Below are 57,671 nucleotides of genomic sequence, written 5' to 3' on the forward strand. Positions count from 1 at the left end.
CTGGGCCCGTGATCCTACAGAGGCGGCTTCCCCCTGTTGCATCAAGCCGCCACGCCCCCAACCCGGCGAACGTATGCGGTCAGAGCACTAGGTCGGCGAGATGGTCATCCTGTTGGGCGCGAGCATGGTAGGCCTCGTGCGCGTCCGCCCAGTTCCAGGCCTCCTCCTCACCCAGCTTGTACGTCAGTAGCGCCTGCCAGACCGTGTGCCGGAAAGCATTTGTCTGGGGCGTCTCGCCCTGGCCGTAGGGGTAGTTCGGCCCCCTCGGCCCACCCGGGTAGTTGGCTTCCGTGAGTTCAACCGCTTTTTCCTTGATGTCGTACGCATCCCAGCAGTCGGTGGGATGATTGCCGCAGTAGGCCATCTCCGTCTTGCTCGCTGGCTCGGAGGACTTCCGGTCATATGGGTGGAGGCCATCCTTGTCCCACTTGAACGGGTAGCTGGTCTTAGCGCGGTATTCGCGGCCCGCTCGGAGACCGTTCTGACGCCTCATCTCCGTTCGCTCCTCCTCGAAGCCTGGATCGCTCCAAACGAGGCGCTTGTATGCGGAGTCGTCAACCCTCTCCGCCGTCGTCTCCTCGTAGTTCTTCATGGTGATGGTGCCCGCCGGGCCGCACTTGTAGAGCGTTCCGCATTCCTCGGATTTGAGGCCGTTGGGGTCGGAGCGGTTGACCGGGTTGTTGTTGCTGTAGGCGTAGGCGTTCCACTGGAGCGGGTCCCGGGCGTCCAGGATTGGGTCCGCGCTGAGGAAGCGGCCGGTGGTGGGTTGGTATTGGCGGGCGCCGAGGTTGGTGAAGCCGGTGAGGTCGTCCTTGAGGCCGGTGACGAAGCCCTTGTCGCCGGCCCAGGGGGTGGTGTTGGAGCCGGGGCCGCGGGGGGTGCCGAAGGGGTCGAGGGTGCGGCGGGATTCGGTGAGTGTGGTGCGGTCGATGGAGAGGCTGTTGGTGCCGTGGTGGTCGGAGAACTGGTAGGTGAGTTTGGTCGGGCCTTGGCGGACCAGGGTGATGCCGCCGGGGATGTTGTAGTAGCGGGTGCCGGTGCTGGTCTTGGTGCCGGTGTCGTAGCTGAGTTCGTCGCCGCCGAGGTTGACCGTGACCTTGCCGGGGTTGCGGCGGATGAGCTGGTTGCCGTCGGCGTCGTAGACGTAGCTGGTGGTGGCGCCGCCTTGGGTGAGGGTGGCGAGCTTGCCTTCGACGTCCCAGGTGAGGGTGGCGGAGTTGGCGGCGTCGACGGCGTTCCAGGTGGAGGTGGACCACTTGGACTTCCAGCCGGGTGCGTAGACGATGAACTTGCCGTCGTCCTGGACGGTCGCGAAGTAGCCGCTGGCGCTGCCGACGTAGGTCTGCGAGGACCAGAGTGCGACTCGCTGCGGGTCGTAGACCACGAAGTTGCCGTCGTCCTGCATGGTGGCCCAGGCGCCCGGGTGGTTCTGGGTGTTGGTCGACCAGGTGACCTGGCCGGTGCGCAGGGAGCTGAGCACCAGGTTGCCGTCGGCCTGCATGGTGAGCTGGGCGCCGTTGGAGCGCACGGACTCACCGGACTTGAGTGTGTATCCGGCGTTGAGGATCTTGATGCCGTTGGGGTTGTTGATCTTCGTGGTGTTGCCAGCCGCGTCGTACTCGTCAGTGCCCTGCGCCGCGGCGCTCCAGCCGTAGGTGTACTTGCCGGTGGCCAGGGCGTGCGGACCGCCGGTGCCGCCGCCCGTGGCGGCCGCGGTGGTCGGCGTGTTGCGGGTGCCGGGGGCCGGGAAGGTTTGGTCGATCCTCAGGTCCTTGCCCGTGTTGCCGGCCGGGTCGTGGTTGATCAGCTTCGTACGGTTGCCGGTCAGGTCGTAGGTGTACTCCTGCCAGTAGGCGGCGCTGCCGCCGACCGTGGTCTTGGCCGGCGCGACCGCCCCGCTGGTGGGCGTGGCGTTGGCACAGGCGCCCTGCCCCGCGAGGGAGGGCGTCGGCTGGTTGAGCCGGCCGGTGTCGCTCCACGCAGTGGTGAGGCGGCCCAGGTAGTCGTAGCTGAAGCACTGCAGGTCGGTCGAGGCCGGGGTGTTGTCCGGGATCGTCCTGATCGCGGTGATCTGGCCGGCCTGGTTGTAGGCGTAGGTGGTGTTCTGGACGGTTCCGGTGGTGGCCGTCTGCTTGTCGACGTACTGCGTCAGCAGGCGGCCGGTGGACTCGTCATAGGTATTGGTGGTGACGATCTGCCAGCCGAACGGGTTCACGGTGGAGCGGATGTTGCGCCCGTAGGCGTCCCAGTCGGACTGACGGAGGTAGGTGTCGCCGGCGCCGCCCATGTTGTACAGCAGGCCGTAGACCTCGTACTTGTAGCCGATCCCCTCGTCGGCGAGGTCTCCGGCTGCCGCGCGGTACTCGGTGGTCATCGCTCCGGTGATCGGGTCGTAGACGGCCTCGTACTCGAAGGTCGTCTGCCCGGTCTTGCCGATCTCGCTACCGGGGATCGACACGATGGTCTTCGTCGGCCGGTAGGCGGTGTCCATGGCGGTCACGGCCTTGGTGTAGCTCGCACCTGCCGCACCGCCGACGTACCGGGTGGAGCTGGCAGCCTGGCCCTTCGCCACTGTGTCGTAGGTGTAGCCGGTGAGCTGGTTGGCGGGGGCGACGGTGCCGTTGTACGTGCCGGTCTTGCGGCCCAGCAGGTCGTAGGTGAACACCACGCTCTGGTTGCGTGCGTCGGTGCTGGTGGCCAGTCGGCCGGCGCCGTCGTAGGTCCGCGTCGACACGCCCGTGTCCGGGTCGTCGGCTCGGACCTGGCGGCCGCGCTGGTCGTACTGGTAGCTCCAGGAGTTGCCGACGGCGTCCGTCCGCGTGGCGGCCTGGCCGCCCGGCGTGTAGGTGTACGTGGTGACGTCCGCGTCGGCCTGCTTGCCGGTGGCGTCGGGCGTGCGGTACTGCCACAGCTGGGCGGTACGGCCGCGCGCGTCGGTGACGGTGCTGGTCGCGGTGGCTCCGGCGGGCGGGGTCACGTCGACCCGGTCGGCGCCGGGGTAGGAGGTGGTGGTGGTGTTCTGCGGCACGCCGAGGGCGGTGAACTGCGTGCTCGTCGGCCGGCCCATACCGTCGAAGACGGTGTAGGTCTGGCTGGGGACCAGCGCGGGGGTGGCGTTGAAGCGGACCGTGTTCGGACCTGAGGTGTCGTCGTAGTGCGTGTTGAAGGCCCGGTTGACGCGGCCCTGCGAGTCGTAGAACGTGTCGGTGACCAGCCGGCCGTGGTAGGCCGAGATGGCCGGGTCGGACTGGGTCTGGACCGTTCGGCCGAGGCCGTCCGCGATCTGCGTCGAGACGGCGTAGCTCTCGTTCGACCTCAGCGTGCGGCTGGTGATGGCCGACGGCCTGGCCGTGCCGTTGACCTCGTAGTCGAAGGTGTAGTTGGCGCTTGAGGTGGTGGCCCGGCCAGGTGTCCAGACCGCCTTCAACCGGCCGAGCGCGTCGTAGCTCTGCGTGGTGGTGCGGGAGTTCGGGTCGGTGGTGGTGACCGGCAGGGCGCGGGCCGGGTTCAGCGAAACAGTGGTGTTGCGCTTGGCGCCAGCGTCGGGCGCGCCCGCCGGAGCCGGGGTACCGGTCACGGTCTGGTTGGGCAGCTCACCCGGGTTGGCCGAGCCGTAGCTGGTGATCACCGTGGCGCCGTTCGGGTTGGCGCTGTCGGTGGACGTCAGGTCGGTGACCGTGGCCGCGCGGCCGTACGCATCGTACGTACTCGCGCCGGTGGTCACGAACTGGGCGACGCCGGAGCCGTCGTAGCGGTCCAGCGTCTGCGCGCCGGTGGCCTCGCCCTTGGCGCCCGCACTGCCGAACGCCGCACCGTCGTAGAGCGTGCGGGCGCCGGAGACAGTGTTGTCCGCGGTGGCCGTCGAGGTGCAGGCGTTGCTGCCGGAGACCGTCAGGACCTCCGACAGCAGCCCGGTCATCTGCGGGTTGGTGCCGGTGGCGTAGGCGTTCCGGGCACAGATGTCGGGTATGCCGTCGGCGGTGCTGAGTTTGGTCGTGACCCGGTTGCCATTCGCGGGGTCGGTCGTGGTCACCGTCGACGTCGTGCGGGTACCGGTTGTGGTCTTCGCCGTGCCAACGGTGGTGAAGCTGGTGGCCGTGTACCGGGCGACCAGGTCCGGCAGGCCGTTGCGCTTGTGGGTGGCCGTGGTGACCGGGCCGCTGCTGGTGTTGACGGTGGACGTCTCGGGGGCGGATGCGTCCGCGTCGGCGTAGACGTCACTCTCCAGCACGCGGCCGGAGAGCCAGTCGGAGTCGGTCTTGGCGCCGCTGGTCGGGCCGGAGACGGTCACCGAGCGCGTGGAGCCGTCGGCCTTGAGGTCCCCGTCCATCCCCTGGTGGTAGCTGCTCGACGTCTTGGACTTGACGCCGTCCTTACCCGAGCCGGTCACCGCGGTCACGTTGGCGTAGCCACGGAACTGGTCCCAGGTACGGGCCTTCTCGTCCACCAGCGGGCCGTCGTTGCGGTGCCACGCGGCGTCGCCGTACTCGTACGAGGTCACCTTGGTGGGCGCGCCCGCGATGAGGTTGGAGTTCGGGTCGACGGTCACCGACGCGACCGGGTAACGGAGGAACCAGTCGTCCACCATCGCCGCCACGCCCGTGTCGTACCACTTCACGTTGTAGCAGCTCATGGTGTTGCTGTCCGGCGCGGCCGGCATCTTACCCGTGGTGCGCATGCACGAGTCGCGGTAGTAGTCGACGGCGATCGTGCCGCCGGTCTCAAGGGTGATCAGTTCGATGCGCGGCCGGTTGTAGCTCGGCCGGGCCGGGACGAGGCCGTCCACCCGGTTGGGCAGCATCAGGTCGGCGAAGGTGACCTCCGGCAGGGCCTGCTCGGTCTGCCCGTTGAAGGTGTCCTTGCCGATCCGCTTGACCGTCTGCAGCCACGGGATCTGGGTGTTCTCACCGGAGTTGGCCGGCGTCTTGAAGACGTGCGTGAGCTCGTAGCGGTCCACCGGGCGGTACGAGCCGCCGGAACGGATCGACGTGGTGATGGTGTTCAGCCACTTCGTCGACCAGTAGCTCGGGCCGTTGCTGGAGCAGGTGCCCTGCTGGGCGCACTGCTTGTCGAGCGGCACGTCGGGCCAGTTGGCCGCGTTGGCCGAGGTGCGCTGCGCGGGGTCGCACGCGGCGGCTCCCGAGACGCAGCGCTCGCCCGTCTCGAAATCGATCTTCGCGGCGGGCTGGTAGGTCCCGTTCGCACCGAGCTGGTCGGAGAGGAGCTGGCCGTAGCCGATGGAGGCGAGCGTGCCACCGCGGGTGTACTCGGTGTTCACGCCGCTGCCCCGGTTCTGGCCGCCGCCGCGCGCGTACCAGTTGGTCTCCGGTGCGTAGGTGTAGGTGGTGAGGTTGCCGTGGACGTCGACGACGTAGTCGAGGTTCCAGCGCCACGCGCTCTGGCACCAGGAGCCGTTGCCCTTGGCCGCGTCGTAGCAGGGGTCGCCCGAGGCGGGCGAGTACACCGGTACCGTCCACGCCGACTTGCTCTCGGGTCCGGTGCTGGTCGGCGTGCCGGAGGCGGACGGGATGTGGTTGAGCCCGAAGTAGTAGACGGTGCCGGAGGTGTCGGTGACCTTGAGGTACGAGCCGTTCCAGGTGCCGTTGGCGGCGCCGGTGAGGTACTCGACCTTGGTGCCGTCGTCGCTCTTCAGCCGCCAGGTGCACCTGGACTGCTCGTCCTGGGCGGTGCCGCCCACGCAGGACCGGTCGTCGGGTACCAGCTCACCGGCGTGCCCGCCTAGGGAGAGGGTGAGGTTGGCGCCACCCCAGCACTGGTCGGCGGAGCCGGGGATCCCCGCCTTGTCGCACGCGGCGTACGAGCGCTCGACGAAGCCCGCGCTGAGGTCCCAGCCGTCGCCGATCCAGGAGGCCTGCGAGTTCGTCGACGAGGTCTTGCCGTCGACCGAGGCGGAGTCGTAGCCGAGCGCCACTTGCGGCGGTGTGCCGCCGAGATTCGGCGGGGACTGGATGGAGTAGCTGTAGGTGAACGACCCGGACGAACTGCCGGCAGTCCACGACTGGCTGGACGAGAGCGGGGTTGCGCTGTAGGTGCCGAGACCGCTCGACGGCGTGCCTTCCGCCGCCAGGACCATCGGCGCCGACGCACCGGCCCCGACGGACGGGGCCTCGGACGGTGCGAGGTCGGCGGATTTCGCCTCGGCGTGACGGTCTGGCGTCAGAGCGCCGCCCACCGCGGGGAGATCGACGTCGGCGACGAGCTTCTTCGCCCGCGCGTCGTAGTGCGAGGGAACCGGCGTGCGGGTCAGGCAGCCCGCCACCTCGGGGGTGGTCAACGAACAGGCCGGCAGCGCGACGAGCCGCGCCCGCTCGGCGAAATCGCCGCCGAAGCCGACAGCGGAGAGGTCCAGTCCCACGCGGACCCTGGCCGGGTCGGCCTGCTCGGTGCGCGACAGTGAGATCAGGGCGCCCTGAACACCGGCCGCAGCTTTGGCCTTGGCGTCCGCGACGCTCACCTTGACGGGAGGGCTGATCGGGGCGCCGTCCGCACCTGCCGGGGCGCCGGAAGCCGAAGGCTTGGCCGCAGCGTCCGGGGCGACCGGGGCCAGCCACACCGGCAGTTCGCCGGCACGCTTCGACGCGCCGGCGGCGGGCTCCTGGACCTCCGTGCCGTCGGCGCCCTTGCGGGCCGCCTTCGTACCGGCCGTCGGCGCCGCGTCCAGCAGCGCGACCGCCGAGCCGGTCGGCACCTGCGGAGCGCTCTTCGACGGCACCCAGTTCGGCGAACCCGTTTTCGGCGGTGCCGACCTGGGCTTCTCGTTCGTGCCGGGAACCGACGCCGTCTTCGGCAAGGGCGTACCCGGCGGCGACCAGATCTTGTCCTTGTCCTTGTCGGCCAAGGGCGCGGCCAGGGCCGGAGCGGCCGGAGCAACGAGTGCCCCCAGGAGAACAAGTGCGCTCACGACGGCAACACGTGATCTCCTCACCCCCGGCGGAGGAGCCCCCCTCCCCGCTAGCCAGGTCATTCGAACACGACGGTCTGACACCACTACCCCCCATAGGTAACCACGCCTCAACTTGAGCGTGGACGGATGACTGTGGCGGAGAGTAAGGGATCAAACACCATCCGGTCGAGGAGTTACATCATGTGAACGGATAGTGATTCATGTCACTGGAGAGCCAAAGTGGTTCGCTTACCCCCAATCCGGACAGTCGAACACTTAATCGAGTTGACCGATGGTTTGCCACTGCGGGAGCTTGCTGGCGACTCCTGCCCATGACCTTCACATCGGCTCACGGGGCCAGGCGCGATCACACCACTTTCGAGGGGGGAACCTCACCACATGCCTGTCGCTCCGCCCGGGGCTCGCTCCGGCGAACGCCATCGTTCGCGATTCCCGTCACCGCGCGCATCCGCCGCAGCCGTCGGACTCGTCCTGGCCATGACCTCCATAGCGCCCGCCGCGTTCGCAGGCACCACGGCCGCCCCGCCCACCACCTCGCCCGGAACGCTTCCTCCCGACCTGACAGCCGCCATGGCCGCCGCCGACGCCAGGCAGGTCAAGGAGAAGCCCGCGGTCGCGGCTGCCGACAAGGCGATCGCTGAGGCCAAGGCCACCGGCAAGTCCGTTCCGGTACCGGCCCTGACGGACGAGTACAGCGAGACGGTGGCCACCCCCGAGGGTCACCTCTCCCGCACCCAGCACCCCGAGCAGCAGCGCCTGAAGCAGCCCGACGGCAGCTGGGCCGCACTGGACGCCAGGCTCGTCGCCGATCCGGCCGGTGGCTACCGGCCCAAGGCCTCCGCCTCCGGGGTCCGTCTCTCGGGCGGCGGCACCGGCCCGCTCGGCACCCTGACGAGTCCCGACGGCGAAACGCTCGCCATCGACTCGCCGTTCCCACTCACCAAGCCGTCCGTCGACGAGGACGGCGACGGCCTGGTCTACCCCGACGTCGCTCCGGGCGTGGACCTCAAGGTCACCGCCGACAAGTTCGGCGGCCTCAGCACCGTCCTGATCGTCAAGACCGCCGAAGCCGCCAAGAACCCGAGCCTCAAGAAGATCCGTTTCGGCACCAGCGCCAAGGGCGTCACGGTGAAGGCCGACGCCGCCAGCAACCTCACCGCCAGCACCAAGGACGGCGCCGTCCGCTGGCACGCCCCGGCACCTCAGATGTGGGACAGCTCCGGCAGCGCGCCGACGCCGACGCCGGCGCCGAAGGTGGCGCTGGCCGCGCCGGCCCAGCAGACCGACGACGACGCCACCGCCACGCCGCAGAAGTCCGCCCGCAGGAGCACCGCTGACGGGCCGGGCGCCACCGCCAATGTCGCCACCATGCATGCCACCGCGTCCGACAGCGCCGTCGAACTGACCACCGACGAGTCCGTCCTCGGCAAGGGCCAGGGCCCCTGGTTCATCGACCCCGGATGGATCTACGACTCCCGCAGCGGCAACGCCTGGACCTGGACCCAGCAGGCCTACTCGTCCACGGCGAACTTCGGGAGGACCACCGCCTCCGGCGACCAGTACGCCCGCCCCGGCATCGGGTACCAGGGCTACCAGGTCAAGAAGGGCATCGAGCGCTCCTACTACCAGATCGACACCCAGGGCTTCGCCGGCACGGTCATCAACAAGGCCACCATGTCGGTCTGGGAGTACGAGTCCTCGGACTTCTCCTGCACCACCACCTACCCGGTGGACCTCTACTTCACCGGACCGATCGACAACCAGACCACCTGGGACAACCCGCCCGTCGTGGTGGGTGACCGGATCGGCCGCGACGACGTCGCCGGCTCCGGCGGGCAAGGCTGCTACGACAACCGCGAGTTCAAGTACGACGTGACGGCGGTCTACCGGGACCGCGCCGCCACCCACGCGAACCTTACCTTCGGTGTGTTCGGCGGCAACGAGGTCGACCGGATGGCGTTCAAACGCCTGACGTACAACCCCGCCGTCGTCGTCGAGTACGACCGCGCCCCCGACACCCCGACCAACACCTACGTCTGGCCGCCACCGGGCACGGCGTCACCCTGGGCCGAGGCCCAGGGCTGCGACGGATCCTCGATCGGCTGGCTCAGCGCGGGCACCAACTTCAACGGCGCCGTGACCCTCAACGCGACCGTGCACAGCCCGGTCCAGAACTCCCTCTACTCCTGGTCGAAGATCTGGGACTACAGCCTCCCGGGCGTCCCGGTCGTCGACTCCGGCCAGTCGGGTGAGGTGGGCAACGGCGGCAACGCGGCCTTCCAGGTCCGGTCCGACGTGATCAAGGACGGCCACGTCTACGGCTGGGGTTCTGTCGCGACGGACAACTACACCTCCTCCGGGTTCGCCCCCGCATGCCGGTTCGGTGTCGACCTGACGCCCCCGAGCGTCACCGTCCCCGACGTGTACACCACGCTTCCCGAGGCCTCCCTCGCCGATCACTTCCCGCCGTCCGGCAACGGCCAGGTGACCAGGAAGAAGTCCTGGGAGTGGGGCATCGTCCCGTTCACCGCCACCGACACCGCCCCGAACGGCGGCACCGCCTCCGGTGTCATGTGTGCCCGCTGGTCCTGGGACCCGCAGCTCTCCGGTGCCCAGTGGCAGTGCGGATCGTCCCTCCCACAGGGCGGCGTCAGCGTCCTTCCCGGCCGCTGGGGCACCAACATCGTGTACCTACAGGTGATGGACAACGCCCGCAACGTCTCGCCGGTGGCCCAGTACGCGTTCTACGTCCCGTGGAACCCGGACGGCCCGCCGCCGGTCTTCGGCGACGTCACCGGCGACGGCGCGCCCGACCTCGTCACACCCGACCAGGCCGGCGACCTGCGCGCCTACACCGTGGCGGGCAACCCGCTCGCGAAGAGCCCTGCCGTCTCCCTCGTCGCCAAGCGTGAGGACTCGCCCACCGGCCAGGGCTGGGGCAACATCCAGTTCGCCCACCGCGGCACGCTGACCGGTGGCAACAACATCGACGACATCATCGCGCACGCTCCCGGCAGCAAGGACCTGTACCTCTACGGGAACCCGGGCAACACCGGCTACTACGGCCGGGTCGACTCGAAGGCGGTGATCGGAAAGCCGAAATGCGCCACGACCGCCACCGAGGACTGCTCGTGGCTCACCACGGCCGGTTACAACGCCGTCGACTGGTCCAATACCCTTCGCGTGGCCGCGCTCGGCGACCCGGTCAACACCGACCTCGACTACCGGCTGCAGTTCAAGAACAAGACTGGTCTGCTCACCATCGAGAGCACCAACAACGGCACCGACGCGGCCCTTTGGTACTACCCGGCGACCTCCAGCAACACCCTGGGCAAGCCCATCCAGCTGGCTCCCTCCGGGTGGAAGGACAAGGAGCTGATCACCCCCGGGGACTGGGCCAAGCAGGGTCACCCCGGTCTGTGGACGCGCAACCTCGAATCGGCCGCGGACGGCGGGAAGGGCGCCCTCCTCGCCTACACCTTCAGCACCGGCACCGTACCGTCCACCGACGGCAACGGAAGGCCCGTCAAGGACAGCAGCGGGAACGTCCTGACCTCCCCCACGCTGACCCAGATCTCCAGCCCGATCACCATCGGCTCCGTCCCCCCGGAGACCTGGCCGGTCCTCGGCTCCGACGGCGACCTCACCGGCAACGGCGCGCCCGGACTCTGGGGCAGGCGAGGCAACGGCCAGATCGACATCTGGTGGGGAGCCACCACCAACCCCGGCAGCCCCAACGCCGCCTTCACCTGGCAGGCCGGGCCGACCCCGGCAGCGGACACCTCCGTGAACCCGCTCTGGTGGGCGCTCGACGGCACCACCGCCGTCGACAGCAACGCCTCCAACGCGCTCTACCCGAACGCGTTCACCCGCACCACCGACCACAACGGTGCAGCGGGCAAGGCCACCGTCCTGGACGGCAACACCCTCTACCGCACGACCAACCCGGCCGACATCGACACCACGCAGAGCTACACCGTCGCAGCCTGGGTCAAGATCAACAACACCAACGGCTACCAGACGGCCGTCTCCCTGGCCGGCAACGAGCGCAGCCCGTTCTACCTGCAGTACAGCGCCGCGTACGGCAGGTGGGCCTTCAATCTGTCCTCGTCGGACCAGATCCACCCGAGCGCCTACTACGCGGCCGTGGACAACGAACAGCCGCAGATCGGCGCCTGGACCCACCTCGTCGGCACCTTCGACAAGGACACCCAGATCGCCACGCTGTACGTCAACGGCCGGGCGGCAGGAGCCACGAAGGTCATGGCGAGTTGGAAGGCGACCGGCAGCCTGAACGTCGGCGGCGAGACCACCACCCGCTACCCCGGACCCGACAGCCGGCTCAACGGCGCGGTCAGCGACGTCCGCGTCTACCCGTACGCGTTCACCGACCAGCAGGCCAACACCCTCGCGACGGCCGGCTCCAGCGTCCAGATCCACAGCGTCTACAACACCAACAAGTGCATCGACAACTGGGGCGGGACCATCGGCACCACAGCGGCCCTCTACAACTGCTGGAACGGTGACTCGCAGCACTTCACCCTGACCACCGACAACAAGATCAAGATCGCGGGCACGGACCGCTGCATCACCACCAACGACAAGCCGGCGGGCAACGGAACCAAGGTCTCATTCCAGGCCTGCGCCAACGACGACGCCCAGACCTGGGTCCGCCGCTATGACGGAACGCTCTACAACCCGATCTCCGACAAGTGCCTCGAACTGCCCGGCTGGGCGGACGCCAACGGCACCACGCTGGGGGTCTGGGGCTGTACGGGCAACCCCAACCAGCGCTGGCTCATCCGGGCCCAGGTGGCCTGAGAACCAGCACCGCACGGGTCATTGGGACCCTGCCCGCCGTGGCCTTCCCCAGTTTCTCCTCGGGAAGGCCACGGCCTTTCAGGATGTGTGTGCTCGATAGGCCTTCAAAGCGGCAGGCCCGTAGCGCAGGCGTGCGCGCGGCCCTTGAGTCTGGCAGGTCCGCCGTCAGGCGCGCTGTTGGGGGGAGGGGCGCACTAACCTGCGCATCCGCAACTGCTGGCACGGCGCCAACCAGAAACTCACCTTCGCTGCCGACAGCGCCCCGCTCCACCCAACTGGCCTACTGGCAACCGATCCTGGTCCCCCTCCTCCTCGGCACCGGCCACCACATCCGCGTCGCCCTCGCCACCTACCTCCTCTCCCCCGGCTTCTTCGGCCGCCGCGCCACCACCACCCCCGCCACCTGGACCACCACCCCCCTGGGCGCCCACCCCACCGTCGCCCACCTGGTGCTGCGCCGCTACGACGAGGCCCGCGCCGCGTCCCAGTTGCTCGCCGCCGCCTGAGCATCCGGACTACGCCACCTGCTGCTCCCTTTCCCCCATCAGGATTCCGACCTTCCAGGCCTACGAGTACAGTCGTGCGTACTGCAACCAGCCGTCCAGAAGGGCGAATGCCATGGGAGGTTCCGCGCACGTGATGGTGCCGCCGCTCCTTGCGGCTGCGGTGATCCTGCTCGCGGTCAAGTGGACTCGACGGCGACGGAACGGTAAGCCGCTACCGCTGCTGCCTCGATCGGCTCAGGCCTGGACGGTCGCCTCGACCGTCGTCGTCCTGGTGATGACCTCAGGAGTGCTGGCGGGCCAGCCCTGGGCGGCGATCGTACCCGCCGTCACGCTCGGCGGGCTGGCGGGCGCGTTCGTGGATCTTCGCCACGGCTCCCCTCGCTGACGCTTGCTCGAAGGTGCGGCCCGGATGGCATGACCATCCGGGCCGCACCTTCGCTTCTGGGCCCCGCCCTACGACGGGCATGCACCCGGTCCGCCCGCCGGAGACAGTGGCTTGGTGCAGGGCTCGGCCGGACTACACAGCCTGCTACTCCCGCCCGACATCGTTGATGAAGCTCAACAGCCGTTCGTTGACAAGCTCCGGCTGCTCCAAGTTCAGCCCGTGGCCCGCCCGTTCGAGGATCTCCGCCCGCACCCCCGGAATCAGCGCCGTCACCCGCGCCACCACCTGGCGTGGCCGCAGCAGCGCGCTGCGCCTGCCCACCAGCACCAACGCAGGCAGCCGGATCGACGCCAACTCCTCGTCCGTGAACGGCCGGGCCGGCGGGCGGCTGCCTGGCTTGTAGCTGCGCATGCCGAGCATCAGCGGCGCGATCATCTCGGGCGGTGCGCTCAGCGCCGGGTTGGCGAGCAACCGACCGACCGCCGGGCGCAGCGAGCGCGGGGCCAACATGCCGAACAGGCCGCCGATCATGCTGAGGTAGAAGCGAGCCGGCACCTTCTCGATCCCGCCCGGGTCCAGCGGCGCGACCGAGGCGAGGCGATCGGGCGCGTGGATGGCCTGGTTGAGGGCCAGCCAGCCCCCGTACGAGAGCCCGACCAGGTGCACCCGCTCCAGCCCCAGACCGGCGAGCACCTCCCCCAGCCAGGCCGCGTTCTCCGCCGACCCCGCCGCGACGGCGCGTTGGACGCTACGGCCGGGGTCGTCCAGGGTGTCGACGGCGTACACCGGGTGGCGCTCACCCAGGGCGGCGACCTGCGGGTACCAGTTGGACGGATGCCCGGCGTGACCGTGCAGCAGCACGATCGGCTCACCGGTCGTGGGCCCGTAGTGGTGAACGTGGACGGTGCCGTAAGTCGTCTCGACATCGAGCTCCCGGCGCGGACTCGGCCACAGCCCCATCGCCCGGTCGTACGCCGCCAGGAACCTCGTCCGCGCTTCCTCGCTGACGAAGTGTCCGACGCTGGTCCTGGTCATGATCCCTCCCAGATTTGATGGTACGGTTGTACCACAAAAACATCCGGAAGGAACCCGATGCCGAAGCTGGTGGATCACGAGGAGCGGCGCGCCCACATCATCGACGCCCTGCTCCGCTCGGCGGCGAGCAGCGGCCTGCACTCCGTCACCATGCGCTCCGTGGCGATCGAGGCGGGCGTCTCCGTGCGCCTCGTGCAGTACTACTTCGACACCAAGGAACAGCTGCTCCTCGCCGCCATGACCCGCCTCGCCCTCCGCATGGGAGAGCGCATCCAGCACCGCGTCCGCGCGGCGGGCAGCACCACCGATCCCCGCGGCATCATCGAGGCGGTGCTGGTGGAAGCCGTCCCCACCGACGAGGAGAGCCGCACGTTCCACCTCGTCTACACCGAGTACGCCGTGCTCTCCGTCACCGACCCCGCCCTCGCCGGACAGCCCTTCCTCGCAGCGCCCGACGAGATGGACTCCTTCCTGGTCGCCCAGCTGACCGCCGCCCAACAGGCCGGCGACGCCGACCCCCACCTCGACCCCCGCCAGGAAGCCGTCGTCCTCCTCGCCGTCTCCGCCGGCCTCGGCCTCAGCGTCCTGCTCAACCAGCGCACGGCGGACGAGGCGACCGCCGTCCTGCACTACCACCTCGCCCGCGTCTTCCCCGACCGCACCTGATCGCCCGCCGCGGACCCCGGTGCGCGCCCGCTGCTCCCAAAAGTGCTTTGCGCGTGCGAACGGTCTGTCCGATGATCACAGGATGGACCTCCCACTGCACGTGATCGAGCTCGACGGCGGCCTCACCCTGAGGCGCTTCCGGGGCGAGGCGGACTACCCGGAGTTCCTCCGGCTGATCGAGGAGTCCGCCGAACACGTACGGCCCTGGATGTCCTGGATCGCCGACCACACCCCGGCCGCAGCCGCCGAGTTCGTCGCCACCCGCGACGAAAAATGGGAGCGCGGCGACAGCTACACCTACCTGATCGTCCAGGACGGCCGGATGGTCGGCGCCGCCAGCCTCTACCGGCGCGAGGAATCCGGGCCCGACGTACGCGAGATCGGCTACTGGCTACACCCCGGCGCCACCGGCCGCGGCCTCGTCACCCGGGCCACCCGCGCCATGACCGCCCAGGCCTTCCGACTCCCCGGCGTCGACCACGTCGAGATCTGGCACGACCCCGGCAACCACCGCAGCGCCGCCGTCCCCGCCCGCCTCGGCTTCACCGTCCACCTCCGCCGCCCCGCCGAACGCCTCACCCCGGCCGCCACGGGGGAAGAGCAGATCTGGCGCCTCTCGCGCAGCGCGGAGCCGACCCCGGCGGCCGACTGAGCTTGATCTTCACCCGCGCCGCGCACGGATGAAGACCAAGCTGAGGCGAAGAGGGCGCCAGCAGAGGGCCCCAACTACCCGAGCTGCGCTTGGTTCACCAGTCGGCGTGGACGTCGAAGGCAAGCTCGCCACCCTCACCCAAGGCGGCGCCACCACCAGCTACGTCTACGACGCCGACGGCAACCAGCTGATCCACCGCAACCCCGGCAAGGTCACGGTCAACCTCGGCGGCGGCTGGCTTGTGGGGGTTGATGATCGAGGTGACCACATTACGATGCAGCTTGGTATTGACCTATATGATCACTACGATGCAAACCTCACGCAAGGCCAGTTGCACAATGCCATGGTTGGCCTGACTTCAAATCCTGAAATGCCGATGAAGGATCTGAAGTGAAGCGGTTCATGCCGAAGTCTCGCCTCGGACGCGCCCTTGCGGTTGGGCTGGGAATGATAATCCTCATCGGAGTCTCGCTCTGGAACTTGCCACTCGCTACTCAGTGGCAGCCGCGCGGTCGAGGCGCGGAGCTGCTGCTCCAGGCTCCGCCGACGGCAGTGCCATGGGAGCGAAAGCCAGACAAGGACCCCGGTGCGCCCTACATGCGTGGACTGAAAAGCCGCGTGGAACGATTGTTCCAGCAGGACAATTCAGACCCCTTGACAGGAACATTCATCCAGACGGTCATGGAGTTTGATTCTCCAACATGGGCGTGGCTGGCCTTTCGAGATGGATCTCCGGAAAAACGATACGCCCAGTATGGGGAGATCGGTCAAATCAGGTCGGATGCCAATCCGGAAGCGGATGATCAGCGATACTTCTGCCTCCGCTCGGACGATGGCGGGGGTGATCGACGGTATTCCTGGCTCCGGTACGGCCAGTACTTGGTTGAGATCGAGATCGCTGGCAGGATTTCCGCGGAAACATCCTCCCGCATGTTGGAGCAGTCAGTGACCGAAACTGATGAATCTGTGCGGCGTCTCTGACGGCGAGTGAGGTGCGACATGGATGGAAGGAAGGCCTGAAGGAGGCCAAACGGGACGTACTGGATCCTTGGGAAACCCCCGGAGCGGTACGAGCCGACACAAATGGCGCAATCCTTCAATGGTAGGTAAATGAGCACATTGATGAGGTTGATCTACTGCCACCTCTCCGAACTAGGCGTGGCACGTGCAACACTGGATTCGATTGGACTCACACTTGCGATGGATACGGGCGAGCCATATATGATTGGAGGCGGCTCGTCACTAAACAAGGACGACGATAAGGGCGGCCAAGTAAAGATATTCTCGGGACTTATCGAATCGCTTGAAGGGGAGGCTGGCGACTTGGACTTCACGGTTTTGACCGATGATGGAACTCGTGAAGAGTTCTACTCTCAAGTGCCATCAAGCCTATTCCGCGTTGGTCGACGGGCCGTGGTGAAGTTCGCAGATATTCCATTCAACCCCGAAGGCGCAATGGCTGGAAAGTTCATGCGATCCACTATTGCCATCTACCTGGAGGCCTGAATTTTCGGGTCATGGTTCAGTACTGACAGATAGCTCGCCGGATCGGTGCCCCTCCTTCAAGCAGCGAGGGACACCGCCTCATTGAAGACTGGTATCGGGTGATTAGGTTCTTGAGGTTGGACCGGGGACGCGCTCCGGAAGGGCTGCGGGTCCTGACCGTTTCTCTTGCGTGCACTTTGCCGCTGGCGGCTTCGTGCACGGTGGCGGAGGAGCCTGTCCCGGCTGTCATCGGGGCCTGGAAGACGACCGTAGCTTCGATCCAGTTCCTGGAAGGCGGCAAGCTCGGGGAGGTGAGTCTGCTTCCCGCCATGTGCCGTGGACAGAAGTCATCAACGACGGTGAAATTTACCGGCACGTGGAAGTACGGAAGTCAGGAGGACGCCGGAAGCGGTGCGGTCGTCCAACTGGCCTCCGTTGCGGGCGATCTGAAGTGTGAGAGGTATTTCCAGTACTCCAAGAAGCAGGACGGGGAGTGGCTGACGATGATTGGCGTGGACGCTGATCAAGAGCCATTCGTCCGGCAATAGTCCGCAAGATGTGAAGAACCGGTAGGACTGTCCCGAAGAGCACCCCATCCGACCACCGGATGGGGCGCTCTTCGCTATCCACACGGTTCCAGCCTCTCAAGTGAGAGGCTGGAACCGATGCGTCAACATTACGTAAGGCCGGCATCCACCCCAGCATGCGCCAGCAGATCGGCGACTACCTCGCTGGCACCTACCCCTACCTCGGCTGAGCCGTCAGCGCTGATGAAGGGGCGAATTACCTCGTCAGGTGGTCGAACTCTCCTGCCTTGACGCCGAGGAGGAATGTGCGGAGACCGTCGAGCGATGTGGTGATGACGATGTCGGGGTCATCGCTCTCGCGGAGCTTGATGCTGCCGTCGGAGGCTGCGGCGAGGTAGATGCAGTTGGCGGTGTCGCCGCTGAACGACGACTTCTGCCAGCTCTGAACGGCCATGATTGTTCCCATCTCAAATGCCCTGGGCGATACGGCGGATGAGGTCGCGGGACGCCTCAGGCTTGAGCGCGCTCGCCTCCAGCCGGTCCAACACGGCTCGATACTTGATCAGCTGCGGCTCGGTGTCAATGAAGTCGTACCGGTCCCCGTCGACCTGCACGCTGTCCAACCGTGCGACCTCTGCGGCGAAGTACACGATCCCGGCGCCGGAGCTGGGGTAGCTACCGGTGCCGAACGGGATTACTCGCAGGTCGATGTGAGGGAACTCGCTCATGGTGAGTAGGTATTCCAGCTGATCACGGGCAACCTCTGGACCACCGAAGCCCATGCGCAAGGCGGCCTCATGGACGACGGCCGACAGCGGGCACGGCTGCTCGCCGTACAGCACCGCCTGTCGCTTGATGCGATGAGAAACAAGGTGTTCCACTTCGGGCGGCGACAAGGGTGGGACTACATCCCGGAAGAGCGCGCGAGCGTGCTCAGGGGTCTGGAGAAGACCTGGGATGTGGATCACCGTGGCGATCCGCATCGCTTGCGAATGGTGCTCGACCTCCGCCAGGTCGAGTGCTCCGGCCGGGAGGATCTCGCGGTACTCCTCCCACCAGCCCCGCGTGCGGCCGCCGGTCATGTGGGTCAGCGCCTCGATCAGGGCGTCATCCGTGCAACCGTAGAGACGGGCCAGGGTCCGCACCCGGTCCGCGCTCACCGGATATCCGCCGGATTCGATGTTGCTGATCCGGGACTGCGGGGTGCCGTGCAGTTCACCGGCCCGCGTGACCGACAGCCCTGCCTGCTCTCGCAGCCGACGCAACTCCGTACCGAGTCGCCGCTGCCGGATGCTCGGTGGAGTCTTGCTGGGCGGCATCCGCTGCTCCCTTCCCTCGCTCGCCGTGGCCGGCGCCGTTCACCCTTTGGAGTGGTGGCGCAATGGATTCCCCAATGGCGGTGGACTACATACTACCGACTAGCTACTTTTGATTCTGCGTCAGGTGCGACCGCTGCCTGTGGTGACGGCAGCGCGGCGCCCAACTCCCGTTCACGTAGGAGACTTCCATGACTGCTGCGCCCTCGCCAAACCCCTGCCCGATCACGCCTCAGAAGCCGCCGTCCGGGGCCTTCGACCAGGAGCTGTGCGGGCTGGTGCTCGACACCGCGCCCCGGCTGTTCGCCGTCGTCCAGGTGTGCGACGAAGGCCATGAAGACGCCGATGGGTGGGTCGTGGCCTGGGGGCTCGTCGACAACGACGGCCCGACGTATGTGATCGGCGTGGACGGGCGGGCGCGGATCACGCTCGCGTCGCCGGAGCGGGCCGTGCGTCATTTCGCGAGGCCGCCGGGGGTCACCGTGCGCCTGGTCTGGCTCGCGCAGCCGGGTGCCGCCGTGTTGGACCGGGCCGAAGCCGCCTGAGGGGCACGAGAGGGCCCGCCGCGAGCGCGGCGGGCCCTCAAGAATGCGACGCGTTACCGACGGCCGGCGGCCACCTTGGCGTCGTTGTCCTCGTCGTTGTCCTCGTCGTCGCCCCAGCCGTCGCTGCGGTCGCGGAACAGGGTGAAGCGGTCGAACAGCACCGGCGTCGGGTACGGGTTGGCGGCGGTAGCCGGCACCGAGTGGTAGTAGCTGACGGTGATGGTGGTGCGGCCGCCGGGGACCAGACCCGGGTCGACGTCGAAGACCGCGACGCCGTAGGGGTACTTGGTGTCCGGGTCCGTCACCGCCGACCAGTGGGCCTTCTCCTTGGCGTCCGGGTCGGCCTTGAAGGTGAGCCGCTGGGTGCGCACGAAGGCCTCGCGCACGCCGTCGCCGTCGGCGGGCAGGTAGACGTCGTCGTGGCCGGCGGTGCCGCCGCCGCCGAGGATCAGGTGGACGGTGCCCTGCGAGGTGTCGATCTGCTTCAGGTCGTCGTCGGCCACCGCCGGGGTGAGCAGGCCGCCCGGGGCGGTGCCGCGGACCGGGTGGGTGCGCTCGTAGTCGTGGTCGTGGCCGGCCAGCACCAGGTCGACGGAGTAGCGGTCGAGCAGCGGCAGCAGCTTCTCGCGGATGCCCATGTCGCCGCCGTGGCTGGCGGAGGAGGAGGACATCGCGAACTGGTGCATGTTGGCGACGATCCAGTCCACCGAGCGGCCGCGCCGGGCCCGCGACAGCACCCGCTCCAGCCAGCGCAGCTGGGCGCCCTCGCTGTAGTCGCTGATGTAGATGGACTGGCCGGTGGCCGGGTCGAGGCTGGCGTCGTCCTCGACCACGATGTCGTTGCCGTCCAGGCTCACGAACAGCACCGAACCGACCTGGAAGCTGTACCAGTTGCCGCAGTAGTCGCGGGTGCCGTTGTCGGGCAGCTCGAAGCGGGTCAGGTAGGAGGCGTACCCGAGGTCCCCGCCGCCGGCCTCCACCTCGTGGTTGCCGGGCGCGGGCATCCACGGGCGGTTCGCGGCGGACTTCGACAGGTTGTTCATGAACGCGTTCCAGGCCTGCGGCTGGAGCTGCGGGTTGTTGTTGGCGTACGCGAGGTCGCCGTTCAGCAGGTGGAACAGCGGGGCGAACTGCTCCACCTGGCGCACGGCCGCGGCGCCGTGGATCGAGGACTTCTTGAACACGTTGTCGCCGGTGCCCAGGTCACCGAAGCTGGTGAAGCGGAACGCCGCCCGGCCGCGCTTCGGCGCCGTCCTGAAGGTGCCGCGCACCGGCTCGGCGCCGTCGTGCAGCACCTCGTAGACGTACGTGGTGTCCGGCCGCAGGCCGTCCAGGCGCACGTGGTGGGTGTACGTCTCGACCTTGTTGAGCCCGTCCACGTACGAGCGGGTCTCCGCGTCCACGGTGTGCCCGGCGCCGCCGCGCGGCGTGCCGATCCGGACCCGGGGGCGGCTGACGGAGGCGCCGGTCGCCCAGGAGACCGTCATCTCGCGGGACGGCTCGTTGCCCCACTGGAGGTGGATCTGCTCCGGGCCGGGGGTGCCGGCCAGCGCCGGCTGCGTCCACAGCAGGGTAGACGCGGGCAGCGCGGCGAGCGCGCCGGCCGCCGTACCGGTCCGAAGGACCGTTCTACGCGAAAGGTGTGACATTGAGGCCTCCTGGGCTCCGAGAAACGCCCAGGAGAGTCGCAGATGGGACGGGACTTCAGAACCACATTGGACAGTGCGTTCGGCGAACGTCAGTTGAACGCTGGCCCGGACCACCGCCCGACGTGACGCGTCTCCCCGCCCCTTCCCGTATGCCATGGCGGCTGCCAGACTCGGGCCATGGCCGTTCGGGGGGATGAGCCGGGGACCGACCCGGTCATGGCGCTGCCGGCGTTCGCGGTGCGCCCGGTCGCGGGGGTGGCCGGCGGGGTCGCCGCGGTGCTGCTCCTGCTGTCGGGGCGGTACGGGTTCCATCGGGACGAGCTCTACTTCCGGGTCGCCGCGCAGCACCTGGACTGGGGCTACGTCGACCAGCCGCCGCTGACACCGCTGTTGGCGCGCGTCTCGACGCTCTTCGGGGACGGACCGACCGCGCTGCGCGTGATCCCCGCCCTGCTCACCGCCGCCGGCATCGTCCTGGTGGCGCTGCTGGCCCGGGAGTTCGGCTCCGGACGGGCCGGGCAACTGCTCGCCGCCTGCGCCGCGGCGCTGTCGGCGTACGTCCTGGCGGTCGGGCACCTGCTGCTGACCAGCACCGTCGACGTGCTGATCTGGCTGGCGGTCTGCCTGGCCGCGCTGCGCCTGCTGCGGACCGGCGAGGGGCGCTGGTGGCCGGTCGTCGGCGCCTGCGCCGGGATCGGCCTGCAGAACAAGGACCTGGTGCTGCTGCTCGGCGCCGCGCTCGTCCCGGCCGTGCTGTACACCGGCCCGCGGCAGGTCCTGCGCGGCTGGTGGCCGGTGGCCGGGCTGCTGCTGGCCTCCGTCATCGCGGCACCGAACCTGTGGTGGCAGGCCGCGCACGGCTGGCCGGAGCTGACCGTCGCGGGCGGCATCTCCGACCAGGACGGCCTGGACAACCGGCTGATGTTCGTCCCGATGCAGATCCTCTACCTCTCGCCCGTCCTGGTCTCGATCTGGCTGGCCGGGTTCCGCCGCCTGCGGGACGACCCGGCGCTGCGCTGGGCCCGCGCCTTCGGCTACGCCTACCCGCTGCTCTGCCTGCTGGTGCTGGCGAGCGGCGGCAAGCCGTACTACGCGCTGCCGCTGCTGCTGGTCCTGACCGCGGCCGGCTGCGAGCCGGTGGTGCGACGGGCCTGGACCCCGCAGCGGCGGCGCGGGTTCGCGGCCTGGCTGGCCTTCGGCGCCGCCCTCAACCTGGTCATCACCCTGCCCGTGCTGCCGCCCCGGCTCATCCCCACCGTCAACTGGATCTACCGCGAGCAGGGCGAGCAGTTCGGCTGGCCCCGGCTGGCGGCGGCCGCCGCCGACGGCTGGCGGGCGGTCCCGCCCGAACTCCGGTCCCGCACCGTCGTCTTCGCCACCAACTACGGCGAGGCCGGCGCCCTCGCCGAGTACGGCCCCGGCCTCGGCCTGCCCGCCCCCTACTCCGGCCACATGAGCTTCGCCGACTGGGGCCCGCCGCCGGACTCCGCCGACGGGCCGGTCCTGCTCGTCCACCCCGACAAGTACCCGGCCGTGGAACGGGAGTTCACCGGCTGCCGGGTCGTCGCCCGGGTCGACAACGGCGCGGACGTCGGCAACGAGGAACAGCACACACCGATCCTGATCTGCACCGGCACCACCGCGCCCTGGTCCCAACTGTGGCCGAGGCTGCGGCAGTTCTACTGATCTACTGAGGAGTCGGAGGCATCAGGCAGCGGGTGCCGATCCGGAAGAGCAGGAACTTCCCCCCGACGGTGGTCTCGACGCTGACCAGGTCGCGGTCCGAGGGCTGGTAGGCGTCCATCAGGGCGGCCACCTTGCCGTCCACGGTCTCCCGGTAGCCCTTGATCGTGTACTTCTGCTGTTCGAGCATCGCGCGGATCCTGCGGACGGCCTCGGGGTGCTGGTCCAGCGGCGCGGAGCTGTAGACCGCGTACGACATCGTGTACCGGCCGTCCGTGGCGACCTCGCCCTTCTCGCCGACGCAGTCCTCGAATTCCGGCTCCGCACTGCCGGGGTCGAGGGTGACACCGGCGGTCCGGGCCATCGACTCGGTCAGCTGCCGGGCCCAGCCCTGGGTGTCCTCGCGGGCCCTGACCGGCAACGGCGAGTTGGGATCGTTCCAGGACATGCACCCGCCGAGGACGAGCGGCAGGCAGAGCGCCACGGCGGCGACGCGGAGGCGTCGGGCACCGACGTTGGGACGGCCCACGGATTCATTCTCCCTGCTCACACGTTCTTCGATCACCAGGGAGGCTATGGCGATGGGCGGGCCGCTTCCTATCCGTACAAGTACTCAGCCCCGTACAAATACTCAGCTGGCGCCGGGGTCGATCCCGAACAGCTCCGCATAGCCGGCCAGCCCGGTCACCGTGACGGGCGGGCGCTCCCGCGACTCCCAGTCCGATCGGGAGAGCCGCAGCCGCTGGGACTCCACCACCTTGCCGTCGAGGACGTCCCGGGTGATGCCGTCGGGCTGGTAGCCGAGCCGGCGGGAGACGGTCAGCGAGGAGAGGTTGTCCGTGAACGACATCGAGGTCGCCGACTCGGCGCCGAGCCCGGCGAAGACCAGGTGCAGCATGCCTACGCGCATCTCGGTGCCGATGCCCCGGCCGTGGTGCTCCAGGCCGAGCCAGGAGCCGGAGACGATCTCGCGCCGGACGCCGAACTCCTTGGCCCGCACGTCCTGAATGCCCACCGGCCGCCCGTCGAGGAACACCACCAGGTTCAGCGCCCAGTCCTGCGGGGTCCACCGACCGAGCCGCTTCCAGTGCAGCTGGAGCACGTGCCGGGCGCGCTCGGCGGGCGGCAGCTCGCCCCAGGGGACGAGGAACGGCCTGACGTCCGGCGCGTGCACGCCCCGCGCGGCGACCTCGGCGACCTCCGCGAGTTCGTCCTCGGACGGAAGTCGCAGCTCCAGGCGGGCCGTTCGGACGCGCAGGCCGTGCAGCGGCCAGTGATCGATCAGCATCCGGACAGCATGCTTGATCATCCACGGCCGACGCACCGCAATTTACGGCAGCGGCCTCATGCGGGCAGCGGCCCGAGCTCGCCCTCGATGAGGGTCTCGGTGACCGGCGGGCGGTCCCGGAGCGCGAGGAGTTCGTTGGCCAGCGCGTACACCAGGCGCGGGTCCTCGTCCCCGCGCGTCGTGATCGCCGCCGCGGCCAGGCTGCGCGGGACGGCGCCGACGTCGAGCAGCACCCGCCAGTCCGCCGGCGGGAGTTGCAGGAACTCCAGGCCGGTCAGCCGGCCGATCTCCAGCGGGTCGGCGAGCGTGCCGGGGTAGGCGGTCAGGGTGCGCAGGCGGGGCAGGCCGAGGACGGGGGCGAGGCTGAACGGCTCCTCGTCCCACACCCCGAACTGGAGCACCTCCAGGTCCGGATGGGCCACGGCCTCGACGCTCCGCAGCGCCTGGTGGTGGATCATGGCCGTCACCGGCGGCTTGTCCCGACGGTGTCCGCCGTACCAGTCCCGCTCCGGGCCCGTCACCAGCTCGGTGAGGGATTCGGCGAACAGGCAGGCGCCGATGCTCTGTTCGTGGTCGAGCACGATGATCTGCCCGAGGTGGCCGCGCGGGCCCGGCGTCAGGTCGACGGCGACGCGGTCGCCCCCGCCGGAGTCGCCGATGACGATCCAGCCCGGTGAGTCGACCAGGTCCTGCACCGCCGCGTCGGGCAGGGTCTGCACCGCCTTCGTCGCCGCCTGCTCCCAGCGGAACGACGGACGCCACTTGTCGCCCACCGCAAGGCGGTCCAGGGAGCCCAGTTCGAATCCGACGGCGTCGAAAACGCGGTCCGCGACGTCGTAGTCCTCGCCCCAGTCCTCCCAGCGCGCCCGGGTCACCCGGTAGAGCACCTTCAACTCCTCCGGCAGCGCGACGCCCAGGCGCTCCTCCGCGGCCGCGATCTCCGCCTCGGTGGCGCCGATCGCCTCGGGTATCCGCTCGCGCAGCGTCCGCTCCAGCAGCGCCAGGTCCACCGACGGGGCCGGCCGCGCGCCCGGCGACGGCTCGGGCAGCCGACGCCAGGGCTCGGGGACGGCGCCCTCCACCAGCGTCAGCGCGCCCGGATGCGCGTTGCCGAGCGGGGCGTCGACGGCCGGGCCGGGGTCGAAGACGTGCAGCACCGCCTTCCCGCTCGGCGGGATCTCCACGACGAACGAGACGTCGTCCACCCCGGCCGCCGTCAACGCCTCCCGCACGCGCTCGATCGCGTCGAACTCCTCCCGCCTGCCGGACGCCCGCGTCACCACGCTCGACCAGCCGCGGCCGATGCTCCCCGCCACGAACCCGCCCGGCGCGGCCAGGCGTTCCGCGTGGGCGGTCCGCAGCAGTCGCAGCAGCGGCTCCCAGGTGGCGAAGTCGTACAGCGAGGACAACCCTGGCCTCCGGTCGGTGAGTCGGTTCGGTGATCGCGACGACCCCGATGATGCCAGCCGCCACCGACAGTCCCGCCGACCCGGCCGCCACTGCCCGCTGGCGGGCGCCCGGCCCGGCGCTCACGCTGGGCCAACTGTGCTACCAGGGTGGGGATTTCAGTGGTAGCAGAGCGACGTCCTGATCACCGTGCCCTCGTGCTCGGCGTTACTCATCCGCTGGCCAACGAGAAGATCCCACCGGCAGAGAACGGCACTACCAGACCCGGCCATTCGGTTACCCAAGTCCACTGAAATGGTGACAGCCAGTGGCGGCGCGCGGCGCGATGGCTACCACCACGGCTTGTACAGCCGGGCACAGCCGGCCCGATAGGGAGGATCACATGCCGCTACGGTTCATCGGCAAGGATGACAAGTCAGGCGATCACGGGTCACCAGCCGTCTTCATCGACGAAGAAACCTCCGATTTCGTCATCCAGGGTTGAAGGATCGATGCCGAAACCGAGGCCCAGGTTCTCGCTACCGGCCCGATCCCCGATCACGAGGCGGTGGTACGTGTGCCCAGGCGTATGGCGAACCTACTCAGGGAGGCACTGAATGTCGCAGAGCTTGAATAGTTTTGCCGACCTCATCCGCACTACGGAGCAGTCGGCGCTCCACCTGGAGCTGAGAGACGTGTACTCGGTCGACAACGAGGCCGAAGGCTTCCAGGCATGGAAGGACGGTCGCCGCCTCGACCCGATGAATCGGGCTAGCTGGTGGCGGCCATGGCTCGATCTGGTCCAAGAGGTCACCGCCAGGGGTGTCGTCGTCCGGCGTGCCCGAATCGTCTCCGAGCCCGCGAGCGAATACATCCGCTACGAGCACTCCTTCACGTTCACGAACGTGGCCGGTGGCGAGGAGGTCCGCTGGTTGCCAAGACGCCATGCGAGCGATCTTGCGCTTCCTGGAAACGACTTCTGGTTGTTCGACGGGAAGCTCGTGCAGTTCAACATCTTTGACGGCGATGGTCGCTGGGTCCATACCGACGAAACCTCGGACCCCACGGTTGCAGCGCGTTGCGCGGCAGCCTTCGATGCCGTCTGGGAACGGGCGGTTCCGCACGAGAAGTTCACCATCTAAGCCCTGCGAGCACAGTCGATCGGTCAATGTCTTCCTCTCCTCTCTCCAGTGCACAGGCCGCACGGAAGGCAATCGCTGATCAGCTCGATCAGATCAGAAGGGATGCCGGCAAGACTGGGCTGGAACTGGCCGACGAGTGCGGATGGCACAAGTCGAAGTCGTCGCGGATCGCGCGTGGCATCACCATGCCATCCGACGAGGACATCCGCGCCTGGTGCACTGCCTGTGGCGTGCCGGAACGTGCCCCCGATCTGATCGCCGCCTCACGCACCGCAGAATCGATGTACACGCGGTGGCGTGATCTCCACCGCAACGGCATGACGCGCGTCCACCAGACAACGACGCCGCTCTACCAGCGCACGCGGCGGTTCCGCGTCTATGCCTCGAATCTCATGCCCGGCATGACGCAGACCGGCCCTTATGCAACGGGCTTGTTGAAGTCGATCACCGCCTTCCAGGGCACTCCCGATGATGTCGGGAAGGCCGTTCAAGCACGCCTTAACAGGTCGCGGGTCATGGTCGAGGGCGACCATCAGTTCGCGTTGTTGATGGAAGAAGCTGTTCTCTACTACGCGGTTTGCGACGACGAGGACATGGCCGACCAGCTTGATCATCTGCTTGACGTCATGGCTCGCCCGAACGTATCGCTCGGAGTGATCCCCTTCCGGGCGCGCCGCACAGTCTGGCCTCTCGAAGCCTTCTATGCCTTCGACAGCGAGCTTGTTGCCGTCGAAACACTCACAGCCGAGATCAACGTGACCGCACCGGGAGAAATCGGCACCTATCTGCGGGCCTTCGCCGATCTCGCGAGGGTCGCGGTCTACGGCGGAGCCGCGCGCGAGCTCATCCTCAAGGCCCGTAACTCTCGCGGGTGAACCTGTGCAACCGGGTGCAACCCTGTGGAGTCGCCGCCCGGAGTCTCCCTATCTTCTGAGACACCGCCAACAACGCCTTTGAGGATGCGACGGCGTACGGCGGTTCTCAACTCCCGCCCGTCTCATGACGGGTGCGGTGCGGGGGAGGTCCTCGCACCAGAGAGTCAAAGAAGGGATGGTCATGGCGACTGATCTCGGGCTCTACGACCTGAAGCCGGTTCCCGGCGCCGAGCGGACCGCGTTCTGCGGTGGCCCGTGCACCGACGGGTGTGTGGAGATCACCGTGCTGACGGACAACGCGTTCTCCGTCAAGGACAACAAGCTCACGGGCCGGGGCCTGGAGAGCCCCGAACTGCGTATGACCGGCGATGAGTTGGACGCCTTCGCCCTCGGCTGGGCCGAGCGGCGCGGCCTGTCCCTGTGACATCCGCGCCGCCACGGTCGTAGCCCGACGAGAACAGAGGCTCCGTTGCTCCCAATCGCAGTGGGAGCAACGGAGCCTCCTCCCCATGAGGGTAAGGCACTGCATGAGTCACCACATTCACGGCTACCGATGGTCCGGCCGAGGTGCGGAATTGATCACCGATGAGGGACGACGGCCCGAGCATCCACATTTCGATCCGACGCACCCGAGCATCGCCGACAGGAAGCGGCCGGTCCTGCTGTTCAAGCTCGACGACCGGCCACCGTTCATGGTGCACCACTGGCTTCTCAAGTCGGCCCGGCCGCACGAGACTTTCGAGTACCCGAAGCAGGCCGTTGACTGGTTGGTCGAGGAGTGGAGCACGGTTGGCGCAGAGGCCGCGGACCATGTCTCCCTGCCGACCCGCGGAGCCTCTGCTCGGGAACAGTTGGAGCAGGGCAACGACGTGGCGTGGCAAGTGTGGTTCCCATCCGGCGCCGTCATCTGCCGGGCAGCCGTGCCGTGCCCTACGCGAGGTGTCCACGGACCTGTGGTGCCGTGCCCGATCAGCTGGCATCGCGGATAGTCATGGATCTGGACCAGAGCAAGCCGAGCGGCGCGGGAAGTCGGCAGATCCGACTTCCCGCGCCTCCCACCGGCTGACTACGGCCACACCCGGCCGGGGCCGGCCTGCGAGTGGGCTCAGACGCCCGGGAGGCCGGTGGTGAGGCCGTCGAGGGCGTGGGAGCAGACGCAGTCGCGGGTGGTGGGGAGGCTCTCCAGGGCCTTGAAGAGGACGGTGCGCAGGCGGTCGACGTTGCCCGCGAAGACCTTCAGGACCTCGGTGTGGGTGACGCCCTCGCCGGTTTCGACGCCGGCGTCGAGGTCGGTGACCAGGGCCAGGGAGGTGTAGCAGAGGCCGAGTTCGCGGGCGAGGACGGCCTCCGGGTGGCCGGTCATGCCGACCACCGACCAGCCGTTGCCGCCGTACCAGCGGGATTCGGCGCGGGTGGAGAAGCGCGGGCCCTCGATCACCACCAGGGTGCCGCCGTCGACCGGTTCCCAGGCCGCGTCGCGGGCGGCGTCCAGGGCCACCCGCCGCCCGGCCGGGCAGTACGGGTCGGCCATCGAGACGTGCACCACCTCGGGCACCGTGCCGTCGGGCAGCGGCAGCCCGTCGTAATAGGTCTGCACCCGGCCCGAGGTCCGGTCGACGAACTGGTCCGGGACGAGCAGGGTGCCCGGCCCGTACGCGGGTTGCAGCCCACCGACCGCGCAGGGGCCGAGCACCTGCCGCACGCCGAGCGAGTGCAGGGCCCACAGGTTGGCCCGGTAGTTGATCCGGTGCGGCGGCAGGCCGTGCCCGCGTCCGTGCCGGGGCAGGAAGGCGACCCGCCGGCCGGCGACCTCGCCGAGGAACAGCGCGTCGCTCGGCGGCCCGTACGGCGTGTCGACCCGTACCTCGGTCACGTCGTCCAACAGCGCGTACAGCCCCGATCCGCCGATCACGCCCAGGTCGGCCACGGCGCGCGGGGTGTCCAGATCATCAGTCATGGCGCCCACTCTAGGAGGCGCGAACAGCGGACGGACCCGTTCGGCCGCTACGGCCGAACGGCCGCGGGCCACCGGGGTGGTGCCGGGCGGCCGTGCGGGTGACCTGTCGGACGTGTCGACGGCCGCGCTCCCCGTCGAACGTGCGTCGGTGGGAGTGCGCCGTCTCCGGACGGCGTACGTCCCTGTCCCCGGACCTGAGAGCCGCCGATGCCTCCCACCGCTTGTCTCCGCCGCCTGGTACCCACCGCCCTGTGCGCCCTCGCCGTGGCGCTCGCCGCCCCCGCGGCCCAGGCCGCACCGCCGGGCGGTAGCACCGGGGCCGACCCCGGCGGGAGGTACGACTGGGAGAACGTGGCGGCCTGCGAGAGCAGCGGCAACTGGCACGTCAACACCGGCAACGGCTACTTCGGCGGCCTCCAGTTCGACAACCCGACCTGGCGGGAGAACGGCGGCCTCGCCTACGCCCCGCGCGCCGACCTGGCCAGCCGCGAGCAGCAGATCGCCGTCGCCCAGCACCTCGCCGAGCGTCGCGGCCTCTCCCCCTGGCCGGTGTGCGGCGCCCGCGCCACCCGCGACCACGACCGCGGCCACGACCACGACCACGACCACGACCGTGGCCACGAGCGGGCCCGCGACCACGCCCGCGACCACGCTCGCGACCACGACGCCGTGCTGCCGCCGCCGTCCGCGACCCTTCTGGGCGACGGCGAGTGGCGGGTCCGCGAGGGCGACACCCTGGCCGACCTCGCCGACACCCTGCGCGTCCCCGGCGGCTGGCCCGCCCTCTACGCGCTCAACCGCACCGCCGTCGGGGACGACCCCGACCTCATCCAGCCCGGCCAGGTGCTCCGCATCCCCACCTGAGCCCGCTGCTCCGCCCCACCCCCGCCGCCCGCGCGCCCCGAGAAGGCCCGCGGGCGGTGGCACGTCATGGGGCGGGAAGGCGGTGTGACAGAACCAGGACGTACCCGTGCTTCCGCCGTGCCCGGCGGCACCCCTACCCTTTCGCGGTGTCAAGCCCCTTATCCGCAGCGCGCGTTCGCCGTCACGAGGAGCAGGAGCAGCCATGCCCGGCAGTCAGAGCGTCGAGGAGTCGGAAGAGGAATTCGCGGAATGGGACCACCGGGCGGTCACCGCGCTGTGCGTGGTCGTGATCGTCGGGTCGACCGTGGCGGGCGTCCTGGAAGTCCCGCTGGCGTGGCAGATGCCGTTCCTGTTCCTCGCCATCTACGTGATCATGCGGGCGCTGGTCCCGCTGAGGGCGTCGAAGAAGGAGCTGACCGGGCTGCGCAGGGAGCTCCGGCAACTCCGCGAGAGCATCGACCGGTCGGCGCCGGCGCGGATCGAGCACTACCCGACGGCCGCCGACTTCTACGGGGCGCTGAGCGCCTACCTCCAGCGCGGGGTGCGCAACCTCGACACCTGGTACGTCCGGACCGGCACCCCGGACGAGTTCAGCCGGTCGACCCAGGAGTTCGCCGACTACTTCCAGCGGGTGCTGGTCTGGGCCCGGGATGGCGGCTCGGTGCGGCGGCTGTTCTGTTCCGGTTCGTCCGCCGAGTTCTCGGACTGGACGGCCCGGCACCGCGCCAACACCCGCGACCTCACCCGCTACGAGATCAGGGAAGTCAGCTGGTCCATCGGCACGGACCTGATGAGTCTGGCCATCCTGGACGACCGCGCGGTCTTCCTCGCCTTCACCGTCGGCCCCCGGGTGCAGGGGATGCGGATCGAGGGCCCGGAGGCGGCGAAGTACTTCAAGGAGTACTTCGACCGCCACTGGGAGAACGCCCACATCGTCCGCTGACCGGCACCGGGTCGCCGCAGAATCCGGCGACGACTGAACCCCGGGAACGCCGTCGGCCCGCCCGGTCCTGCTGACCGGGCGGGCCGACGGGGTCGGAGGATCAGCCGACGTGGATGCGCGGGCGGCGGGAGCGGTCCGGCTCCGCCTCGCGCAGCACCTCGCGGGTGACCGGGGCGACGTCGCCCTGCCCGAACAGGAAGAAGCGCAGGAACTGGGCGAACGGGTTGCCCTCCGTCCACTCGAAGTAGACGTGCGGGATCTGCCCGGTCCGGTCCCGGACGGTCAGCGCGAGCGCCGCGATCGCGTTGGAGATGGACGAGCCCTCCAGCGTCAGCACCCGGTAGCGGCCGTGCAGCACCTCGCCGTGGACGGTGAGCTTGGCCTCGAAGTCGGACGGGTCGCGGACGGTGACCTCGACGAACACCAGGTCGTCCTCGGCCGGGATGTCGTTGTCGGTGCGGATCTGCCGGGTCTTGTCGCGGTACTCGGCGACGTCGCGGTTGCTGGGCTCGTTGGCGATCAGCCGGATCGGGCGGTGGTTGTAGTCACGGACGAAGCGCTCGGCGACGGAGTCCAGCTCGACGTCGGTGACGCGCAGCTCGAAGGCGCGCCGGAGCCGGGAGAGCAGCGACACCAGGATGATGCCGGCGATGAAGCAGGCGCCGATCTTGAGGCCGTCCGGCCGCTCGGTGACGTTCAGCCCGGTGGTGTAGAGGAAGACCGCCGCGATGATCGCGAAGGCGACGGTCCAGCCGCGCTGCCCGGCCTTGTGGGCGGCGATGGTCACGGCGATCGCCGCCGAGCTCATCAGCACCAGCACGCCGGTCGCGTAGGCGCCGCCCTGGGCGTCGACGTCGGCGTTGAAGATCCAGGTGATCAGGAAGCCGACCAGGGTGAGCACGATCACCATCGGCCGGACGGCGCGCGCCCAGTGCGGCGCCATGCCGTAGCGCGGCAGGTAGCGCGGCAGCAGGTTGAGCATGCCCGCCATGGCGGAGGCGCCGGCGAACCAGAGGATGGCGATGGTGGAGAGGTCGTAGACGCTGCCGAAGGCGCCGCCCAGGTACTCGTGGGCGAGGTAGGCGAGGGCGCGGCCGTTGGCGTCGCCGCCGGTCTCGAACTCCTTGGCCGGGATCAGCAGGGTGGTGATGAAGCTGGTGGCGATCAGGAAGACGCTCATGATCACGGCGGCGGTGGTGAGCAGCTTGCGGGTGCCGCGGATGCGGCCGGCCGGGTTCGCCTCGGTGTCCTCGGGGCCGCCCTGGATGTGCGGCATCACGGCGACGCCGGTCTCGAAGCCGGACATGCCGAGCGCCAGCTTGGGGAAGACCAGCAGCGCCACGCCGACCATCATGACCGGGTTGCCGTGCTGGGCGGTCAGCGCGTCGGTCCAGTCGGTGACCACGTGCGGGGCCTGGATGATCTTCCAGATGCCGACGGCCACCACGACCACGTTCAGCGCCAGGTAGACCCCGACCAGGGCGACGGCCATGCCGATCGCCTCGCTGAAGCCCTTCAGGAAGACGCCGCCGAGCAGTGCGACCAGGATCAGCGTGATCAGCACCTGCTTGCCGCCGAGGACGCTGGTCAGGTGCGGGTTCTCCACCAGGTGCGCGCTCGCGTCGGCGGCGGACAGCGTGATGGTGATGATGAAGTCCGTCGCCGCGAAGCCGAGCAGCGCGAGGACGAACAGCTTGCCCTTCCAGAACGACAGCAGCCGCTCCAGCATCGAGATCGAGCCCTCGCCGTGCGGGCTCTCCTGGGCGACCCGCCGGTAGACCGGCAGCGCGCCGAGCAGGGTCACCAGGACCAGCACGATCGTCGCGATCGGCGACAGCACGCCGGCCGCGAGGGCGGCGATACCCGGCTGGTAGCCGAGGGTCGAGAAGTAGTCCAGGCCGGTCAGGCACATCACCCGCCACCAGCGCTGGCCCTCGTGGCCGCCGGACTCCCCCGAATCCGCGCCCGCGTCCGCACCCCCGTGCGGTTCGGTCTTGCTGGCGGACATGTCCGCCAGCAGCCAGCTGCGGAGGCGTATTCGCGCCGACGGCGACGCCGCGACCGGCTGCTCCGTCCTCTCCGCCGTCTCCGTCGAACCCGACGAAACCACCTTGCACCTCTTGATTGAAGACCCCGTGAATGCGCCGTCGGGCGACGGCAGTGCGCCAGGCTATGCGACCGGCGTTAAGAGCACGTCATCGGGCCGCGTTAAGAAAACGTCATGGTCGCGGCGGGGTTGGTGGCACCGGGCCGGGGGGGCGTCCCCCGGCCCGGCGCCGCACCGCCGCCCGGTCAGGCCCGGTAGCCGAGGACGGTCATCATGCCCGTCTCCGCGTGGTACACGTTGTGGCAGTGCACCATCCACAGGCCCGGGTTGTCGGCGTCGAAGTCGACGGCCAGGGTCGCGCCCGGCAGCACGATCGCGGTGTCCTTGCGGGGGCCGTCGCCGGCCAGCGCGAAGCTGTGGCCGTGCAGGTGCACGGGGTGCCACATGGCGGTCGCGTTCCGGAACTCCAGCCGCACCCGCTCCCCCGCCGCCACCGGGTAGCGCTGCGCGGGGTCGTACTTGCGGCCGTTGAACGCCCAGTCGGCCTTCGCCATGCCGCCGGTGAGCTCCAGCTTCACCGTCCGGTCCGGGGCCCTGGCGGGCAGCCGCACGCTCGGGTCGGCCTTGAGCTGCGCCGCACCGAGCAGCCGTCCGTCCAGTTCGGCGGGGCGGGTGGCGGCGTCGGGCGCGGTGCCGCCGCCGGTGCGCAGCAGGGCGAGCGCGGAGGCGTTCTTGCCCTCGGCGAGCGCGGTCAGCGGGAAGACGCCGTCCTTGGCGGTGACCAGGACGTCGTAGCGCTCGCCCATGCCGAGCAACAGGGCCTGGGTGGTGGCGGGCTCGACCGGGAAGCCGTCGGTGTGGGAGACGGTCAGCTCGTGGCCGCCGAGGGCGACCCGGTAGGCGGTGTCGCCGCCCGCGTTGATCAGCCGGATCCGGATGCGGTCGCCGGGCTTGGCGGTGAAGGTCTCGGGGGCGGTCGCGAGCCGGCCGTTGACCAGGTGGAACGGGTGGGCGACGTCCCCGGCGTCGCCGCCGAGCAGGGCACTGGTCGCGCCCATCAGCATCCGGGCCGGGCCGCTCTGGGCACCGGGCGTGCCGGCTGCACTGGGCATTCCGCCCATCCCGGGCATGTCGTGGCCACCCATGCCACCCATGCCGCCGGTGCCGCCCATCCCCGACATGTCGTGGCCGCCCATCCCGCCCATGCCCTTGGCGAGTTCGGCGAGCACCGCATCCGGGGTGCTGCCGTCGACGCCGTCCACCCAGTCGTCCAGGACGACGACCCACTCCTTGTCGTAGCGCAGCGGCTCCTTCGGGTCCTCGACGATCAGCGGCGCGTACAGGCCGCGGTCCTGCTGGACGCCCGTGTGCGGGTGGAGCCAGTACGTGCCGGGGTGGGTGAGCGCGAAGCGGTAGTCGAAGGAGGCGCCGGCCTTGACGGCGGCCTGGGTGAGGCCCGGGACGCCGTCCATGTCGTTGCGCAGCGCCAGGCCGTGCCAGTGCAGCGAGGTGGGCTGCGGCAGATGGTTGGCGAGGGTGACGGCGAGCGTGTCGCCGACGGTGGCGCGGACCTCCTGGCCGGGCAGCCGGTCGCCGTACGCCCAGCTGCGGACGGTGCGGCCGCCGAGGTCCAGGGTGGTCTCGGTGGCGGTGAGCGCGACCTTGCGCTCCGGGCCGGGGTTGCGCTTCGCCTCGGCGGCGGCGACCTCGGGGCCGTTGGGGGCGAGGTAGCCGCCCGGGGTCGCGGCGCCGGTGGCGGCGGCAGTCGGGCTGTTGCTGCCGCTGTCGCCGCCGTGGCCCATGGCGGCGTGGTCCATGCCCTTCATGGAGTCGGAGCAGGCGGTGAGCAGGCCGGTGCCGGCGGCGGCGAGTGCCGCGCCGAGCACGGTACGACGGGTGGGTGTGCGCATGACGGAGTGCACCTCGTGCGGTGGTGTGGGTGTGGGTCGGACGTCGCGTCGGCCGTTCCGTGCGCGGACATGTGCGCGGGCACGGGACGGCGGGCGCGCGCCTACTGACGCAGCACCGACAGCCGGGTGAGGAGTATCCGTCCGCCCAGGGGCGGTGGCAGCGCCCGGACGGCGCGCAGCAGACGTGCGCGGACGGCGGCGGCGGGGTCACCGCTGCGGCGCAGCAGCTGGCGGGCGACGAGGAGGACCAGGGTCCAGCCGGCGAGGACGGCGAGGCAGACGGCCATCGGGTCCATCCCGCCGGCGGCGGGAGCGAGGTCACGGATCACCGTGCGGGCGTCGCCGACAACCGCGTGGTCGTGGCCGATCGCCATTCGGTCGTTGCCGACAACCATGCGGTCGAGCTGCCGGGCCGCCATGGGGGCGGAACCGTGCCGCCCCTCGTGTCCACCGGCCGGGTGGCCGAGCGTGTGCATCGTCACGATGCCGAGCAGCAGGGCGGCGAGGAGCAGCAGCCTGCGGACGCGCGGTCGCCGCCTCTCCACCGTCGCCCACCTCCCGACCGATCACGCCGCCCGCACCGTTTACCCCCGCAGGGTATCCCGGGAACAGCGCTCGAACCGAGTGGGGGTCAACTGTGTTCACCCCCTTGTCGAGTGCAATTTCACATTGCTATGTTACGGCCACTGGGACTGCTCTGGCATGGCCCTGTCATTCAAATTCCCCCATTTCCCCCATTCACACCGCCCTGCCACTTCCCCCTCCAGGAGAATCGGTGTCAACTTCCCGCGTTGCCAAGCGAGTTCTGCTCGCCGCCGCGATGGCCACCACGCTCACGCTGCCCACCCTGCAGAGTGCCCAGGCCTTGACCCCCACCACGACGTCCGCCCCCTCCGCACCGGCCCCCGCACCCGTGCCCGCACCCACCGCAGACCCCGACCAGCGCACCGCCTACGACGACGCCGACCACCTCGGCGCCGACGCCGCCAAGCCCGGCGCCCCCGCGCCCGCCCCCGGCGGCGGCTCCCTCGGCGCCACGCCGATACCCGGCCTGCTCCCCGACCACGTGGGCGCCCCCGCCCCCACCGCCGGCCAGCTCGCCGTCACCACCGGCACCGCCGTCGCGCCCACCACGGCCGCGGGCGTGCCCTGCACCGTCGACGGCATGACCGGCCTCGGCGCCGACCAGCTCGTCGCCTTCCTCACCGACCCGGCCGTCACCGCCGACGGCTGCCTGCGCTCCGTCATCTGGACCTGGGACGCCCGCTTCGCCACCAGCATGGACAACGCCCACGTCCAGGCCGTCGCTCAGCGGATCGTCCAGCTGTCCGCCGGCGACGACGGCAGCGGCTCCTCGCACCTCTACGAGCTGTGGACGTACCTGCACGCCACCGTCTACCACGCCTTCAGCCACCACGAGCTGAACGTCGCCGACCCGGCCACGCTCGCCGCGATCCAGCAGGCCGTCACCGTCTACACCGGCAGCGCGCACGCCTTCGACCGCACCGACCTCGCCGCCAACATCCTGCGCGAGGCCACCATCACCGCCGGCGCCGACGGCCTGCGCCAGCACAACCTCGGCCTCGCCCGCCGCATCCTCGGTGTGCTCGCCCCCGGCACCGCCCTCGCCGACAGCGGCGCCTGGGGCAACGCCGTCCTCCAGGCGCTCAACCTCAACTACCTGGGCATCAACAACCAGGACCCGGCCTTCCTCAGCGCCGTCGCCGCCGACGCCGACTACCGCGCCGCCTTCCGCGCGTACGCCTCCTGGGGCCACCTCAAGGGCACCCGCAACGCCTGGGCCGCCCGCGACGCCGTCGGCGAGTACGGCCGCTTCGGCCAGGTCCCGGCCCTGCACGACGCCGCCGTCGCCGACCTCGGACCGCTCATCGACACCACCAGGGCCACCTTCGGCGAGTGGTCCGACCCCTGGGCCAAGGCGATCGGCTGGGCCAACACCTACGGCGTCTGCCAGCAGTTCGGCGTCTGCGTCGCCGACCTGGAGAACAAGCTGTTCCCCAACACCTACCGCTACGACAACGGCGCCATCGAGGTCCGCACCGCCCTCGACAAGGCCACCGTCGACCAGATGTACTACGCCAGCAAGCAGGTCAAGAGCCAGTACTTCCGCGTCCTCGGCACCGACCAGCCGCTCGCCGGCGACACCAACGCCACCCTGCACATCCACCTGTACGCCTCGCGCGCCGACTACGAGGTCTACCACCCGATCCTCACCGGCTACGCCACCAACAACGGCGGCATCTACATCGAGCGCGGCTCCACCTTCTACACCTACCAGCGCCGCGTCCCGCAGGACTCCACGCTCACCCTCGAGGAACTGTTCCGCCACGAGTACGTGCACTACCTCAACGGCCGCTGGGCGGTGCCCGGTTACTTCGGCGACCCGCGCTGGTACGCCAAGGACAAGACCACCGCGATGGACGAGGGGACGGCCGAGTTCTTCGACGGCTCGACGCGCGACCAGGGCATCCTGGTGCGCAAGTCGCTGGTCCGCAAGCTCGCCTCCGACGAGGCCGCCGGCATCCCCCGGATGACCATCGCCCAGCTCCTGCACGCCAGTTACGACGACGCCCCGGCCTTCCACTTCTACAACTACGCCGGCACCTTCTTCGAGTTCCTCTGGGACGACCACCCCTCCCTGCTGCGCGAGATGTACGGCTACCAGCGCGCCGACGACCCGGCCGGCTTCGACGCCTGGCGCGACCGCCTCGGCGCCGACGCCGCCCTCCAGCAGGAGTACTTCGCCTTCCTCGACGAGCAGATCAAGGACCTCGACGGCCTCTACGTCCCCAGCACCTCCTTCGTCCAGAACGGCTCGCTCGACTACGCCTGGCCGTCCGAGGTCCAGGCCGCCATCACCAGGGCCACCCAGTCCACGCCGGTCTGCAAGGACAACGGCGACTGGGACAACAAGCCGATGCGCTTCATCTGCACCGGCCGCATCACCGCCAACCTCGCCGACTCCACCGACCCGGACCAGGTCTTCAAGGACATGTCCGACACCGTCGACTACTTCATCCTGACCCGCACCAAGAACGTCCCCGGGGCCAACAACCTCAACGACATGAACTGCACCTTCGGCAAGGTCGACGTCTGGTCCACCGGCCGGGCCGGCACCGCCGACTACACCTGCGAAGGGCCGCTCCGCCGCTGACCGTACCCGGCGGACTCCCGGGCGCGGTACGGACGGTGGGATCCGTACCGCGCCCGCACACATCCCCCGGATTTCCCCCGTCGAGGATCCGTTAGCATGCCCGGCAGCTACGACGATCACGGACCCGGAGACTCCGGGTCCGGACGCATGGGGGAAGCATGGCAGATCCTGACCTGGCCTTGGAGTTCAAGGTCAACCCGGCCGAACTGGACGGCTGCGGACAGAGCGCCCAGCACATCGGTGGTCTCATCCCGGGCGAGACCTCGAAGATCACCGATCCGTGCAGCCAGGCCGCCGGCGGCTTGCAGGGCTTCCTCACCGCCGCCGCGGTACGCGACTGCGGCACCAACTGGAAGACGCTGCTGGACAAGCTCGGCGGCGACATGACCGACGTCGGCGGCAAGCTCGCCACCTCGGCCGCCTACTACCGCCAGGTCGAGAAGGACATCCACGGGAGCATGCGGAACCCCTCCGCACCGATCCCGAGCGAGCCGGACCCCTTCGGCACGGCCGTCGTCCCGGGCCCCGTGAAGCCCCGCAGCGCGAAGGCGGCCGAGTAAGCGATGGACATCAAGACCCTCCACGACGCCGACTTCATCAACCTCATCACCGCGAAGACCGCCTTCGACACCCTGGCCACCGCCTTCGGCCAGCACGTCGAGAACTGGCAGCACGAGGTCGTCGACCGGCTGAACCACTCGCAGTGGACCGGGACCGCCGCCAGTCACGCCCAGGCCAGGATCCAGCTCCTGGAGAACGAGCTCCAGGCGGCCCAGCAGGAGATCGGCCTGGTCAGCAGGGCCCTGAACGACGCCTCCGAGGGCTTCGCCGCCGCCCAGGCGCACCTGATCAGCGCCCTCGACGACGCCAAGACGCACAAGCTGACCGTCGCCGCCGACGGCGGGATCACCTGGGACAACGACCCCAACTCCGCCAACTTCGCCGGCAAGGACGCCGAGTCGCTGGCCCACCAGATCAGCAGCCGGATCACGGCCGCGCTCACCGAGGCCGACCACGCGGACCAGACCATCAGCGCCCGGCTCGCCCACCTGGCCAGCAACGCGAGCAACGGCACCGGACTCGACTCCGCCACGGCGAAGACCGACCTGGCCGCCGCGAACGCGCTCGAAACGGTCCCCGCCGCCGGCACCGACCCGAACAGCGTCAAGGGCTGGTGGAACAGCCTGACCGACGAGCAGCAGCACCGGATGATCCTCAACCACCCCGACCAGATCGGCAACCTCGACGGCGTCCCCGCGGTCGCCCGGAACGAGGCCAACCAGATCAACCTCCAGCGCGGCAAGCAGGACGTCCAGCGCCAGCTCGACGGCCTCGGCCCCGCGCCGAAGCCGACCATCCAGATGGGCCGGGAGATCATGCCGAACCCCGCGTACACCAAGTGGAAGGCCGCGCACGACGAGCTCACCGACAAGATGAACGGCATCACGGCCATCGAGAAGCGGCTGGGCGCCCCGGTCGACGACCAGCACCCGCCCACCTTCCTGCTGGGCTTCGACACCAACGGCAAGGGCCACGCGATCATCGCGGTCAACAACCCCGACACCGCCAACAACGTGTCGACCTACGTCCCCGGCACCGGCGCGCGGCTCGGCAGCATCAACAGTGACATCAACCGCTCGGACCTGATGGTCCAGTCGGCCAACGACGCCAACCGCAAGGCGGGGGACAAGAGCACCACCTCGTCGATCACCTGGGTCGGCTACGACGCACCGCAGTCGATCATCCCCGAGGCCGCGGACGACTCGTACGCGAAGAACGCGGAGGACAAGCTGCACAACTTCGAGGTCGGGCTGCACGCCACGCACGACGGGAAGATCGGGAACAACACCGTCCTCGCCCACAGCTACGGCACCACGACCGTGGGGTACGCCATGCGGGACAAGGGCCTTCCGGTCGACAACGTGGTCCTCATCGCCAGCCCCGGCACCGGCGTCGAGCACGCCAAGGACCTCCGCATCGACCCGAACCACGTGTACGCGGCGCAGAGCCAGGCCGACGCGATCGGCTGGGCCGCCGCCGTCGACCCGGGCGGGATGGCGGACAACTTCGTCGACAACGTCAAGTCCTCCTGGGGCTTCGGCGACGGCGACCACCACCTGATCCACGGCCGACAGACCACCGTCCCCCAGTTCGGCGCCCAGGTCCTGCCCACCAATCCCGAGGGCGGGCACTCCGACTACTGGAACGACGACTCACCCACCCTGCCCGCCATGGGGCGGATCATCGCCGGAAAGCCGGTCTACCAGTGAGCACCACCGAACCCACCCTCCTGATCCGGCGGGCCACCGCCACCGCCGTGCTGGCGGTCACCGTCCTGGCGCTGAACGCCTGCGGCGCGAGCACCGTGCAGGAGCGGTCCAAGCCCACGATCACGCTGGACCAGGCCAAGAAGCAGATCGACGACGACCTCGCCGCCATCCTGGCCAAACTGCCCGTCAAGCCGGCGAACAGCCTGGGCGCCTTCAGCGACCTGGAGTGCGAGGCCAACGACGTCGGCCCGCACGGCAGGACGCAGACCCGCCGGGGATACGACTTCGGTGACGTCCCGTCCGCACCCAAGGCCGAGACGGTGAACGCCTTCCGGACCTTCCTGACCGGCCAGGGCTTCCAGCCGGTGGAGGATCCGGCCGGCGCCCACAACGACTGGGTCCGGCTGAAGAACCAGGACGGCTTCCTCGCCACCCTGGACGGGGTCGCCGACACGAGCCACGACCTCACCCTCCGGGTCAGCTCCCCCTGCGTCTGGCCCAACGGCACACCCCCGGCCTGACAAGCCCTCGGGGCCGCACCCCGGACGAACCCCGGAGGTGCGGCCCCCGAGCGGGCCGGTCCTCGCCCGGATCCTCATGCGAGGCTCGCGGTCATGACTCGGCATCACCACGTGGCGGCCGGGCCCAACGCGGGACAGGAACAGCACATCCTGCCGTCCGTGGCCGCCGTCCCGTGCTCCTATGATGTCCTTGTCATGATCGTATGGAAGGTGCTCGGCTCGTTCCGGGTCGAGGTCGACGGCCGCCCGGTCGACACCGGTGGTCGGCTCGCCCGAATGGTGCTGGTCCAACTGCTGCTCGCCCGTGGGGCCGTCGTGCCCACGGAGCGGATCATCGAGCGGCTGTGGCCGACCCGTGTCCCGTCGAGTGCGCAGGGATCGCTCCAGGCCTACGTCGCGCGTCTGCGGCGCGTCCTCGAACCGGAACGGGCACCGCGCACGCCCGCGCGGCTGCTGGTCAGCGCGCCCTACGGCTACGCCCTCGCCGTCGAGCAGGACGCGGTGGACGCCTGGGCGTTCGAGAGCCGGGTGGCGGCGTGTTCGGAGGCGGGGTTGCCCGCCCGGGTCGCCGCCGAGGGCCTGGCCGAGGCGCTCGCCTCCTGGGGCGGGCAGCCGTACGCGGAGTTCTCCGACGAGCCGTGGACGGCCGGTGAGCGCGCCCGGTTGGAGGAGGTGCACCGCACCGCCCGCGAACGGCTGGCCGCGGCTCGGCTGGGCTGCGGGCAGGTCGCCCAGGCCCTCGACGACGCGGGCACGCTGACCCGGGAGCAGCCGTTGCACGAGGAGGGCTGGCGGCTGCTGGCCCTGGCCCTGTGGGCCCGGGACCGCCAGGGGGAGGCCCTGGCCGCACTGCGGCGGGCCCGCCACGTCCTCGACGAGGAGCTCGGCGTCGAGCCCGGGCCCGCGCTGCTGGAACTGGAACAGGCCCTGCTGCACCAGCGCCTGGACGTGCTCCACCGGGCGACCGGGACACCCGCCGCGGCTCGGACGACCGAAGCGCCCGCCAAGGCGGTGCGCGGTCCGATGGTGACGGTCGACCGCCGTACGCCCACGGTGCTCACGCCCGGTCGGCTCCTGGGCCGTGACGAGGAGCTGTCCCGGCTCGCCGCCGCGGCGGACCGCTCCCGGGCCGGCCGGGCCCAGGTGGTCCTGGTCACCGGCGAGGCCGGCATCGGCAAGTCGAGCCTCCTGGAGGCCGCCGTCCGCCAACTGCCGCAGCAGGGCTGGCTGGTCGGCACCGGGAACTGCCCGGAGACCGACGGCGCCCCGCCCGGCCGGGCCTGGTTCGACATGCTGCCGGCCCTCGCGCAGGCCGCGCCACCGGGCCCGTACGCCGGTGAGCTCGCCCCGCTGCTGGCGCCGGGCACCACGAGCGACACCGAGCAGCCGGACGGCAGCCCCGCCCGGCGCTTCCGCCTGCACCGGGCGCTGCTGGGTTGGCTCCGCGAGACGGCCGAGCGGCGGCCCCTGGCGATCGTGCTGGACGACCTGCACCGGGGCGACCAGGAGAGCATCGAGCTGTTCCTGCTCTGCGCCGAGCAGTTGCGGGACGTCCCGCTGCTCCTGGTGGGCTCGTACCGCACCGGCGAGGGGGACCTGACCGGGGCGCTGGCCCGCCTGGCCGCCTGCTCGCCCGTCCGGCTGGCGATCGGCGGACTGTCGGACGCCCAGGCGAAGGAGCTGCTGCGGCGCGGCGCGGCCGGTATGAGCGAGCACGCCGCGGCGGCGCTCGCCGAACGGGCCGGGGGCAACCCCTTCTACCTGCACGAGAGTTCGCTGCTGATGGCCGGTGAGGGCGAGCAGCAGGCGCTGGCCCGCGTGCCGCAGGGGGTCCAGGACGTCCTGCGGCGGCGCCTCGCCCTGCTCGCGCCGACCGTCACGGCCGGGTTGCGGCTGGCGGCCGTGGCCGGACGCGAGGCCGCGGTGGCCCTCCTGGTCCACGCCGCCGACTGCGATGCCGAGCAGCTCCTCGACGCCCTGGACGCGGGTGTCACCGCCGGGCTGCTCACCGAGCCCCGCCCGGGCACGGTGCGCTTCACCCACGCCCTCGTGCGGGACGCCCTGGAGGACGACCTCACCCGGCTGCGCCTGGCCCGGATGCATTCCCGCCTGGGCCGGAGCCTGATCGCGCTCGGCTCGGACGACGTCGCCGCCACGGCCCACCACCTCCTACAGGCGGCGACGGTGATGACCGCCGACGCCGGACCCGCGGTCCACCACGCCCGGCTGGCGTGCGAGCAGGCGGTGCGCCGCTACGCCCCCCGGAACGCCGAGGCCCTGCTGACCTCGGCCCTCGGCCTCCTCGCCGATCATCCGGCCGCCTTCGCCGACCAGGACGCCACCCTGTTGCGGGTGTCGCTGCTGGGACAACTGGTGGACTGCCGGATCCGGATGGGGGCCGTGGTGCCGGCCCGCGAGGCGCAGCAGCAGGCCGTCCGGGTGGCCCGTGCCGAGGGCCGGGACGACCTGCTGACCGCCGCCTACACGACGTGGACCGAACCGACGCCCTGGCGCGTGCGCGCGTACGCGAGCTTCGACACCGAGGCCGTCGAGGAGCTCAGGACGCTGTTGGAGAGCCCGGCGGCATCCGACCGGCAGCGGTGCCTGCTCCTCGACCAGCTGGCCGACGCGCTCGACGACATCGACCCCGGCGCCGTGGCCGTCTCCCGCGAGGCCGTAGAACTCGCCCGCAGGGTGGGCGAGCCCCGGCTGCGGGGCCTGACGCTCACCTCGCTGCTGCGCCGGGTCGACGGCGAACTCGAACCCGCCGCCTACGCGGAACTCCACCGGGAACTGGCCGAGGTGGCCGCCTCCCAGGACAGCCCCGAGTACGCCTGGATGACGTCCTACATCGCCGCCCGGATCGCCGCCGCCCACAACGACCCGGCCGAGATGGAGCGGTGCCTGGTCCAGGCGGACGGGATCGCCCGCACCTACGAGCTCCAGGGCGCGTTCGCGGTGGCGAGGCTGCGCGATCCCATGCTCGCCATGGCTCGGGGTCGTTTCGAGGAGGCCGAGCAGGCGTTGGGGGCGGGGGTGGCGGAGCTGCGCGCCCGGGGAGCGGTGGACCTCGACGGGCTGGCGGCGCTGGCCGTCGGGTGCATCCGGCTCCAGCAGGGCCGGCTGGCCGAGGTGCTGCCGATGCTGCTCGCGGTGTGGGAGCAGTACCAGCCGGTCAACGAGTCCCTCACCGCTCTCGCGCTGCTGGCCGCCGGCCGGCCCGACGAGGCCCGGGAGGTGTTCGGCCGGCGCGCGCCGCTGCGGCGTGACTTCGCCTTCCTCATCCTGACCGGGCTGCGCGGCGCGGCCGCCATCGCCCTGGAGGACCGGGAGGCGGCCGCCGAGGTCTACCGGGACCTGCTCCCCCTGGAGTCCTCCCCGGGCGGGGCGAGCAGCCTCAGCATCGTCTTCCGGCCCGTCGCACAGACCCTGGGCGACCTCGCCCGGTTCCTGGACCGCCCCGACCGGGCCCGGGGCCACTACCTCGAAGCCGCGCGGGTGGCGGCCGCCTGGGACTCCCCGCTGTGGGCGGACGCCGCACGGACGGCCTTGGACGGGCTGCCGCCGACGCCCGCGTAGCGGCAACTGTCACGGTCCGGTCAGTTCGGCCGTGAAGGCCGCGGCCAGGTCGAGGAACTCCTCGGGCGAATCGGTCGTCAGCTGAAGGTCCACCAGCACCTCGTCCGTCGCCGACCCGCACATCACCCTGAGGTGGTCGCAGATCTGGCGCACCGTCCCACGGTGGTGGATCTCCGAGGAATCCGCCTCCACCGTGGTGACCTCGGGGTTCACCCGGAACACCCGGCGCAGGCCCGCCGGGTCCCGCCCCGCCCGCTCGGCGGCCTCGACGGCGACCGCCCAGAGACCGTCGAGGTAGGGCACCGGCATCGAGGCGGCGAGCCAGCCGTCCGCCCGCCTGCCGACCCGCTCCAGGGCGGGCGGGGTGAAGCCGCCCAGCAGGATCGGCGGCCTCGGGCCCTGGCGGGGTTTGGGGAGCACGGTCGACTCGGGGATCGTCCACAGCCGGCCGGTGTGGACGACCGGATCACCGCACCACACGGCGTCCAGGACGTCGAGGGTCTCCTCCAGCCGGGCGCCGCGGCCCTGCCAGGGCACCCCGGTGGCCTGGTACTCCTCCCGCATCCAGCCCAGCCCGATGCCCACGTCCAGCCGCCCCCGGCTGATCAGGTCGAGGGTGGTCAGCGCCCGGGCGAGCACCAGGGGCGGCTGCCACAGGACGTTGAGCGTGCTGCTGCCCAGCCGCACCCGTTCCGTGACCGAGGCCGCCAGGCCCAGGGCGAGCAGCGGGTCGAGGTGGGTGCCGTACCGGACGGGCATCGGCCCCCCGCTCGCGTAGCCGTCGGGGGGCGTGAGCGGCGACAGGAGCCGGTCGCCCACCCAGAGGCTGTGGCAGCCCAGTGCTTCCAGCGCCGTGCACATCGCGGCGCTGCGATCGGGGTCGGCGAACGGGCCGAACTGGGGCACGGAGAATCCGATGCGCATCGGTGGGAGTTCCTCGGTCGGGACGGCGGGGGTGGGACGGGAGGGGGTGGGACGGGAGGGGGTGGGACGGGGACGGCCCATCAGGCGGCGGTGCGCCGGCCGCGGATCCGGTCGGTCTCGCGGCGGTACTGCCGCTGCCCGAAGAGCCGCCACAGCACCCGGGCCGGAAGGGGCAGCCGGGTGAAGAACTCCCGGCGCTCCTCGGGCGAGCTGTCCTCCAGGATGGCGCCCAGGGCGATCATCAGCCGGTTCTTGGGCGTCTCGGCGAGGCCCCGCTCCCCCACCGCCTGCCACTGCTTCTCGTTCACGTGCAGCGCGACCAGCGGCATGACCTCCCGCTCCTCCTCGTCGAGATGGGCGCACAGCTGCCGGTGGTGCCGGTGCAGGGCCGCGACGAGCTCGTCTCGGTCCTCGGTCAGGGCACGGGACTCCCACCGCTCCACGAGCCCCCGGACCTCCTCGATCCCGGCGCTGAGCCCGTGGTGCTGCGCCTCCATCGCCAGGACCTGCTCGGCGTCGAGGTCCAGGTGGGGCAGCAGCACCGGCCAGAGCATCTCGTCCTCGCCGGTGTGGTGGGCGTGCAGGCCGACGGCGTACTGCCGCCAGTGCTCGGCGAGGATCCGGGAACGCTCGGTGTCGCCGGGGCGCACCTCCTGGACGAGTTCGGCCAGCAGGCGCGACTCGCGGCGGAACACCTGGTGGATCATCGCCATTTCGCGGGTGTAGTGGTGGACGGTGGTGGCATCGGAGGAGTTGCTCGAAGTCATGACACCAGTCTTCGGAGCCCGGTTGCAGGGCACTTGCACCTGACTTGCCGCGATGCGCCCGTCTCAGGCCGGCGGCAGGGCCCGGGCGAGGTCCTCGGCCTCGCGCAACTGCTCGACGCCCAGCCGCCGGAGGTCCCGGAGCAGCAGGGCGGCGTCGGTGACGGCCCCGCCCGGCGCCGGGGCGTCCGCCGGCAGCGGGAGGCCGAGGACCGCGGCGAGGTCCGCCGCGGGCACGGCCAGCACGGTGGCGAGGTCGGCGACCAGCTCCGGGGTCAACTCGGCCTCGCCGGAGGCGATCCGGCCGTAGACGGTGGCCATCCGGGAACGGCCGGTCAGCAGCTGGACGACCTTCGCCGTGCCGTTCCAGCCGAGGTTGCGGGTGGCGACCATCCGCATCAGCAGGTTCCCCGGCGTGCGCCGGTCCGGCCGGGCGGCGGGCAGGCCCTCGATCCGCCCGCGGTGCCGTGTGGACGGCAACTCGGCGACGCCGGCCCGGAGTTCGGCCCGGGACGCGGGCGGCAGCGCGAGGACGAGCCGCACCAGACCGGTGATCGAGGTGGTGGCCATGCCACCGGCCGGGGCGAGGTCCTCCGGCAGCGGGAGGGCGGCGAACTCGAAGAGGTCGGCGGCGTCCAGGCCGAGGGCGGGCGCGAGCCGGCGCAGCAGCGCGGGTTCGGGCGCGGCGCCGGCGAGGACCGCGGCCACCTCGGGCTCGGCGGCCCCCGCCCGCCGGGCCAGCTCGGCGGGCGCCAGGCCCCGGTGGTCCAGCAGACGGGCCAGCAGGACGGCGAAGCCGGGGAGCTCGATCACGGCCGCCAGCATAGACGCCCCGCCGGTGCGGACGGGCGCGAACCGAGGCGACCGGGCACGGCCGGACGTGCCCGTACGGGGGAGGTTCCGGACGGGTCACTCGGCAGCGCCCCCTCCCTCCGCCCCGTCCGGGGGCAGCACCAGGGCGGGGTCGAGTTCGAGCAGCCGCGCCAGGTCGGCCAGGATGCGCCGGGCACCGAAGTCGCCGCTCCGCGCGGCGAACGAGGCGATCTCGGCGGCGAGGTGCTCCGCGACGCCGGGGAGCAGCTCGATCGCGCTCGCGGTGTTCTGGGCGGCGTCGGAGCTGTTGAAGTACTCGTGGAAGGGCAGCACGTACTCGAGATCCACCGCCAGCATCTCCCGGTACCTGTCCTCGTCGAAGGTGAAGTCACGGAACTCGAAGCGGGTCTCGGTGACCTTGGCGACCGAGGAGAGCAGGTCGTCGAGGCGGGTGGCTTCGGCTACCGCACGGCCGGAGGGGGTGCGCACGTACAGGTCCTGGTAGCCGCTCCACTTGGTGCCCGCCAGGCCGAGGCGGTCGTTCGGCGTGCGGGTGAAGCCGGCCTCGACGGACGGCCCCAGGCGGGTGCCGCCGACCCACGTGCCGCCGTCGGCGAGCAGACCGGTGACGGCCTCCGCGACGTCCTGCTCCGACCGCCAGTCCAGCAGCCAGGAGTCCTTGTCCATCACCACGTCGAACCGCTCGCCGGGGTGGGCCTTGAGGTACTCGTCGTACGTCAGCGCGTGGTAGTCGACGGTGAGCACCCGCCCGCCCGGGCCCTCGACGGTGATCGTGGCCACCGCGTCGTCGACCTTCCTGACCGTGGCGACGGTGTGGCCCGGCCCGGCGTAGGAACCCAGCGAGCGCTCCAGCGCCTCGACCACCACCTCCAGGTGGGCCTTGCGGATCGCGTCGGTGAGGTCCTTCGGATCGACCCCGACCAGGGTCATCTCGGTGGCACGGGTGGTGAAGAGCGGGTGCTCGATGTCGGAGTTGGCGCCGAGGTAGAGCAGCGAGCGCCCTTGCGGCCCGTCGCCCGCCGCGGTCAGCCGGTTGAGGGCGAGCGTGGTCTCGTACTTGGGCGTCAGCGTGAGCCCGACGGCCCAGCGGCCGAGCGCCCGCTCGTCGACCCAGGAGGGGTGCTCGCCGATGGCGGTGGCGGCGCGCTCGGGGCGGGGACCGTTGTTGAACAGGTACGTCTGGGTCTCCTCGTCGACTCCGTGCCGGATGGCGGCCTTCAGGGCGTCGTGGTCCTGCGGGGAGAGGTTCCACGCGGCGGCCCGGTCGGCGGCAAGAGTGGCGTTCCGGTCGGCGGCGCTGCCGCTGCCCTCGGCCGGGGGGTGCGGACCGGCGGCGGGGGTGCCGTGGCCGCCGGCGGCCGTACTGGTGCCCCCGGCCGTACCGGTGCCCCCGGCCGGGGTGTGCGGATCCGCGGCGGGGGCGCGGGGGGCGACCTCCCCGACGTACCGGTCGGCGGCGGTCGGGTGCTCCACGGTCACGACGACCCGACGGAGGGTCGGCCCGGTGCTGCTCCCGGCGGCCTCGCCCTCGGGCGGCTCCTGCCCCCGGGAGCGCACGTCGATCTCCAGGTCGGCCGCTGTCAGGCCGGGGTGGCGGTCGGCCAGGTGGGTGTCGAGCCGCCGGACGAGGTCGGCGGCGACGGCCTCGGCCCGTTCCCGGCCGATCGCCATCGCCCGGCCGAAGTGCGGACGGCCGTCGACCGTCCCGTTGCCGTGGCCGGTGACCGTGAGGCGCGGCAGCGGGAGCCCGGCGGCCGCACGCCCGGCCACGTCGCGGGCCAGCTCGGTGGCGAAGGCCTCGGCCCGCGCGGACTCGGCCCCGGCGAGCTCGGCCGAGCCCTCGGTGAAGGCGAAGGCACGGTGCTGGGCGGGCGCGGGGTCCGGTGAAGAGGCGTGGTCGTGCGCGCGCGGGACGGCGGACGGCGGCGACTCCGGGCCGGCGGACGGGAGCACGTCCGGCACGTGGTGCGGCGGGTCCGCCGACCGCCCCGGGTGCGCCGACAGACCTTCGGCCCCCGGCCGTTCGACGGCCTGGACACCGCCCGCCCGCCCGGACCCGTCGGTCTGCGGTGCCTGCGGCGGGAGCTCACCGGATCCCGGCGCGCCGTGCCCGCCCGCCGCGCCGTGCGCACCCTGGGCAGCACCCCCCTGCGGGCCGAACCCGCCCTGCGCGCCCGCTGCGTGGGGGTCCGGCTGCACGACGTGGCCGCGGTAGTGGTGCCAGAGCCAGGGCAGGACGGGCAGGACGTCGTTGACTATGGCCCGGTACAGCAGCTCGGGCCCGTCCTGGTACTGCTCGGGCCGCGTGCTGAAGTACCTGTCGCACCTGGCCAGGATCTCGTGCACCTCCCGGCTGTTGTGGCCCTGGTAGGTGGCGAGGGCGTCGCGCAGCGTCTCGAACTTGCGTGCCACGTGCTCGATCCGGTCGCCGAAGAAGGCGCCGCGGGCCGCCTGGTCGTCCCGGTCGACCGCCGGAAGTCCCAACCGGTGGCGGATGGAGTCGAGTTCGTCGAGGCCGAAGCCGCGCTCGTGTCCGTACACCTCGACCGGCTTGCGCCACCGGGCGTGCTCGTCCGGCGGCTGGTAGGCCCGGCCGGCCTGGTAGCCCTTCACGTCGAACTGCTTGGAGTACCGGCCGGACGCCGTCGGGGGGTCGGGGACGATGACGCGCTCGTAGCCCGGCGCCAGGCCGCCCTTCTCGGTGATGCCGTCGCCGACGTCGTGCCACTGCGTCATCCGGACCGCGCCGCTCGCGTCCGCCTCCTCCAGGTAGGAGACCCGGTGGCCGATCAGCGCGACGGCCTCCAGGTTCCCGGAGCGGAAGCCGAGGTGGTCGAGCTGGTGGTGGCGGTCGAGGTGGTCGTAGAGCAGGAACTGGCCCGTGCGGGTGTTGCCGCCCCAGGAGGTGAGCTCCGGCGAACCGCCCTTCCAGAAACCGGTGATGTGGTGGACGGTGTCGGTCTTCAGCTCGGTGCGCAGCTCCATCACGAGGTCGTCCCACTTGTCGCTCTTCGCCGGGTTCGGATGCGGGTCGCCGGTGATGATGACCGCGTCGTAGGAGCCGACGACGTCGCGCACGATCTGCCGGATGCCCTGGAAGCCGGTGTCGTGCTCCATCCGGCTGCGAAGGTCGCTCCACTGGGTGGCCTTGCCGGTGAAGCGGGACCAGAGCACCAGGACCCGGCCCGGCCCGGCGGGCAGGTGGATCCCGCGGCCGGCCAGCCAGTCGCCGATCCGGCCGTCGTGGGCGTCCGTCAGACCCCAGGCGGTCCGCACGGTGTCCCGCAGCTCCTGGGAGAAGACCTCGCTCACGTAGCCGGTGCCGTCGGTGACCCCCCAGATCTCCTTGACCTGGTACATGTCGTGGTAGGCCTTGTGGATCCCCCAGTCCTGCTGCGCGATCCGCCCGGCCTCGGCCTTCAGGGCCTGCCAGACGCCGTGCTTCTCCATCCCCGGCACGTCGACGAAGAGGATCCGGCTGTCGTCGATCCCGCTGGAGCGGTAGAAGTCGGCGATCGCCCGGGACTTGTCCTGGACGGGGTCGTGGCCGGGTGCGCCGAGCGCCGGTCCGCGCGCGATCAGGACGTGCAGGCCTGGGTCGTGCAGGAGCGAGACGCAGATTCCGAACTGGTCGCCGGACGCGTAACCCGGCTGCATGATCAGCGAGTTGCGGGAGGTGTCGGGCGGTGCCGGCTGGGCGCTGCCGGTTGCGGCGGCGCCGGTGTGCCCGGGTCCGGCGGCGGTTCCGCCGGGCGTGCCGTGCGAACCCGTCGGGGTGGTGTGGGTACGCGGGGCGACCGTCGGCACGTCGACGGGGTGCAGCCTGGCCCCGCTGCCCTGCCGCTTGAGCGGGTCGGAGACCGGGTCCACCCAGGTGTTGCCGCGGTCGTGGGGTGGGGCGGCGGCCCGCGCCCGGTCCCAGGTCGGGTGGTGCGGGCCGGCGGGCGGGGCGGCCAGGTCGCCGACCGCGGCGGAGATCAGCTGGAGGTGCCGCTCGCGCAGGCCGGCCTGCCGCAGGCCTCCGGGAGCCGGGGCACGGTAGTCGCCGAGCAGGCTGCCGGCGCCGTCGGGGCGGTGCGGCAGGTCCTTGGTGCGGTACTCGTCGCGCAGGCCGAGCTGGTGGCCCACCTCGTGGGCGTAGTCGACCGGTTCGGCGTCCGCCCACCACGACCGCTGGTCCATGCCCCGGTCGCGGCCGACGAGGTCGACCGTCAGGTGCGCCGACTCGCCCGGGGCCGCGTGCAGGACGGTGACGTGCAGCCGGTCGCCGTTGGCGAGCCGGTAGCCGGGCCGGTTGTAGTGCTCCTCGACGCCCTCGGCCACCCTGCGCCAGATCGCCGGGACGTCGTGTCCGGAGCCGCCCCGGAAGGCGATCCGGACCGTCAGGTCGGTGACCGTCCGCCCCTCGTGGGCGACCCGGCGCGCCTCGAAGCCGGAACGGACGACGAAGCGCGGCGTGGGGTCGAGCCGGGCCGGCGGGACCGGCGGGCGGGACCCCGGGGGACGCGGGTCCGCGGTGGCGGGGTGGACGCCCGGGCCTTCCTCGGCGGCGGGCCGCGGACCGGCGGCGCGCCCGACGCCCGCCTCCGGGCCGGAGCCGGCCGCCGCCGCCGCGGTCGCGGTCGCGGTCGCGGGGCGCGGGGTCGACTCCGCCCGCTCGGCGGCCGGTCCGCCGGCGCTCTCCGTCCGGGTGACCGGTCCGTTCCTCGGGCGCGAGCCCTCCGCGGCAGCGGGCCCGGCGGCGGGCCGCGCGGGACCGCCCGCGGCGGCGCCCGGGGCCGACGGACCGCCGGAGGTGACGGGCCTGCCGCCGGCCGGAGCCGGGCGGCCGGCCTGCGCGGACGGGGCCTCGGCCGCCGAGGGGCCGGACGCCACGCCCCGCGAGCCCTCGGTGCGGATCTCCGGTGCACCGGTGGGCGTCCGGCCGGCGCTCGCGGCGCCGCCTGCGGGCGCGCCGGTCCCGGGGCCGCCCGCCGGCGCGGTACCGGAGGCGGGGCCGGCCACCGTCCGCACGGCCGGCCCCGCGTGCCCGCCGGACGACGCGCCCTCGGCCGCCCGACCGCCGCCGGCCTGCGGCCCGGAGGCGCGCACGGCTGCCCCGCCCGTACCGCCCTGCCCGCGGCCGGAGCCCGTGGACGTGCTCGCGCCGACCGCGCCCTGCCGAGCGGCCGCCGCTCCGCCGGTGCCCGCACCCCGGGTCGTCGTCCCGGCAGCGCCGTGGCTGCCGGCCCGGCCGGTGTCGGCGGTGGCCGGCCCGAAGCCCGGCAGGACTGCGGCGGCCCGCCCGGATACTGCGCCCGGCGGACCACCGGCGTGTTCGCGTCCGGGGCCGCCGGAGGTCCGGGGACGGTCGTCGGCGACCGGGGCCGCCGGGCCGGACGCGCCCCGGCCGCCCGCACCACCGGCACCGCCCGGTCCGGACCCGCCCACCACCGGCACCGGGGCGTCGGCCCGCTCCGGCGGCCCGGCCTCCGGCAGGTCGAGTACCGGTTTGTCCGGCAGGTCGACGTCGACCGAGTCCACGTCGACCTTCTCGCCCTTGCCGCCGAACCGCCGCCGACCGCCGCCGCCGATCGCGCCCACGGCACCCGCCAGGACGGACGCGCCGAGGAGTTCCTCGCCGCCGAAGGCGCCCAGCATGATCCCCGCGGTGGTCACCCCGGTGGCCGCGCCGAACACGCCCTTGCCGACCAGCGAGTTCGCGAACCTTGGCACGACCACGCCGCCGATGCCGAAGAAGACCCCGCCGACGGCGCCGCCGATCGCCCCGGAGACCGCGGCGGAGACGGTGTTGTCGACGCTCCACTGCGTCCGGTCGCCCTTGAGGAGTTGGACGGTCTGCACGGCGGCGTCCAGGCCCAGGTTGAGCGCCACACCCGCGGCGACCGAGATCAGCAGGCGCCGCAGGATCTTCTTGACCGCCGCCCGCGCCGAAGTGATCGCGGCCGGGAGCACCTCGGGCGCGAAGAACGCCCACTGCGCGATCTGCCCGGCCAGCAGCACGAGTTGGCCGAGGATCATGTACTTCGAGTACTCGATCTGGACCCCGGTGTGCCGGCCGAGCTTGCCCAGCTGCTTCGAGGACTCCGCCATCTCCGGGAGGGCGGACTCCAGCTGGGTCACGAACGCCCGGAACTCCTCGGCCACCTGCCCGCCGATGCTCTCCAGGACGCCGTTGGCCGACGACCCCATCCCCTCGCTGATGCCCCGCAGTTCCTGCGCCGCGTCGTCCCAGGCGGAGCCCAGCTTCCGCAGCCTGTCCTCGTCGCCCTTGGGCCAGGACTGGCCGACGGCCAGCTTGGCGACCCAGGCGAGGGCGGGGGGCATCTCGACGCTCATTCGGCACCGTGTTCTTCGTCGGGTTCTTCGTCGGCGGTCACAGGGAGGTGGGGCCGGCCGGCCCCGGCGGCACGCGGGCACGCGCGGGGGCCGGCCCGCGAGGGTCAGCGGCGCCCGACGTGGGGCCCGCTCGAGCGCGGCCCGTGCCCGGCGTCGCCGAGGCCGGGCAGGTCGCCCGGGACGGCGGAGGTCAGGGTCCGCAGGGCCTCGACGTTCTGCTCCTCGGTCCGCCGGAAGCCCCTGGCCATCGTCCCGATGCCGTCGACGGTGCTGTCCAGCACCTCGGCGGTGCCGCCGACGGCTTCCGTCAGCTGTTCCTTGGGCGAGTGGTACTGGTCCCGGAACTCCCGGCCGGTGTAGTCGTCGCCCCAGCACTCGCCCAACTCGCCGAGCCGGGCCTCCAGCCGGCTGCCGACCGACCTGATCAGCCCGGCCAGCTCCTGCACCTGCGGCGTGGCGGCCGCCAGCCGTTCGGTGTCGACGGAGAAGACGTGGTCAGCCACGGTCCGCCCCCTCGAAGCCGTGCTCGACGTACTCCCGGACGGTGTCCGGCAGGGCCGGGTCCTCGGGCAGCAGCGCCGCGGGGTCGACCCGGCCCTGGAGCAGGTCGCCCACGGTGACGCCGGGCGGCAACCCGTCCGACACCACCCCGGCCACCGTCTCCAGCGCCTCCTCCCGGGCCCGCGCGGCTGTGGTGACCAGCAGGTCGGCCAGCTCCTTGGGCGCCATCCGGCGGTAGGCGCCGGTGGGGAACTCGATCGCGGTGAGCTCGCCCTGGGCCCCGACGGTGACCTTGACCGCCTGCCGGGGATCAGTCGCGGTCGCCGTCGTGGCCGCGATCCGGCGCCGGGTCTCGGCGGCCTCCTCCCGCTGGCGGGCGTACAGCGCCAGCAGGTCCTCGATCTCCTGGTCGTAGGGGCTGGACACGCGTGTTCCTCTCGTCGTCGGGTCTCGTCGTCGGGTCGTTCCGGGCGGGCCGGTCAGTGGGCCGTGCCGGAGGCGGAACGGTCCGGAACGGCGCCCCAGGTGCTCTCGTCCTGGACCAGCAGGTGGGCCACCCCGGACCGCCCGGCGGTCTCGTCGGCCTGGTCCGCGTCGGCCGACACGGCCTCCTCCGCCGGCGCGGCGGGCTCCGGCAGGCCGTCGCCGCAGCCCGTCACCAGCGGGACGGTGACACCCGTTCCGTCGCCCGAGCCGCCGGCCGTGCCGGAGACGAGCCGGTCCGGCTGCCAGGTCGACCAGGGCTCGGCCGCCTCGGTGCTTCCCCCGTCGGCCTCGTCGGCGGACCGGCTGTCCCGGCCCGGTCCCGCCGCCCAGAGCAGCGGGACGAAGGCACCCGCGCCGCGCTCCCAGAGGGCGGTGTCCTCCTCGGCGCCGTCCACGGCGGGCCGAGGAAGTACCGCCGTCCGGTCCTCGGCGGAGCCCGCCCCACCCTGCGCCCCGGCGGACGGGACGGCGGCGGCACCGGGGCCGGCCGCGGCCGGGGTGCCGAAGCCGGGCAGGACGACGGCCGGGCCGGCACCGGCCGGAGCACCGGCGCTCGCTTCCGCCGGGCCCGCGGCCACCGGCCCGGAGGCCGTCCAGGGGTCGGTACCCGCGTCCAGCAGGCCCGAGGCCTCGGACCGCGATCCGGTCCCGTCCCCGGTGTCACGGGCGGCCGCCGCCGGGCCGGCCGCCGGAAGGAACGGCACCCCGCCCACGGTGAGCCCCTCGCCGCCGGCCGCCGCGCCGGTGTCCGATCCGGCCTCCCGCTCCTCCTGCTCCGTCCCGGTCTCCCACGGTTCCGCACTGGGCGTCAGCAGGCCGGAGGCGTCGGACCGTTCACCCGCGTTCTCGGACCGGTTGGAAGCGCCTCCCATGCCGGGCATGAAAGGCATCCCGGCCCCGGCCAGTCCGGCCGGCAACGCCGACTCGGTGGCGGCGCCGGCCGGCAGCCCGACGGGCGCGCCGTCGCGCAGCTCCTCGGCGGCTTTCTCCTCGCCGTCGGCGGGACCAGTGGCGCCCACGCGACCGCCGAGGCCGAGCCCGCGCGGGAAGCCGGCCAGGCCGGAGGTGGTGCCGCGGCCCGTGGCGAGGCCCTCGGGCAGGGCGCCGATGCCGCCGAGACCGGCCGTCCCGCCCAGCGCGAGCGGGGGGATCGCGGACAGCGCGCCGAGGCCCGCCCCGCCGAGGCCGTCCAGGCCGCGCAGCGAGTCCACGGAGCCCGGCCCGCCCAGCCCGCCGAGGCCCGGGGAGGAGAGCGGGTCCAGTCCGTTGAGGCCGGGGAGGCCGGGGAGCTCGCGACCGGGACCGCCGAGGTCCAGCCCGCCGGGGAACGCGGAGCCGTCGAGGCCCTTGAGGTCCCCCGGGCCGCCCACGCCGTCCAGCCCGCCGACACCACCGAGGTCCCCCGGGTCGCCGAGCCCGCCGGCGCCGCCGAGGCCTCCGCCGGCGAGGTCGGCGAGGTCGCCGCCGCCCGGGAGCCCCCCGCCGATCCCCGCCGGGTCGGGCAGCGGACCGGGACCGCCACCGGGGAGGTCGGCGGTGTTCGGGCCGTCGCCGGTACCCGGACCGTCGACGGGCGAGGGCACCGGCTGCGGGGAGACGATCGCGTCCGAGGTGAACTGGTAGTGCGAGGCCAGGGTCTTCAGCACGACCCGCATGTCCTCGCTCATCGCGTGCACCAGCTCCGGCCGCAGGCTGATCGGGATGAGGCCGTTGGACATCGGGGTGATGCCCAGCGCCTGCGCCCGGTTGGCGTACCAGGTGTCGATCTCGACGATCTTGAGCTGGGCGTTCCGGAGCGTGACGGCGTTGTTCGCCAGCTGATGCGGCACCGAGTGCATCCCGGTCGAACCGCCGGACAGCACCTTGGCGTTGGCGAGGACCTGCCGGGAGAAGGTGGTCATCGTGTCGAGGAAGGAGTCCGCCGCCGCGCCCCGCCACGGCCCGTCGTCCCCGGCCAGTGCCTTGGCCTGGTCGACCAGGCTCTTGCCGACCGCCTCCAGCGCCTTCTGCACCCGGTAGAAGGTGTTGGCGGCGTCCTGGAGGGACTGCGGGTCGGAGATCGCCCGGGCGTGGGACCGATTGGCCTCATTGCCGACCCCGGAGGACATCCCGTTGATGGCCGCCATGATCTGCTTCCAGTCCCACACCTCGTAGTCGCCGCGCGAACCCGTCGCGGAGGGGTCCGGGTTGCCGAAGACCGCCCCGTCGTCGCCCTGGTGGAAGCCGTGGTCGTTGTAATCGGGCACGTCCGCTCTCCTTTCGGTCCTCGGTCAGGACGGGGCCGGGGAGTTCCCTGCGCCGGGACCGGGCTTGTCCGTTCCGGCGCCGCCGGCCACGGTGGCGACCGCGTTGAAGTCGCCGACCGCGTCGGACAGGGCGTCGTGGAAGTCCCTGGCCGTCATGCCGTTGGCCTCCTCCACCGTCCGGTACTTGGCGCTCAGCGCCTTGACGCCGTCCCGTAGGTCGGTCAGCCCGGTCACCAGCGAGGCCAGCGCGTCGGTGAACTCCTTCTTCAGCCCGGTGTCGTCGTTGGGTCCGTTCACCTTGTTGCGCATCATGTTGGCGTGGTAGAAGGCGCCCGGCGCGACCGAGACGTCCTCGAGGGCCGTGGCGACGTCCTTCACCGGTTGGATCAGCCGGTCGATGTTGGCGGCGAACAGGTCCAACGACGGCGTGCTGACGGCGACCCCACCGGGGCCGGTCGCACCGTTGCGCGGCACCACGGGCACCGGGAGCGGGGTGGAGTCGCCGAACGTCCCGTGCCCGGCGCCGACGTTGGAATCGCCGTCCCAGTGGATGGAGACGCCGGTGCCGTTCCCGCTCTCGTTGCTGCCGGTGCCCAGCCCGTAGTCGTTGTTGTTGTAAGTCCCGTCGGAGGCGTTGTGGGAGTCGTCGCGGGCGGCGAGGGAGTCGTCGGTGTCCGCCATGTCACTGCGCCCAGAGGCTCACGCCGTGCCGCTCGCCCGCGTGGTACGCCTCGTGGATCTGGCCGAGGGCGGTGGTCGCGTTCTGGGCCTGGAGCACCATGTCGGCGGCCGCGGCGTCCCACTTGAGCTTCGCCGCGTCGTAGGTGCCGCGGGCGTCGCTGCTCCACTCGCTCAGGTGCTGCTTGGTGCCGTCGTCCAGCTGGCTCAGGGTCTCCTGGAGCCTGTTGCTGATCGCGGCCATCTCACCGACGACGTACTCGACCTGGTTCATGTTGACGACGTACGTGCTCATGCGTGACTCCTCTGGTGTGCGGGGCGGCGGGTAGGGCGGGGCAAGGCCGGTCAGAAGCCGGGCAGCGGGTTGGCCATCCCCCTGCCGAGCTGGGCGGCCACGTCCGTGGTGGCCTGGTGGGTGGTCCCGTAGCTACCGGTGTTGGCCTGGAGCTTCTCCAGCATCAGACCGAGCTGTTGGCGGACGGTGCCGAAGTCCTGGAGCCAGGTGCTCATCGCGTTGAGGAAGGTCGCCGAGGCGTCCCCGGTCCAGCTCGACCCGAGCGCCTCGATCTGGCCGGCCATCTGGGTGTAGGTGCGGTTCACCTCGTCCACCGCGGTCTGGAAGCTGCCCTGGGCACCGAGCATCCCCTCGATGTTGACGGAGGTCGTCTGATTGGCCATCGGCCGGTCCCTTCGGTCCTGGTGCCCCTGTACCCGCCCGGCTCGCGGGTCGTCCGCGGCCGGGCGGCG

General features: G+C 71.3%; 42 protein-coding genes and 1 pseudogene. 21 read left to right on the forward strand and 22 right to left on the reverse strand.

Annotated elements, in window-relative coordinates:
* Positions 1 to 79: 79 nt before the first annotated feature.
* The gene (locus ABTY15_RS12155; RefSeq protein ID WP_350580573.1) at positions 80 to 6,733 is read right to left on the reverse strand and encodes an RHS repeat-associated core domain-containing protein; all 6,654 of its coding nucleotides are present in this window, start codon (positions 6,731 to 6,733) and stop codon (positions 80 to 82) included.
* 669 nt (positions 6,734 to 7,402) lie between these two features.
* Here ABTY15_RS12155 and ABTY15_RS12160 point away from each other — a divergent pair.
* Positions 7,403 to 11,746, forward strand: coding sequence for a LamG-like jellyroll fold domain-containing protein (locus tag ABTY15_RS12160; protein ID WP_350580577.1), 4,344 nt, complete (start codon positions 7,403 to 7,405; stop codon positions 11,744 to 11,746).
* A 1,035-nt stretch (positions 11,747 to 12,781) separates the two neighbouring features.
* Here the strand turns inward: ABTY15_RS12160 and ABTY15_RS12165 are convergent.
* Positions 12,782 to 13,672: an alpha/beta fold hydrolase gene (locus ABTY15_RS12165; RefSeq protein WP_350580579.1), complete on the reverse strand. Its 891-nt coding sequence runs from the start codon at positions 13,670 to 13,672 to the stop codon at positions 12,782 to 12,784.
* A gap of 57 nt (positions 13,673 to 13,729) precedes the next feature.
* Here ABTY15_RS12165 and ABTY15_RS12170 point away from each other — a divergent pair, with 57 nt between their 5' ends.
* The 7 genes and pseudogenes from ABTY15_RS12170 to ABTY15_RS12200 form a co-directional block, all read left to right on the forward strand.
* Positions 13,730 to 14,338, forward strand: a complete 609-nt coding sequence (locus ABTY15_RS12170) for a TetR/AcrR family transcriptional regulator (protein WP_350580581.1) — start codon at positions 13,730 to 13,732, stop codon at positions 14,336 to 14,338.
* An 82-nt stretch (positions 14,339 to 14,420) separates the two neighbouring features.
* Positions 14,421 to 14,990 (forward strand): GNAT family N-acetyltransferase, encoded by a 570-nt coding sequence (locus tag ABTY15_RS12175; protein ID WP_350580584.1) that lies wholly within the window; start codon positions 14,421 to 14,423, stop codon positions 14,988 to 14,990.
* Positions 14,991 to 15,096: 106 nt separating this feature from the next.
* Positions 15,097 to 15,384, forward strand: coding sequence for a hypothetical protein (locus ABTY15_RS12180; protein WP_350580589.1), 288 nt, complete (start codon positions 15,097 to 15,099; stop codon positions 15,382 to 15,384).
* The gene (locus ABTY15_RS12185; RefSeq protein ID WP_350580593.1) at positions 15,381 to 15,971 is read left to right on the forward strand and encodes a hypothetical protein; all 591 of its coding nucleotides are present in this window, start codon (positions 15,381 to 15,383) and stop codon (positions 15,969 to 15,971) included. The genes ABTY15_RS12180 and ABTY15_RS12185 overlap by 4 nt, the downstream gene beginning before the upstream one ends.
* A gap of 129 nt (positions 15,972 to 16,100) precedes the next feature.
* The gene (locus ABTY15_RS12190) at positions 16,101 to 16,496 is read left to right on the forward strand and encodes a hypothetical protein (protein WP_350580596.1); all 396 of its coding nucleotides are present in this window, start codon (positions 16,101 to 16,103) and stop codon (positions 16,494 to 16,496) included.
* 116 nt (positions 16,497 to 16,612) lie between these two features.
* Positions 16,613 to 17,023, forward strand: a complete 411-nt coding sequence (locus ABTY15_RS12195) for a hypothetical protein (protein ID WP_350580599.1) — start codon at positions 16,613 to 16,615, stop codon at positions 17,021 to 17,023.
* Positions 17,024 to 17,166: 143 nt separating this feature from the next.
* Positions 17,167 to 17,232, forward strand: a pseudogene (locus ABTY15_RS12200) (NUDIX hydrolase); the annotation flags it as partial.
* 26 nt (positions 17,233 to 17,258) lie between these two features.
* On the opposite strand, the gene ABTY15_RS12205 reads toward ABTY15_RS12200, so the two are convergent.
* Both ABTY15_RS12205 and ABTY15_RS12210 read right to left on the reverse strand, forming a co-directional pair.
* Positions 17,259 to 17,468: a DUF397 domain-containing protein gene (locus ABTY15_RS12205; RefSeq protein WP_350580602.1), complete on the reverse strand. Its 210-nt coding sequence runs from the start codon at positions 17,466 to 17,468 to the stop codon at positions 17,259 to 17,261.
* Between the two features lies 1 nt (position 17,469).
* Entirely contained in the window at positions 17,470 to 18,321 is an 852-nt protein-coding gene (locus tag ABTY15_RS12210; RefSeq protein ID WP_350580605.1) for a helix-turn-helix domain-containing protein, read from the reverse strand.
* Between the two features lie 188 nt (positions 18,322 to 18,509).
* On the opposite strand from ABTY15_RS12210, the gene ABTY15_RS12215 reads away from it, so the two are divergent.
* Positions 18,510 to 18,863 carry a hypothetical protein gene (locus ABTY15_RS12215; RefSeq protein ID WP_350580609.1) on the forward strand — a complete coding sequence of 118 codons (354 nt, stop codon included), beginning with the start codon at positions 18,510 to 18,512 and terminating at the stop codon, positions 18,861 to 18,863.
* 53 nt (positions 18,864 to 18,916) lie between these two features.
* Here the strand turns inward: ABTY15_RS12215 and ABTY15_RS12220 are convergent, their stop codons facing one another.
* Entirely contained in the window at positions 18,917 to 20,512 is a 1,596-nt protein-coding gene (locus ABTY15_RS12220; protein ID WP_350580612.1) for a purple acid phosphatase family protein, read from the reverse strand.
* A gap of 177 nt (positions 20,513 to 20,689) precedes the next feature.
* Here ABTY15_RS12220 and ABTY15_RS12225 point away from each other — a divergent pair, with 177 nt between their 5' ends.
* Complete coding sequence (locus ABTY15_RS12225) at positions 20,690 to 22,198, forward strand: glycosyltransferase family 39 protein (RefSeq protein ID WP_350580624.1); 1,509 nt, start codon at positions 20,690 to 20,692, stop codon at positions 22,196 to 22,198.
* Between the two features lies 1 nt (position 22,199).
* Here the strand turns inward: ABTY15_RS12225 and ABTY15_RS12230 are convergent, their stop codons facing one another.
* The 3 genes from ABTY15_RS12230 to ABTY15_RS12240 form a co-directional block, all read right to left on the reverse strand.
* Positions 22,200 to 22,724 (reverse strand): hypothetical protein, encoded by a 525-nt coding sequence (locus tag ABTY15_RS12230; protein WP_350580627.1) that lies wholly within the window; start codon positions 22,722 to 22,724, stop codon positions 22,200 to 22,202.
* Between the two features lie 102 nt (positions 22,725 to 22,826).
* Entirely contained in the window at positions 22,827 to 23,483 is a 657-nt protein-coding gene (locus tag ABTY15_RS12235; protein ID WP_350580633.1) for a GNAT family N-acetyltransferase, read from the reverse strand.
* Positions 23,484 to 23,539: 56 nt separating this feature from the next.
* Positions 23,540 to 24,892 carry an SMI1/KNR4 family protein gene (locus ABTY15_RS12240; protein ID WP_350580648.1) on the reverse strand — a complete coding sequence of 451 codons (1,353 nt, stop codon included), beginning with the start codon at positions 24,890 to 24,892 and terminating at the stop codon, positions 23,540 to 23,542.
* 594 nt (positions 24,893 to 25,486) lie between these two features.
* Between ABTY15_RS12240 and ABTY15_RS12245 the strand changes: the two genes are divergently transcribed.
* The 4 genes from ABTY15_RS12245 (at position 25,487) to ABTY15_RS12260 (ending at position 27,875) form a co-directional block, all read left to right on the forward strand.
* Positions 25,487 to 26,011 carry a DUF6879 family protein gene (locus tag ABTY15_RS12245; protein ID WP_350580653.1) on the forward strand — a complete coding sequence of 175 codons (525 nt, stop codon included), beginning with the start codon at positions 25,487 to 25,489 and terminating at the stop codon, positions 26,009 to 26,011.
* 26 nt (positions 26,012 to 26,037) lie between these two features.
* Positions 26,038 to 26,886, forward strand: a complete 849-nt coding sequence (locus tag ABTY15_RS12250; RefSeq protein ID WP_350580656.1) for a helix-turn-helix domain-containing protein — start codon at positions 26,038 to 26,040, stop codon at positions 26,884 to 26,886.
* Positions 26,887 to 27,067: 181 nt separating this feature from the next.
* Entirely contained in the window at positions 27,068 to 27,310 is a 243-nt protein-coding gene (locus ABTY15_RS12255) for a DUF397 domain-containing protein (protein ID WP_350580658.1), read from the forward strand.
* Positions 27,311 to 27,461: 151 nt separating this feature from the next.
* Positions 27,462 to 27,875 (forward strand): hypothetical protein, encoded by a 414-nt coding sequence (locus tag ABTY15_RS12260; RefSeq protein ID WP_350580661.1) that lies wholly within the window; start codon positions 27,462 to 27,464, stop codon positions 27,873 to 27,875.
* Positions 27,876 to 27,991: 116 nt separating this feature from the next.
* Here the strand turns inward: ABTY15_RS12260 and ABTY15_RS12265 are convergent, their stop codons facing one another.
* Positions 27,992 to 28,843: an S-methyl-5'-thioadenosine phosphorylase gene (locus ABTY15_RS12265; RefSeq protein WP_350580663.1), complete on the reverse strand. Its 852-nt coding sequence runs from the start codon at positions 28,841 to 28,843 to the stop codon at positions 27,992 to 27,994.
* 207 nt (positions 28,844 to 29,050) lie between these two features.
* On the opposite strand from ABTY15_RS12265, the gene ABTY15_RS12270 reads away from it, so the two are divergent.
* Both ABTY15_RS12270 and ABTY15_RS12275 read left to right on the forward strand, forming a co-directional pair.
* Positions 29,051 to 29,707 (forward strand): transglycosylase family protein, encoded by a 657-nt coding sequence (locus ABTY15_RS12270; RefSeq protein ID WP_350580666.1) that lies wholly within the window; start codon positions 29,051 to 29,053, stop codon positions 29,705 to 29,707.
* Between the two features lie 202 nt (positions 29,708 to 29,909).
* Positions 29,910 to 30,650, forward strand: a complete 741-nt coding sequence (locus ABTY15_RS12275) for a hypothetical protein (RefSeq protein WP_350580671.1) — start codon at positions 29,910 to 29,912, stop codon at positions 30,648 to 30,650.
* Positions 30,651 to 30,750: 100 nt separating this feature from the next.
* On the opposite strand, the gene ABTY15_RS12280 is transcribed toward ABTY15_RS12275, so the two are convergent.
* The 3 genes from ABTY15_RS12280 to ABTY15_RS12290 form a co-directional block, all read right to left on the reverse strand.
* Entirely contained in the window at positions 30,751 to 32,658 is a 1,908-nt protein-coding gene (locus ABTY15_RS12280; protein WP_350580674.1) for an APC family permease, read from the reverse strand.
* A gap of 284 nt (positions 32,659 to 32,942) precedes the next feature.
* On the reverse strand, positions 32,943 to 34,607 hold the full coding sequence (locus tag ABTY15_RS12285) for a multicopper oxidase family protein (protein ID WP_350580677.1): 1,665 nt from the start codon (positions 34,605 to 34,607) through the stop codon (positions 32,943 to 32,945).
* A 101-nt stretch (positions 34,608 to 34,708) separates the two neighbouring features.
* Complete coding sequence (locus tag ABTY15_RS12290; RefSeq protein WP_350580680.1) at positions 34,709 to 35,152, reverse strand: DUF6153 family protein; 444 nt, start codon at positions 35,150 to 35,152, stop codon at positions 34,709 to 34,711.
* Positions 35,153 to 35,382: 230 nt separating this feature from the next.
* On the opposite strand from ABTY15_RS12290, the gene ABTY15_RS12295 reads away from it, so the two are divergent.
* The 5 genes from ABTY15_RS12295 to ABTY15_RS12315 all read left to right on the forward strand — a co-directional run bounded on the left by ABTY15_RS12295 (position 35,383) and on the right by ABTY15_RS12315 (position 44,152).
* Positions 35,383 to 37,782: a collagenase gene (locus ABTY15_RS12295; RefSeq protein WP_350580683.1), complete on the forward strand. Its 2,400-nt coding sequence runs from the start codon at positions 35,383 to 35,385 to the stop codon at positions 37,780 to 37,782.
* A 158-nt stretch (positions 37,783 to 37,940) separates the two neighbouring features.
* Complete coding sequence (locus ABTY15_RS12300; RefSeq protein WP_350580685.1) at positions 37,941 to 38,342, forward strand: hypothetical protein; 402 nt, start codon at positions 37,941 to 37,943, stop codon at positions 38,340 to 38,342.
* A gap of 3 nt (positions 38,343 to 38,345) precedes the next feature.
* Entirely contained in the window at positions 38,346 to 40,052 is a 1,707-nt protein-coding gene (locus ABTY15_RS12305) for an alpha/beta hydrolase (protein WP_350580689.1), read from the forward strand.
* Entirely contained in the window at positions 40,049 to 40,573 is a 525-nt protein-coding gene (locus tag ABTY15_RS12310) for a hypothetical protein (RefSeq protein ID WP_350580694.1), read from the forward strand. The genes ABTY15_RS12305 and ABTY15_RS12310 overlap by 4 nt, the downstream gene beginning before the upstream one ends.
* A gap of 195 nt (positions 40,574 to 40,768) precedes the next feature.
* Positions 40,769 to 44,152: an ATP-binding protein gene (locus tag ABTY15_RS12315; protein WP_350580697.1), complete on the forward strand. Its 3,384-nt coding sequence runs from the start codon at positions 40,769 to 40,771 to the stop codon at positions 44,150 to 44,152.
* A gap of 9 nt (positions 44,153 to 44,161) precedes the next feature.
* On the opposite strand, the gene ABTY15_RS12320 is transcribed toward ABTY15_RS12315, so the two are convergent.
* The 10 genes from ABTY15_RS12320 to ABTY15_RS12365 form a co-directional block, all read right to left on the reverse strand.
* Positions 44,162 to 45,076: a TIGR03619 family F420-dependent LLM class oxidoreductase gene (locus tag ABTY15_RS12320; RefSeq protein WP_350580701.1), complete on the reverse strand. Its 915-nt coding sequence runs from the start codon at positions 45,074 to 45,076 to the stop codon at positions 44,162 to 44,164.
* An 80-nt stretch (positions 45,077 to 45,156) separates the two neighbouring features.
* Positions 45,157 to 45,843 carry a hemerythrin domain-containing protein gene (locus ABTY15_RS12325; protein ID WP_350580704.1) on the reverse strand — a complete coding sequence of 229 codons (687 nt, stop codon included), beginning with the start codon at positions 45,841 to 45,843 and terminating at the stop codon, positions 45,157 to 45,159.
* 63 nt (positions 45,844 to 45,906) lie between these two features.
* Positions 45,907 to 46,653 (reverse strand): helix-turn-helix domain-containing protein, encoded by a 747-nt coding sequence (locus tag ABTY15_RS12330; RefSeq protein WP_350580707.1) that lies wholly within the window; start codon positions 46,651 to 46,653, stop codon positions 45,907 to 45,909.
* A gap of 96 nt (positions 46,654 to 46,749) precedes the next feature.
* On the reverse strand, positions 46,750 to 53,013 hold the full coding sequence (locus ABTY15_RS12335; protein ID WP_350580710.1) for a WXG100-like domain-containing protein: 6,264 nt from the start codon (positions 53,011 to 53,013) through the stop codon (positions 46,750 to 46,752).
* A 104-nt stretch (positions 53,014 to 53,117) separates the two neighbouring features.
* Positions 53,118 to 53,516 (reverse strand): WXG100 family type VII secretion target, encoded by a 399-nt coding sequence (locus ABTY15_RS12340; protein ID WP_350580713.1) that lies wholly within the window; start codon positions 53,514 to 53,516, stop codon positions 53,118 to 53,120.
* On the reverse strand, positions 53,509 to 53,940 hold the full coding sequence (locus ABTY15_RS12345) for a YbaB/EbfC family nucleoid-associated protein (protein WP_350580715.1): 432 nt from the start codon (positions 53,938 to 53,940) through the stop codon (positions 53,509 to 53,511). Before ABTY15_RS12345 ends, ABTY15_RS12340 begins: the two co-directional genes overlap by 8 nt.
* Before the next feature lie 53 nt (positions 53,941 to 53,993).
* Positions 53,994 to 56,246, reverse strand: a complete 2,253-nt coding sequence (locus ABTY15_RS12350) for a WXG100 family type VII secretion target (protein WP_350580718.1) — start codon at positions 56,244 to 56,246, stop codon at positions 53,994 to 53,996.
* A gap of 24 nt (positions 56,247 to 56,270) precedes the next feature.
* On the reverse strand, positions 56,271 to 56,927 hold the full coding sequence (locus ABTY15_RS12355) for a hypothetical protein (protein WP_350580721.1): 657 nt from the start codon (positions 56,925 to 56,927) through the stop codon (positions 56,271 to 56,273).
* A 1-nt stretch (position 56,928) separates the two neighbouring features.
* A complete protein-coding gene (locus ABTY15_RS12360) occupies positions 56,929 to 57,219 on the reverse strand; it encodes a WXG100 family type VII secretion target (protein ID WP_153466951.1) in 291 nt (96 codons plus the stop codon).
* A gap of 50 nt (positions 57,220 to 57,269) precedes the next feature.
* Positions 57,270 to 57,602, reverse strand: a complete 333-nt coding sequence (locus tag ABTY15_RS12365; protein ID WP_350580724.1) for a WXG100 family type VII secretion target — start codon at positions 57,600 to 57,602, stop codon at positions 57,270 to 57,272.
* Positions 57,603 to 57,671: the final 69 nt, after the last annotated feature.

The sequence above is a fragment of the Kitasatospora sp. NPDC097643 genome (genome assembly GCF_040302625.1).
Classification (GTDB): domain Bacteria; phylum Actinomycetota; class Actinomycetes; order Streptomycetales; family Streptomycetaceae; genus Kitasatospora.

What these genes read in the sequence shown, in the direction of transcription:
- ABTY15_RS12160 (WP_350580577.1), top strand. Translation starts at nt 7,403, where the DNA reads ATGACCTCCATAGCGCCCGCCGCGTTCGCAGGCACCACGGCCGCCCCG.
- ABTY15_RS12165 (WP_350580579.1), bottom strand. Translation starts at nt 13,672, where the DNA reads ATGACCAGGACCAGCGTCGGACACTTCGTCAGCGAGGAAGCGCGGACG.
- ABTY15_RS12170 (WP_350580581.1), top strand. Translation starts at nt 13,730, where the DNA reads ATGCCGAAGCTGGTGGATCACGAGGAGCGGCGCGCCCACATCATCGAC.
- ABTY15_RS12175 (WP_350580584.1), top strand. Translation starts at nt 14,421, where the DNA reads ATGGACCTCCCACTGCACGTGATCGAGCTCGACGGCGGCCTCACCCTG.
- ABTY15_RS12190 (WP_350580596.1), top strand. Translation starts at nt 16,101, where the DNA reads ATGAGCACATTGATGAGGTTGATCTACTGCCACCTCTCCGAACTAGGC.
- ABTY15_RS12205 (WP_350580602.1), bottom strand. Translation starts at nt 17,468, where the DNA reads ATGGGAACAATCATGGCCGTTCAGAGCTGGCAGAAGTCGTCGTTCAGC.
- ABTY15_RS12210 (WP_350580605.1), bottom strand. Translation starts at nt 18,321, where the DNA reads ATGCCGCCCAGCAAGACTCCACCGAGCATCCGGCAGCGGCGACTCGGT.
- ABTY15_RS12215 (WP_350580609.1), top strand. Translation starts at nt 18,510, where the DNA reads ATGACTGCTGCGCCCTCGCCAAACCCCTGCCCGATCACGCCTCAGAAG.
- ABTY15_RS12220 (WP_350580612.1), bottom strand. Translation starts at nt 20,512, where the DNA reads ATGTCACACCTTTCGCGTAGAACGGTCCTTCGGACCGGTACGGCGGCC.
- ABTY15_RS12225 (WP_350580624.1), top strand. Translation starts at nt 20,690, where the DNA reads ATGGCCGTTCGGGGGGATGAGCCGGGGACCGACCCGGTCATGGCGCTG.
- ABTY15_RS12235 (WP_350580633.1), bottom strand. Translation starts at nt 23,483, where the DNA reads ATGCTGATCGATCACTGGCCGCTGCACGGCCTGCGCGTCCGAACGGCC.
- ABTY15_RS12245 (WP_350580653.1), top strand. Translation starts at nt 25,487, where the DNA reads ATGTCGCAGAGCTTGAATAGTTTTGCCGACCTCATCCGCACTACGGAG.
- ABTY15_RS12250 (WP_350580656.1), top strand. Translation starts at nt 26,038, where the DNA reads ATGTCTTCCTCTCCTCTCTCCAGTGCACAGGCCGCACGGAAGGCAATC.
- ABTY15_RS12255 (WP_350580658.1), top strand. Translation starts at nt 27,068, where the DNA reads ATGGCGACTGATCTCGGGCTCTACGACCTGAAGCCGGTTCCCGGCGCC.
- ABTY15_RS12265 (WP_350580663.1), bottom strand. Translation starts at nt 28,843, where the DNA reads ATGACTGATGATCTGGACACCCCGCGCGCCGTGGCCGACCTGGGCGTG.
- ABTY15_RS12270 (WP_350580666.1), top strand. Translation starts at nt 29,051, where the DNA reads ATGCCTCCCACCGCTTGTCTCCGCCGCCTGGTACCCACCGCCCTGTGC.
- ABTY15_RS12275 (WP_350580671.1), top strand. Translation starts at nt 29,910, where the DNA reads ATGCCCGGCAGTCAGAGCGTCGAGGAGTCGGAAGAGGAATTCGCGGAA.
- ABTY15_RS12280 (WP_350580674.1), bottom strand. Translation starts at nt 32,658, where the DNA reads ATGTCCGCCAGCAAGACCGAACCGCACGGGGGTGCGGACGCGGGCGCG.
- ABTY15_RS12285 (WP_350580677.1), bottom strand. Translation starts at nt 34,607, where the DNA reads ATGCGCACACCCACCCGTCGTACCGTGCTCGGCGCGGCACTCGCCGCC.
- ABTY15_RS12300 (WP_350580685.1), top strand. Translation starts at nt 37,941, where the DNA reads ATGGCAGATCCTGACCTGGCCTTGGAGTTCAAGGTCAACCCGGCCGAA.
- ABTY15_RS12305 (WP_350580689.1), top strand. Translation starts at nt 38,346, where the DNA reads ATGGACATCAAGACCCTCCACGACGCCGACTTCATCAACCTCATCACC.
- ABTY15_RS12315 (WP_350580697.1), top strand. Translation starts at nt 40,769, where the DNA reads ATGATCGTATGGAAGGTGCTCGGCTCGTTCCGGGTCGAGGTCGACGGC.
- ABTY15_RS12320 (WP_350580701.1), bottom strand. Translation starts at nt 45,076, where the DNA reads ATGCGCATCGGATTCTCCGTGCCCCAGTTCGGCCCGTTCGCCGACCCC.
- ABTY15_RS12325 (WP_350580704.1), bottom strand. Translation starts at nt 45,843, where the DNA reads ATGACTTCGAGCAACTCCTCCGATGCCACCACCGTCCACCACTACACC.
- ABTY15_RS12335 (WP_350580710.1), bottom strand. Translation starts at nt 53,013, where the DNA reads ATGAGCGTCGAGATGCCCCCCGCCCTCGCCTGGGTCGCCAAGCTGGCC.
- ABTY15_RS12355 (WP_350580721.1), bottom strand. Translation starts at nt 56,927, where the DNA reads ATGGCGGACACCGACGACTCCCTCGCCGCCCGCGACGACTCCCACAAC.
- ABTY15_RS12360 (WP_153466951.1), bottom strand. Translation starts at nt 57,219, where the DNA reads ATGAGCACGTACGTCGTCAACATGAACCAGGTCGAGTACGTCGTCGGT.
- ABTY15_RS12365 (WP_350580724.1), bottom strand. Translation starts at nt 57,602, where the DNA reads ATGGCCAATCAGACGACCTCCGTCAACATCGAGGGGATGCTCGGTGCC.